Annotated in this window: 50 protein-coding genes and 1 pseudogene (1 of these 51 only partly in view); 32 read left to right on the top strand and 19 right to left on the bottom strand. The window is 66.6% G+C overall.

Features of this window, described 5'->3' with window-relative positions; translation table 11 throughout:
* Together AC58D2_RS00255 and AC58D2_RS00250 are read left to right on the top strand one after the other, a co-directional pair.
* On the top strand, positions 1-330 hold the 3' portion of the coding sequence (locus AC58D2_RS00255; protein ID WP_497386180.1) for a DUF3597 domain-containing protein. 63 nt of this gene lie to the left of the window's left edge; only the last 330 of its 393 coding nucleotides appear in the window; the start codon falls outside the window, past its left edge; its stop codon occupies positions 328-330.
* A 144-nt stretch (positions 331-474) separates the two neighbouring features.
* Positions 475-2,349, top strand: a complete 1,875-nt coding sequence (locus AC58D2_RS00250) for a DUF885 domain-containing protein (RefSeq protein WP_497386178.1) — start codon at positions 475-477, stop codon at positions 2,347-2,349.
* A 184-nt stretch (positions 2,350-2,533) separates the two neighbouring features.
* Here AC58D2_RS00250 and AC58D2_RS00245 read toward each other — a convergent pair whose 3' ends face one another.
* Positions 2,534-2,986 (bottom strand): hypothetical protein, encoded by a 453-nt coding sequence (locus tag AC58D2_RS00245; RefSeq protein ID WP_497386176.1) that lies wholly within the window; start codon positions 2,984-2,986, stop codon positions 2,534-2,536.
* A gap of 314 nt (positions 2,987-3,300) precedes the next feature.
* Positions 3,301-4,902 (bottom strand): phosphoenolpyruvate carboxykinase, encoded by a 1,602-nt coding sequence (locus tag AC58D2_RS00240; protein WP_497386174.1) that lies wholly within the window; start codon positions 4,900-4,902, stop codon positions 3,301-3,303.
* 302 nt (positions 4,903-5,204) lie between these two features.
* Here AC58D2_RS00240 and AC58D2_RS00235 point away from each other — a divergent pair, with 302 nt between their 5' ends.
* The 8 genes from AC58D2_RS00235 to AC58D2_RS00200 all read left to right on the top strand — a co-directional run bounded on the left by AC58D2_RS00235 (position 5,205) and on the right by AC58D2_RS00200 (position 11,255).
* Positions 5,205-5,915, top strand: a complete 711-nt coding sequence (locus AC58D2_RS00235) for a response regulator (RefSeq protein WP_497386172.1) — start codon at positions 5,205-5,207, stop codon at positions 5,913-5,915.
* A complete protein-coding gene (locus tag AC58D2_RS00230) occupies positions 5,881-7,494 on the top strand; it encodes a sensor histidine kinase (RefSeq protein ID WP_497386170.1) in 1,614 nt (537 codons plus the stop codon). Before AC58D2_RS00235 ends, AC58D2_RS00230 begins: the two co-directional genes overlap by 35 nt.
* A 53-nt stretch (positions 7,495-7,547) precedes the next feature.
* A complete protein-coding gene (locus AC58D2_RS00225; protein WP_497386168.1) occupies positions 7,548-7,994 on the top strand; it encodes an HPr kinase/phosphorylase in 447 nt (148 codons plus the stop codon).
* On the top strand, positions 7,991-8,929 hold the full coding sequence (gene rapZ, locus AC58D2_RS00220) for an RNase adapter RapZ (protein WP_497386166.1): 939 nt from the start codon (positions 7,991-7,993) through the stop codon (positions 8,927-8,929). Before AC58D2_RS00225 ends, rapZ begins: the two co-directional genes overlap by 4 nt.
* Positions 8,930-8,943: 14 nt before the next feature.
* Positions 8,944-9,372 carry a PTS sugar transporter subunit IIA gene (locus AC58D2_RS00215; protein WP_497386164.1) on the top strand — a complete coding sequence of 143 codons (429 nt, stop codon included), beginning with the start codon at positions 8,944-8,946 and terminating at the stop codon, positions 9,370-9,372.
* A complete protein-coding gene (locus AC58D2_RS00210; protein ID WP_497386162.1) occupies positions 9,369-9,647 on the top strand; it encodes an HPr family phosphocarrier protein in 279 nt (92 codons plus the stop codon). The genes AC58D2_RS00215 and AC58D2_RS00210 overlap by 4 nt, the downstream gene beginning before the upstream one ends.
* Positions 9,648-9,651: 4 nt before the next feature.
* A complete protein-coding gene (locus tag AC58D2_RS00205) occupies positions 9,652-10,464 on the top strand; it encodes a TrmH family RNA methyltransferase (protein WP_497386160.1) in 813 nt (270 codons plus the stop codon).
* 89 nt (positions 10,465-10,553) lie between these two features.
* The gene (locus tag AC58D2_RS00200; protein ID WP_497386158.1) at positions 10,554-11,255 is read left to right on the top strand and encodes an META domain-containing protein; all 702 of its coding nucleotides are present in this window, start codon (positions 10,554-10,556) and stop codon (positions 11,253-11,255) included.
* Positions 11,256-11,432: 177 nt separating this feature from the next.
* Here the strand turns inward: AC58D2_RS00200 and AC58D2_RS00195 are convergent, their stop codons facing one another.
* The 3 genes from AC58D2_RS00195 to AC58D2_RS00185 all read right to left on the bottom strand — a co-directional run bounded on the left by AC58D2_RS00195 (position 11,433) and on the right by AC58D2_RS00185 (position 14,063).
* Complete coding sequence (locus AC58D2_RS00195; RefSeq protein WP_497386156.1) at positions 11,433-12,788, bottom strand: DNA recombination protein RmuC; 1,356 nt, start codon at positions 12,786-12,788, stop codon at positions 11,433-11,435.
* Between the two features lie 253 nt (positions 12,789-13,041).
* Complete coding sequence (locus AC58D2_RS00190; RefSeq protein WP_497386154.1) at positions 13,042-13,524, bottom strand: vgr related protein; 483 nt, start codon at positions 13,522-13,524, stop codon at positions 13,042-13,044.
* Positions 13,525-13,529: 5 nt separating this feature from the next.
* Positions 13,530-14,063, bottom strand: coding sequence for a copper chaperone PCu(A)C (locus AC58D2_RS00185; protein ID WP_497386152.1), 534 nt, complete (start codon positions 14,061-14,063; stop codon positions 13,530-13,532).
* A gap of 162 nt (positions 14,064-14,225) precedes the next feature.
* On the opposite strand from AC58D2_RS00185, the gene dnaK reads away from it, so the two are divergent.
* Together dnaK and dnaJ are read left to right on the top strand one after the other, a co-directional pair.
* Complete coding sequence (gene dnaK, locus AC58D2_RS00180; protein ID WP_497386150.1) at positions 14,226-16,130, top strand: molecular chaperone DnaK; 1,905 nt, start codon at positions 14,226-14,228, stop codon at positions 16,128-16,130.
* Positions 16,131-16,249: 119 nt separating this feature from the next.
* Positions 16,250-17,383: a molecular chaperone DnaJ gene (dnaJ, locus tag AC58D2_RS00175; RefSeq protein ID WP_497386148.1), complete on the top strand. Its 1,134-nt coding sequence runs from the start codon at positions 16,250-16,252 to the stop codon at positions 17,381-17,383.
* 24 nt (positions 17,384-17,407) lie between these two features.
* Here dnaJ and AC58D2_RS00170 read toward each other — a convergent pair whose 3' ends face one another.
* Both AC58D2_RS00170 and AC58D2_RS00165 read right to left on the bottom strand, forming a co-directional pair.
* Complete coding sequence (locus AC58D2_RS00170; protein WP_497386146.1) at positions 17,408-18,550, bottom strand: hypothetical protein; 1,143 nt, start codon at positions 18,548-18,550, stop codon at positions 17,408-17,410.
* A gap of 127 nt (positions 18,551-18,677) precedes the next feature.
* On the bottom strand, positions 18,678-21,002 hold the full coding sequence (locus AC58D2_RS00165; RefSeq protein ID WP_497386144.1) for a patatin-like protein: 2,325 nt from the start codon (positions 21,000-21,002) through the stop codon (positions 18,678-18,680).
* A gap of 94 nt (positions 21,003-21,096) precedes the next feature.
* Between AC58D2_RS00165 and AC58D2_RS00160 the strand changes: the two genes are divergently transcribed.
* From AC58D2_RS00160 to AC58D2_RS00150, 3 genes are all read left to right on the top strand, one after another.
* Entirely contained in the window at positions 21,097-23,265 is a 2,169-nt protein-coding gene (locus AC58D2_RS00160; protein ID WP_497386142.1) for a primosomal protein N', read from the top strand.
* Between the two features lie 142 nt (positions 23,266-23,407).
* Positions 23,408-24,931: a hypothetical protein gene (locus tag AC58D2_RS00155; RefSeq protein WP_497386140.1), complete on the top strand. Its 1,524-nt coding sequence runs from the start codon at positions 23,408-23,410 to the stop codon at positions 24,929-24,931.
* Positions 24,932-24,989: 58 nt separating this feature from the next.
* The gene (locus tag AC58D2_RS00150; protein ID WP_497386138.1) at positions 24,990-26,609 is read left to right on the top strand and encodes an alpha/beta hydrolase; all 1,620 of its coding nucleotides are present in this window, start codon (positions 24,990-24,992) and stop codon (positions 26,607-26,609) included.
* Here AC58D2_RS00150 and AC58D2_RS00145 read toward each other — a convergent pair.
* From AC58D2_RS00145 to AC58D2_RS00135, 3 genes are read right to left on the bottom strand one after another with little or no spacing between them, the layout of a single operon-like run.
* Complete coding sequence (locus AC58D2_RS00145) at positions 26,603-27,361, bottom strand: isocitrate lyase/PEP mutase family protein (protein ID WP_497386136.1); 759 nt, start codon at positions 27,359-27,361, stop codon at positions 26,603-26,605. The two genes, AC58D2_RS00150 and AC58D2_RS00145, sit on opposite strands and share 7 nt — an antisense overlap.
* Positions 27,358-28,395: a bifunctional transcriptional activator/DNA repair enzyme AdaA gene (locus tag AC58D2_RS00140; RefSeq protein ID WP_497386134.1), complete on the bottom strand. Its 1,038-nt coding sequence runs from the start codon at positions 28,393-28,395 to the stop codon at positions 27,358-27,360. Before AC58D2_RS00140 ends, AC58D2_RS00145 begins: the two co-directional genes overlap by 4 nt.
* Positions 28,392-28,862, bottom strand: a complete 471-nt coding sequence (locus tag AC58D2_RS00135; RefSeq protein ID WP_497386132.1) for a DUF1203 domain-containing protein — start codon at positions 28,860-28,862, stop codon at positions 28,392-28,394. The genes AC58D2_RS00140 and AC58D2_RS00135 overlap by 4 nt, the downstream gene beginning before the upstream one ends.
* A gap of 105 nt (positions 28,863-28,967) precedes the next feature.
* Here AC58D2_RS00135 and AC58D2_RS00130 point away from each other — a divergent pair, with 105 nt between their 5' ends.
* Positions 28,968-30,539 (top strand): S1C family serine protease, encoded by a 1,572-nt coding sequence (locus tag AC58D2_RS00130; RefSeq protein ID WP_497386130.1) that lies wholly within the window; start codon positions 28,968-28,970, stop codon positions 30,537-30,539.
* Between the two features lie 19 nt (positions 30,540-30,558).
* Here AC58D2_RS00130 and AC58D2_RS00125 read toward each other — a convergent pair whose 3' ends face one another.
* On the bottom strand, positions 30,559-31,236 hold the full coding sequence (locus AC58D2_RS00125) for a dienelactone hydrolase family protein (protein ID WP_497386128.1): 678 nt from the start codon (positions 31,234-31,236) through the stop codon (positions 30,559-30,561).
* 272 nt (positions 31,237-31,508) lie between these two features.
* Here AC58D2_RS00125 and AC58D2_RS00120 point away from each other — a divergent pair, with 272 nt between their 5' ends.
* From AC58D2_RS00120 to AC58D2_RS00095, 6 genes are all read left to right on the top strand, one after another.
* Complete coding sequence (locus tag AC58D2_RS00120; protein WP_497386126.1) at positions 31,509-32,075, top strand: F0F1 ATP synthase subunit delta; 567 nt, start codon at positions 31,509-31,511, stop codon at positions 32,073-32,075.
* Between the two features lie 38 nt (positions 32,076-32,113).
* On the top strand, positions 32,114-33,643 hold the full coding sequence (gene atpA / locus AC58D2_RS00115) for a F0F1 ATP synthase subunit alpha (protein WP_497386124.1): 1,530 nt from the start codon (positions 32,114-32,116) through the stop codon (positions 33,641-33,643).
* A 76-nt stretch (positions 33,644-33,719) separates the two neighbouring features.
* Positions 33,720-34,595, top strand: a complete 876-nt coding sequence (locus AC58D2_RS00110) for a F0F1 ATP synthase subunit gamma (protein ID WP_497386122.1) — start codon at positions 33,720-33,722, stop codon at positions 34,593-34,595.
* Positions 34,596-34,653: 58 nt separating this feature from the next.
* Complete coding sequence (gene atpD / locus AC58D2_RS00105; protein WP_497386120.1) at positions 34,654-36,195, top strand: F0F1 ATP synthase subunit beta; 1,542 nt, start codon at positions 34,654-34,656, stop codon at positions 36,193-36,195.
* 50 nt (positions 36,196-36,245) lie between these two features.
* A complete protein-coding gene (locus AC58D2_RS00100; protein WP_497386118.1) occupies positions 36,246-36,503 on the top strand; it encodes an ATP synthase F1 subunit epsilon in 258 nt (85 codons plus the stop codon).
* Between the two features lie 198 nt (positions 36,504-36,701).
* Positions 36,702-38,195, top strand: a complete 1,494-nt coding sequence (locus AC58D2_RS00095; RefSeq protein ID WP_497386116.1) for a TadA family conjugal transfer-associated ATPase — start codon at positions 36,702-36,704, stop codon at positions 38,193-38,195.
* 13 nt (positions 38,196-38,208) lie between these two features.
* On the opposite strand, the gene AC58D2_RS00090 is transcribed toward AC58D2_RS00095, so the two are convergent.
* Entirely contained in the window at positions 38,209-38,397 is a 189-nt protein-coding gene (locus AC58D2_RS00090) for a hypothetical protein (protein ID WP_497386114.1), read from the bottom strand.
* A 59-nt stretch (positions 38,398-38,456) separates the two neighbouring features.
* Here AC58D2_RS00090 and AC58D2_RS00085 point away from each other — a divergent pair, with 59 nt between their 5' ends.
* Both AC58D2_RS00085 and aat read left to right on the top strand, forming a co-directional pair.
* Positions 38,457-39,299: a class I SAM-dependent methyltransferase gene (locus tag AC58D2_RS00085; protein ID WP_497386112.1), complete on the top strand. Its 843-nt coding sequence runs from the start codon at positions 38,457-38,459 to the stop codon at positions 39,297-39,299.
* A 5-nt stretch (positions 39,300-39,304) separates the two neighbouring features.
* Positions 39,305-40,069 (top strand): leucyl/phenylalanyl-tRNA--protein transferase, encoded by a 765-nt coding sequence (gene aat, locus AC58D2_RS00080; protein ID WP_497387139.1) that lies wholly within the window; start codon positions 39,305-39,307, stop codon positions 40,067-40,069.
* A 35-nt stretch (positions 40,070-40,104) separates the two neighbouring features.
* Here the strand turns inward: aat and AC58D2_RS00075 are convergent.
* From AC58D2_RS00075 to AC58D2_RS00060, 4 genes and pseudogenes are all read right to left on the bottom strand, one after another.
* Positions 40,105-40,275, bottom strand: a pseudogene (locus tag AC58D2_RS00075) (DUF2155 domain-containing protein); the annotation flags it as partial.
* A 239-nt stretch (positions 40,276-40,514) separates the two neighbouring features.
* Positions 40,515-40,901, bottom strand: coding sequence for an NADH:ubiquinone oxidoreductase subunit NDUFA12 (locus tag AC58D2_RS00070; protein ID WP_497386110.1), 387 nt, complete (start codon positions 40,899-40,901; stop codon positions 40,515-40,517).
* 126 nt (positions 40,902-41,027) lie between these two features.
* Positions 41,028-41,498 (bottom strand): DUF192 domain-containing protein, encoded by a 471-nt coding sequence (locus AC58D2_RS00065; protein WP_497386108.1) that lies wholly within the window; start codon positions 41,496-41,498, stop codon positions 41,028-41,030.
* 67 nt (positions 41,499-41,565) lie between these two features.
* The gene (locus AC58D2_RS00060) at positions 41,566-42,258 is read right to left on the bottom strand and encodes a regulatory protein RecX (RefSeq protein ID WP_497386106.1); all 693 of its coding nucleotides are present in this window, start codon (positions 42,256-42,258) and stop codon (positions 41,566-41,568) included.
* Between the two features lie 61 nt (positions 42,259-42,319).
* Between AC58D2_RS00060 and AC58D2_RS00055 the strand changes: the two genes are divergently transcribed.
* The 3 genes from AC58D2_RS00055 to AC58D2_RS00045 all read left to right on the top strand — a co-directional run bounded on the left by AC58D2_RS00055 (position 42,320) and on the right by AC58D2_RS00045 (position 47,328).
* Positions 42,320-44,071: a fatty acyl-AMP ligase gene (locus AC58D2_RS00055; protein ID WP_497386104.1), complete on the top strand. Its 1,752-nt coding sequence runs from the start codon at positions 42,320-42,322 to the stop codon at positions 44,069-44,071.
* Positions 44,072-44,253: 182 nt separating this feature from the next.
* Positions 44,254-46,563, top strand: a complete 2,310-nt coding sequence (locus AC58D2_RS00050; RefSeq protein WP_497386102.1) for a putative bifunctional diguanylate cyclase/phosphodiesterase — start codon at positions 44,254-44,256, stop codon at positions 46,561-46,563.
* A gap of 186 nt (positions 46,564-46,749) precedes the next feature.
* Positions 46,750-47,328 (top strand): CHAP domain-containing protein, encoded by a 579-nt coding sequence (locus AC58D2_RS00045; protein ID WP_497386100.1) that lies wholly within the window; start codon positions 46,750-46,752, stop codon positions 47,326-47,328.
* Positions 47,329-47,330: 2 nt separating this feature from the next.
* Here the strand turns inward: AC58D2_RS00045 and AC58D2_RS00040 are convergent, their stop codons facing one another.
* A complete protein-coding gene (locus AC58D2_RS00040) occupies positions 47,331-47,597 on the bottom strand; it encodes a DUF3297 family protein (RefSeq protein ID WP_497386098.1) in 267 nt (88 codons plus the stop codon).
* Between the two features lie 332 nt (positions 47,598-47,929).
* On the opposite strand from AC58D2_RS00040, the gene AC58D2_RS00035 reads away from it, so the two are divergent.
* Together AC58D2_RS00035 and AC58D2_RS00030 are read left to right on the top strand one after the other, a co-directional pair.
* Positions 47,930-48,919 carry a hypothetical protein gene (locus AC58D2_RS00035; RefSeq protein ID WP_497386096.1) on the top strand — a complete coding sequence of 330 codons (990 nt, stop codon included), beginning with the start codon at positions 47,930-47,932 and terminating at the stop codon, positions 48,917-48,919.
* An 8-nt stretch (positions 48,920-48,927) separates the two neighbouring features.
* A complete protein-coding gene (locus AC58D2_RS00030; protein ID WP_497386094.1) occupies positions 48,928-50,565 on the top strand; it encodes a ShlB/FhaC/HecB family hemolysin secretion/activation protein in 1,638 nt (545 codons plus the stop codon).
* Between the two features lie 4 nt (positions 50,566-50,569).
* Here AC58D2_RS00030 and AC58D2_RS00025 read toward each other — a convergent pair whose 3' ends face one another.
* Complete coding sequence (locus tag AC58D2_RS00025) at positions 50,570-51,040, bottom strand: hemerythrin domain-containing protein (protein ID WP_497386092.1); 471 nt, start codon at positions 51,038-51,040, stop codon at positions 50,570-50,572.
* A gap of 152 nt (positions 51,041-51,192) precedes the next feature.
* Between AC58D2_RS00025 and ku the strand changes: the two genes are divergently transcribed.
* Both ku and ligD read left to right on the top strand, forming a co-directional pair.
* The gene (ku, locus tag AC58D2_RS00020) at positions 51,193-52,056 is read left to right on the top strand and encodes a non-homologous end joining protein Ku (RefSeq protein WP_497386090.1); all 864 of its coding nucleotides are present in this window, start codon (positions 51,193-51,195) and stop codon (positions 52,054-52,056) included.
* A 156-nt stretch (positions 52,057-52,212) separates the two neighbouring features.
* On the top strand, positions 52,213-54,720 hold the full coding sequence (ligD, locus tag AC58D2_RS00015) for a DNA ligase D (RefSeq protein ID WP_497386088.1): 2,508 nt from the start codon (positions 52,213-52,215) through the stop codon (positions 54,718-54,720).
* Here ligD and AC58D2_RS00010 read toward each other — a convergent pair.
* Positions 54,677-55,897: a hypothetical protein gene (locus tag AC58D2_RS00010; protein WP_497386086.1), complete on the bottom strand. Its 1,221-nt coding sequence runs from the start codon at positions 55,895-55,897 to the stop codon at positions 54,677-54,679. The two genes, ligD and AC58D2_RS00010, sit on opposite strands and share 44 nt — an antisense overlap.
* A 167-nt stretch (positions 55,898-56,064) precedes the next feature.
* Here AC58D2_RS00010 and AC58D2_RS00005 point away from each other — a divergent pair, with 167 nt between their 5' ends.
* Positions 56,065-56,418 carry a hypothetical protein gene (locus AC58D2_RS00005; protein WP_497386084.1) on the top strand — a complete coding sequence of 118 codons (354 nt, stop codon included), beginning with the start codon at positions 56,065-56,067 and terminating at the stop codon, positions 56,416-56,418.
* Positions 56,419-56,697: the final 279 nt, after the last annotated feature.

Here is a 56,697-nt window from a genome sequence, read left to right as displayed (position 1 = left end):
GCTCCCGCCGCCCCCGCAACGCCGGTCGCCGCGCCGGCCGCGCCCCAGCCCGCGGCCCCCGCTCCGATCAGCGAGGTCGATGTCGAGGCGATCCTCGCCGCCGAAGCCGCGAAGGCGGGCCAGCCGCTCAACTGGCGTACCTCGATCGTCGACCTGATGAAGCTGCTCGACATCGACCCCAGCCTCGCCAACCGCAAGGAACTGGCCCAGGAACTGGGCTATACCGGCGAGCTTAACGGCAGCGCCGAGATGAACATCTGGCTGCACAAGGCGGTGATGCGCGAACTCGCCGCAAACGGCGGCAAGGTGCCTGCCGACCTGACCGACTGAACCCGGCCGGTATCGACCCTAAGCCAAGGAGGGGCCGCGCTTTTGTTCCGTGGCCCCTTTCCATTGACCCCGGCGCGCTTGCCCTCCAAGACTTGTTTCAACCGAAACCAAGGTCGCAAGGGGAGCTTTCGCATGTCCGCACCAATGTCCACCCGCCTCAGCCGCCGCCAGACGCTCGCGACGCTCGGCACCGGCGCCGCGGGCCTGACGCTCGCCGCGTGCGGCGGCGGCATCCCCGACGACATGGCGGTGATCCCGCCGCCCCCTCCCGGAACCGGCGGCGAAACCGGAACCGCGGCCGCCCTGCTCGACAGCATTGCCGACAATCTTCTCGACCACTCGCCCGAGGGTGCGACCGCGCTCGGCATCGACACGGGCGCACGCGCCGCGATGCGCGGCGAACTGTCCGACCGGTCTCCTGCCGGAATTGCGGCGCTCGCCGATACGCTCAAGGCCGATCTGGCGCGCGTCCGCGCCGTCGACACCGCGGGGCTCGACCATGCGACGCGCACCAGCCTCGCGGTGATCGACAGCGCCTATGCCACCGCGCTCGACGGCTTCGCGCTGCCCTATGGCGACGTCGCGGTCGGCGGCTGGCGCAACACGCCCTATGTCGTGATCCAGAATGTCGGCGCCTATCTCGACGTGCCGCGCCTGCTCGGCAGCGACCAGCCGGTCAAGACGGGCGCCGATGCCGAAGCCTATCTGGCGCGGCTCAACGCCTTTCCCGGCGTCCTCGACGGCGAGACCGAGCGGCTTCGCGCCGCGGGTGCCCAGGGGCTGATCGCCCCCGCCTTCCTGATCGACAAGGCGCTGCCCCAGATGGAGGCGACGCTCGCCGATGCTCGCCGCGGCGGCAGCCTGGCCGAGAGCCTGGCCGACAAGGCGCGCGCCGCGGGGTTGGCGGGCGACTGGGACGCTCGCGCGGCGGCGATCGCGAAAGGTCCGGTCGCAGCGGCGCTGGAGCGGCAGATCGCGGCCCTGAAGGCCCAGCGCGCGCAGGCGACGATGGATGCCGGCCTGTGGGCGCGCCCCGGCGGCGACGAATGGTATGCGTGGGGCCTGCGCGCCTCGACCACGACGCGCATGACGCCCGACGAGGTGCATCGCATGGGGATCGACCAGCTTGCCGAACTCCACGGGCGGATGGATCCGATCCTGAAAAAGCTGGGCTATACGCAGGGATCGGTCGGCGCCCGGATGCAGGCGCTCGCGAAGGACCCGCGCTATAAATTTCCGGAGGGCGACAAGGGGCGCGAAGAGATCAAGGCCTATATCCAGACCTGGCTGGGCAGGATTCGCGCCGAATTGCCGCGCGCCTTTCGCACCCTGGTAAAGGGCAATGTCGAAGTGAAGCGCCTGCCGCTCGCCGAGGAACCCGGCGCGCCCGCCGCCTATGGCGGCGCGGGGTCGATCGACGGAACGATCCCCGGCAAGATGTGGATCAACCTGCGCACGACCGACCTGCACAGCAAATATTCGCTCCCCGACCTCGCCGCGCATGAAGCGTTGCCGGGTCATGTCTGGCAGGGCGAATATGCCAATCAGATGCCATTGATCCGTTCGATGCTCGCGTTCAACGCCTATAGCGAAGGCTGGGCGCTCTATGCCGAGCAACTCGTCGACGAACTCGGCCTGTATGACGATTTCGAAGTCGGGCGCCTCGGCTATCTCCAGTCGCTCGCGTTCCGCGCCTGCCGCCTCGTCGTCGACACCGGCATCCATGCCAAGCGCTGGACGCGCGAGGAGGGGGTCAAATTTTTCGTCGAACGCAACGGATCGAACCCGCTCGAGGTCGCGAGCGAAGTCGATCGCTATTGCAGCTGGGCGGGGCAGGCGTGCGGCTACAAGGTCGGACACAGCGAGATCGTCCGCCAGCGCGGCCGCGCCCAGGCGGCCCTCGGACCGAAATACGATCTGCGCGACTATGACAATATCGTCGTCGAGGGCGGCAACGTCCCGCTCGACGTGCTCGCGAAGAATGTCGACGAATATATTGCGGGGGCGAAGCAGGGATAGGCTGCGCCATTATTATTTGGCTCGCACGAAGACACGAAGCCACCAAGAATATTCCATCTCCGTTCGTGCTGAGCTTGTCGAAGCACCGTCCTTCTGACGTCGGAGGAAGAACGGCCCTTCGACAAGCTCAGGGCGAACGACTTCGGAATTTCTTCGTGGCTTCGCGGCTTTGTGCGAGACGCCTTCAATTCCGGGGCAAAGGCCTCAGATCGGGTTCGACAAACCCCCGCCGCGCTGGCACCGAAAAGAGCAGCTCGCGGCTGTAGAAGCGTAGCGGCCAGTCGCGGCGGCCCATGTCCGAGCGGAGCAGCGCATTGACGCGCGCCGTAAGGCCCGTCTCGCGCGTTTCCGACAGGAACAGGCGTACCCCGGCGACATAGGCGCGGGTGATGCTGTCGTGATAGCCCTGCGTGTCGTCGTTCACCCCGCCGACGCTTTCGTTGAACGCGCAGATCAGCCCGGCGATCCGAGCATCGACGTCGATATCCGGGCGCTCGGCGAGCAGCCACAGGCAAGCGGCCAGATGCGCTTCGTGCGTCCAGGCCTCGCGCGGCAAGGCACAGGCAAGAAGCCCCTCGCCAAGCGCCCGGATTTCATCGTCGTCCGCGAACAGGCGGACGGGGTGGTCGGTGGTCATTGTCCGGTCCTTCCGGGTGAATGCGCCACCCGAGAGGACCCGGATGGCCCAGGGTCAGGACCCATTAATTCCGCGATCGAGGTTTGAAACGATTTTGCTCAGGGCGAGGAGAAGGGGCGAAGGAATATGTCGATATTTCAAGACCTTTCGACGATGCCATGGGCAAAATCGGTCAAATCCCGGAGGGACGTCGAAATGGCTTCGATCTCAGGCTCGCGCGGCCTTGCGGGTAGCGATGCTACCCGCTGCACCCGCCCGAACCCGATATCTTCGCCATTTCGACGCCTCGAACGTGGAATTAATGGGTCCTGACCCTAGGCAGCGACGGCCGTTTGCGGCGCGGCCTGGCGGACGCCCTCGTCGACATGGTCCGCGAATTGCGCGAAATTGTCGATGAATTGCCGAACCAGCACCTGCGCGGTGCGGTCATAGGCGGCCTTGTCGGCCCACGCATTGCGGGGATCGAGGATCGCGCTGTCGACCCCTGGCACCGCGACCGGATATTCGAAACCGAAATTCGGGTCCTTGCGGAACTCCGCGTCGTTAAGGCTGCCGTCGAGCGCCGCGTTGAGCAACGCGCGCGTCGCCTTGATCGGCATGCGGCTGATGCCCTCCATCGTCGCCATGCCGCCGGTCCAGCCGGTGTTGACGAGCCAGCACTGGACCTGTCCCTTTGCGATGCGCTCTTTCAGCAGATTGCCATAGACCGAGGGGTGGCGCGGCATGAAGGGCGCGCCGAAACAGGTCGAAAAGGTCGCTTCGGGCTCTGTCACGCCGATCTCGGTTCCCGCGACGCGCGCGGTATAGCCCGACAGGAAGTGATACATCGCCTGCTCCGGCGTCAGCTTCGCGATCGGCGGCAACACCCCATAGGCGTCCGCCGTCAGCATGATGACGGTGCGCGGCACCGGACCCATGTTCCGCGCCGAAGCATTCGGGATGAAATCGATCGGATAGGAACCGCGACTGTTCTCGGCGAGGCTGTTGTCGTCGAGATCGAGTTCGCGCGTTTCGAGGTCGATCACGACATTTTCGAGCACCGTCCCGAATCGCTTCGTCGTCGCATAGATTTCGGGTTCGGCGTCTTCCGACAGGCGGATCATCTTCGCGTAGCAGCCACCCTCGAAATTGAAGACGGCGGTGTCCGACCAGCCATGTTCGTCGTCGCCGATCAGCGTGCGCGACGCATCGGCGGACAATGTGGTCTTGCCGGTGCCCGACAAGCCGAAGAAGACCGCGGTATCGCCGTCGGGGCCGATGTTCGCCGAACAATGCATCGGCATCACGCCCCGGGCCGGGAGCAGATAGTTGAGGATGCCGAACACCGACTTCTTCATCTCGCCGGCATAGGCGGTCCCGCCGATCAGCACGAGCTTTTCGGAGAAATTGACGGCAATCACCGTCTCGCTGCGCGTCCCGTGCCTTGCTGGATCGGCGCGAAAGCTGGGCAGGTCGACGATCGTGTAATCGGTCTCGAACGCCGCGAGTTCGGCGGCGCTTGGACGGCACAGCAGCGTCCGGATGAACTGGCTATGCCAGGCATATTCGGTGACCACCTGCACGCCGACGCGATATTCCGGCTGCGAGCCGCCGAAGAGCTGTTGGCGATAGAGGCGCTCGCGGCTCGCCAGATGCGCGAGGAAATCCTCTTTCAGCGCCGCGAAATGCGCGGGCGTCATCGGGACGTTGGTTTTGCCCCACCAGATGGTTTCGGCGGTTTCCTCGTCCTGGACGATGAACTTGTCCTTGGCGCTGCGCCCGGTGTGCTTGCCGGTCGCGACGACGAGCGGACCGTCCTTGGCGAGCAGGCCCTCGCCGTGGCGGACCGCCTCTTCGACAAGCTGCGCCGTGCCCAGATTTTCGGCCACGTCCGCGCGCGTGTCCACGCTCTGGTTGCCGATCATCATCTTCGTCATCCTCTCGCCTTTCCTGTCGCCGCGGGCCCTTTGCATACCTATGCAAAACCTGTCGAACGAAGGGACAGGCCCGCATTTGCATGGGTGCCGACGGTGTCGCCGATTCCGAAATCCGGATCGCGTTAGCGAGGATGGGACCGCGCGTCAAAAGATTAACGGCCCGGTCGTGCGGACCCGGCGACGCATGCCGGGGGCGGAACCGCTGCGCGTTGCACAGAGTTGTCGACTCTACCCCAATCGGTTAGGATCGGTCGACCTTGCCACCAAGCCGCCCAATCGCAGCCGCTAAAGACGAAAAGAGCATGACGGCAACCATCGCGCTGGTCGACGACGACCGCAACATCCTGCAATCGCTGTCGATCGCCCTTCAGGCCGAAGGCTTCGTCACGCGAGTCTATTCGGATGGGGAGGCGGCGTTGAAGCCGCTGATCGACAACCCGCCCGACCTCGCCGTTTTCGACATCAAGATGCCGCGCATGGACGGGCTCGAACTGTTGCGCCGCCTGCGCGAGAAGAGCCAGCTTCCGGTCATCTTCCTGACCAGCAAGGACGACGAGATCGACGAGGCGCTGGGCCTTGCGATGGGCGCCGACGACTATATCTCGAAGCCGTTCTCGCAGCGGCTGCTGATCGCGCGCATCCGCGCGATCCTGCGCCGCGTCGAGCTCAACCGCGATTCGGCCGACGCCCAGGACGAACCGGTCGCCGATCCGATAACCCGCGGGCGGCTGACGATGGATCCGGCGCGCCACAAGGTAAGCTGGGATGGCCGGGACGTCACCCTGACGGTCACCGAATTTCTGATCCTCGAAACCCTCGCCGCGCGGCCGGGCATCGTGCGCAGCCGCAACCAGCTGATGGACGCGGCCTATCAGGACGACGTCTATATCGACGACCGCACGATCGACAGCCACATCAAGCGGCTCCGGCGCAAGTTCCGCGAGGTCGATCCCGAATTCGACGCGATCGCGACCCTCTATGGCGCGGGCTACCGCTTTTCCGACGATGGTTGAAGCCGGCACCACAGACCAGGAGGACGCGCCGCTCGTCTGGTCGGCGCGCTGGTCGCTGACCACGCGCATTCTGGCGGTCAACATCCTCGCCGTCGCGCTGCTCGCCGGCGGCTTCTTCTATCTCGACACCTATCGCACCCGCCTCGTCGACACGCGCATCGAGGTGATGGAGGACCAGCTTGCAATGCTCGACAGCGCGCTCGAAGCGGCGCGCCCCGACCAGCGGCAGCGGCTGATCGGCGAATTCACCCGCGCCACCGAATCGCGCCTGCGCTTTTACGATGCGAGTGGGCGCAAGATCGACGACAGCTTCGCGCACGCGCCGCCGACCTATACGCTGCGCGATCCCGACCTCCAGCCCTGGAAGCGCGACGTCGCGCGCGCCATGGACCGCGGCATCGACTGGATCGTCGGCGCGCCCAACTATCCCGAGTTCGAGGAACCGCGTGTCGATCGCGCGTCGGCGTGGCCGGAGGTCGCCGAAGCACTGGCCAGCGGCCGCGAAGCCGCGCGCTTCCGGTACGCGCCCGAACGCACCCCGCTGCTCAGCGCGACGCGGGTGGTCGACCTCGAAACGCCCGAAGCGATGCTGATGACGCTCAATGCGCGCGACATCACCCGCACCGTTCGCGCCGAACGCTTTCGCCTCGCGGTGGTCCTTGCGATGGTGCTGATCGCCTCGGTGCTGCTTTCGCTCTTCCTCGCGCGCACGATCGTCCATCCGCTGCGCAAGCTGGCTCGGGCCGCGGTGCGCGTCCACCTGGGCCGCGCACGCGAAGTCGTCGTTCCGCGCCTGCCCAGCCGCCGCGACGAGATCGGCACGCTCGCGCGCGCGCTCAGCGACATGACGCAGGCGCTGCGCGAACGGATCGACGCGGGGGAACATTTCGCTGCCGACGTGACGCACGAACTCAAGAATCCGATTGCTTCGGTGCGTTCGGCGATCGAAGGCCTCGGGCGCGTCAGGACCGACGACCAGCGTGCGCAACTGCTCGCGATCGCCGACGAAGACGTCCGGCGGCTCGACCGGCTCGTCACCGATATCAGCGATGCCAGCCGGATCGACGCGCAATTGTCGCGCACCCTGTTCGAACCGATCGACATCGGACTGATGATCGAATCGATGCTCGCCGCGCGCGCAGCGCGCGTGTCCGGGGATGCCCCGCAACCGCGAATCGCCTTCGCACGCCCGCGAAAAGGTACCGCGACGGTCATGGGCGACGGCCACCGCATCGAACGCGCGATCGACAATGTCATCGACAATGCCCTCAGCTTCTCCCCCCCCGACGCCCTCGTCTGCATCGCCGCGACCAGGCTCGGCGACGAAGTTCACATTCGCGTCGACGACGACGGCCCCGGCATCCCGCCCGCGCAGCGCGAAGCGATTTTCCGGCGCTTTCACAGCGAGCGCCCCGATGGGGAAGCCTTTGGCCGCCACAGCGGGCTTGGCCTCGCCATCGCGCGAACCATCGTCGAGGGTCACGGCGGGACGATCGCGGCAGGCGACCGCGAGGACGGCAAGCGGGGGGCGAGCCTGCTTATCACCCTGCGCGCGGCGGAGAATGCTGACGCCGCTTAGGGTCGGGCGCCGGGACGCTTGCGGCGCTGCACGCGCATAGCTAAGCCTGCGCGATGCTTCCGAGCCGGACCGCCTTCGACATCGTCAACATCCATGCAAGCTGCGTCGTGGCGGGCAATGGCGGCGTCCTGATCCTCGGCCAGTCGGGGCAGGGCAAGTCGGACCTCGCGCTGCGCCTGATCGATCGCGGGGCGCGCCTCGTCGCCGATGACCGGTGCGACGTCTGGGCCGAGCGCGGCCGGCTGTGGTGCCGCCCGCCCGAATCGCTGGCGGGAAAGCTCGAAGTGCGCGGCATCGGCATCGTCGAGCGCCCGTGGACCGCCCCCGTCCCGCTCGCGCTCGCGGTTCGCCTCACCGATCGTTACGACCGGATGCCACCGGCGAACCAGGTCGAAACCGTTGCGGGACGTCCGCTGCCCGCGCTGCTTCTTTCCGCGTTCGAGGCCTCGGCGCCGATCAAGATCATGATCGCGCTCGAGCGGCTGGCGCCCGGGGTATGATCGCATCCGGCGAACCGCGGCTGCTGCTCGTTACCGGCCTCTCCGGGGCGGGCAAGTCGACCGTTCTCAAGGTGCTGGAGGATCTGGGTTGGGAGGTTGTCGACAACCTTCCGCTCTCGCTGCTCGAGCCGCTGATCGAAACCCCGGCGCAGCGCAGCGAAACGCACCGCCCGCTCGCGGTCGGCATCGACAGCCGCAGCCGCGGCTTCAAACCCGCATTGCTCGTCAAGCGGATCAAGCAGTTGCGCGAGGCGGGGGGCCGCGAGATCGAAACGCTGTTCCTCGATTGCGCGGGCGCGGAGCTTGAACGCCGCTTCTCCGAAACGCGACGGCGCCACCCGCTCGCCGAAGACCGTCCGGCGACCGACGGCATTGCCCGCGAGCGCGAAATGATGGAGCCGGTGCGCCGCTGGGCCGAGCATGTCGTCGATACGACCAACTATTCCAGCAACGACCTGCAGCAGGAAATCCGCCACCGCTTTGCCGATACCCAGAGCGACGAGCCAGCACTGAACGTGATGAGCTTCGGCTTCGCGCGCGGCCTGCCGCGCCACGCCGATCTGGTCTTCGACATGCGCTACCTGCGCAATCCCCACTGGGACAAGGCGCTGCGTCCCGGAACGGGACTCGACGCCGATGTTTCGGCTTATATCGCCGCCGATCCCGCCTATGAGGTGACGGTGGCGCAGATCGAGGCGCTGCTCGTCGCTCTGCTGCCACGTTACCGGGCGGAAGGGAAAAGCTATGTCACCGTCGCTTTCGGCTGCACCGGCGGGCGCCATCGGTCGGTCCATGTCGCCGAGCGCGTGGCACGAACGCTGCGCGACGCCGGCCATGCGCCGACCGTCAGCCACCGCAACCTTGACTCCGCCCCGCAAGATGGGCTTGAGGGCAAGCCCCCGCCCGCTTCTCCCGCACCCGGCGGAAAAAACTGAGGGTCACAGACTGCATGCCTAGCGACAAAAGCGTGCCGCTTATCGGAATGGTTCTCGTCACCCACGGCCGACTCGCCGTGGAAATGGTTACCGCGATGGAGCATGTCGTCGGGCCGCAGCGCGCGGTGGCCACGGTCTGCATCGGGCCCAACGACAATATGGAAATGCGGCGGCAGGAGATCGCCGACGCGATCCGCGACGTCGATGAAGGACGCGGCGTGATCATGCTGACCGACCTGTTCGGCGGCACACCGTCGAACCTTGCGATCAGCCTGCTCGAAGCCGGGCGGACCGAGGTCATCGCCGGGGTCAATCTTCCGATGTTGATCCGGCTGGAAAGTGCGCGCAAAACGATGGAATTGCGACCTGCGGTGATCGCGGCGCGCGAAGCAGGCCAGAAATATATATCGGTCGCTTCGGAAATGCTGGGAGTGGGCCTTTGAGCGAATTGTCGGAGACCGTCGAAATCACCAACCAGCGCGGTCTTCACGCGCGCGCCAGCGCCAAATTCGTGACCTTCGTCAGCCGTCTGCCCGAAAGCGTTTCGGTCGAGGTCGAAAAAGGCGGCAGCCGCGTCGCCGGCACGTCGATCATGGGCCTGATGATGCTCGGCGCCGCCAAGGGCGACAGCATCACCATCCACACCAGCGGCGATGGCGCCGATGCCGCGCTGCTGAAACTGGTCGGGCTGGTCAAGGACAGCTTCGGCGAGGATTGAGTTCATGTCCGGCCGTCGCAGCCGTATCGAAAGCCTGTCCAATCCGCTGGTCAAGCGGATGCGTCTGCTACGCGAAAAGCGGCATCGGCGCGCCGAGGAGCTGTTTCTCGCCGAAGGGCTGCGTATCGCGACCGAAGCGCGCGAGGCGGGTGTCCTCCCGCAATGGCTGTTCCTCGGGGCGGAGGGCGCGGCGCATCCGCTGGCCGGGGCGCTGGTCGAGGCGACGCTGGCGCGCGGGGGCGAGGTCGTCGACACCACGCCGGCGATCCTGTCGAAACTGTCGGGCAAGGACAATCCGCAGACGATCGTCGGCATCTATGCCGAACCGACGACCACGCTCGCCGAGCTCGACCGCGACGCGGCGCCGATCTGGCTGGTGGCCGAGCGGCTGCGCGATCCGGGCAACCTCGGCACGATGCTGCGCACCGGCGACGCGGTCGGCGCCGGCGGGCTGATCCTTCTGGACGAATCGACCGACCCCTATGGCGTCGAGGCGGTGCGCGCGAGCATGGGGGCGATCTTCACGCAGCGGCTGGTACAGGCGCGCTGGGACGATTTCCTGCCGTGGCTGCGCGCCGGGCCCGGGCAACTCGTCGCGACCTGGCTGGGGGACGATACGCAGGATTATCAGGCGGTGCGCTATGCCGCGCCGACCTTCATCCTCATCGGCAATGAATCGCAGGGCCTGCCCGAAGCCTATGCCGCCGCCGCCGACGTGCGTGTGAAGATGCCGATGTTGGGCAAGGCCGACAGTTTGAATGCCGCGGTCGCCGGCGCGGTGATGGCCTATGAGGTGCTGAACCAGCGGCGGCGCTGAGCGGCGGCGCCTTTGGTTTAGCGGGCGGCCATTTGGTGATATACGCAACCTCTTCCATCCGTTCGCATCGAGCGGGATCAGGAGTGTCCATGCGCAACTATCTTGCCGCGCTCGCCCTTCCCTGCGCCCTCGCCGCCTGCACCGCCGTGCCGCCGTCGGCGCCGGGAAGCCCGCCCGCCGCCTATATGGCGCTCGGCACCGAACCCGGCTGGACGCTCGAGATCACGCCCGGCCTGCTCAACTATAATGGCGACTATGGCGACACCCGGATCTTGCAGCCGAACCCCGGCGCGCGACCGAGTGCGGGCGGCGAACGCTATGTCACCGACCGCCTCACCGTCGATGTCACGCACGTCGAATGCAGCGACGGGATGAGCGACCGCCGCTACCGCGACACGGTGACCGTTACCGCCAACGGCAAGACGGTGAAGGGCTGCGGCGGCGGGGTCCTCGCGCCGGACCAGCTCGCGGGCACCAACTGGACCTTCGAGTCGATCGACGGAACGCGCGTCGCGGCCGACCGCCCGACCGCGCTGAGCTTCGCCGCCGGCAAGCTAAGCGGCAGCGCCGGGTGCAACCGCTTTTCGGGCAGCTGGTCGAGCGACGGCGCCACCCTCACCGCCGGCCCGCTGATGGCCACCAAGATGGCATGCGCGGGCGCCGCGATGGCGCAGGAAAACGCCTTCTTCAGCTTGATGAAAGAGCCGGTGCGGATCGAATTTCCGTCCGACGGCACACTGGTGCTCACCGGCGCCGACGGCCAGACGGCGGTGCTCAAGCGGGTGATCTGAGTCCCGCCCCTCGTCGGTTGAAAAACATGTGCTCCCGCGAAGGCGGGAGCCCATCTCCGGTGGGTGCCATCTGAAACCAGCCGGAGATGGGTTCCCGCCTCCGCTGGGACACACAAGTCTTCGTACCGCTCCCCGCGACAATCGTCATTGCGAGCGGATCAGTTCAAAATATCCCCGCTACTCCCCGCCGTCGTTCACCGCACTGGGCGCCGCCGACAGCTTGGCAAGCGGGCGGGCTGACCTCTCCACTACCTCTAGCTCGGGAATTTCTTTGCCGCTCGTCTCAACGTCAAGAGCTTCGAATTTCCGCGCTTGGGTCAGCACTCGATCTTCGAAACTGCCAATGAAAGCGTTGTATGCGCCTGCCGCCTGGTCGATATTTCTGCCTACTTTCACGATATGCTCGCCCATCGTGGCAATGCGCGAATAGAGTTCCTTGCCCAGTGCTGCAATGTCGCGCGCCTGATTTGCTAGCTTCTCCTGACGCCAAACCGCAGCGACGGTACGCGCGATTGCGATGAGATTGGTGGGCGTCGCCAACAGTACCCTTCGCTCGAAAGCATAGTCCCAAAGGCCTGAATCTTGATCGAGCGCCGCAGCAAGAAAATGTTCCCCCGGCACGAACATCACAACGAAGTCCGGTGTATCAGGAAACTGAGCCCAATAGCTCTTCGCACCGAGTGCATTGACATGCGCCCTCATCGCCGCCGCGTGAGCATCGAGGTGCCTAGTCTTTTCTGCCTCGTCGATGGCACCGAAAGCGTCCTGAAAAGCGTTCAAGGAAACCTTGGCATCAATCACCAAATTTTGCCCACCGGGCACCTTGACTACCACGTCGGGTCGTAGGCGCCCTCCGTCGCCGTCTTCGACACTCACTTCAGTTTGAAAATCGGCGTGTTCGCTGAGTCCGCAGCTCTCAAGAACATTGCGCAGTTGCTGTTCGCCCCACCGTCCACGAGCCTTCGGCGCATGACGCAATGCGTTGACCAGCTTCGCCGCTTCGCTCGACACGCGCTCATTTTGGGTCCGCATAGTCTCGATCTGACCTTGCAAAAGACCAAATGCGCTCTGGCGCTCAGTTTCGACCTTCTTTACTTCGGCCTCATATTTCTCCAATCGCTCGTGCACCGGCTGAAGCAGCGCCTTCAGATTCGCGCCCGCGCTGTCCTCGCTCTGCTTGAAGCGGTCGGCGGCGCGGGTCAGGAAATCCTGCTGCGCCTTGTCGAGCATCGCCTGCCCGACCTCGCGGAACTGCGCGGTGAGCGCCGCCTGCGCATCCTTCAACTGCGCGACCTGCGCCTCGTGCGCCGCATCGCGGGCGCGTTGCTCGGCGCCGAGGGCCGACAGCTGCAATTCGGCCGCCTTGCGCGCCTCGGCCTCGGCGGCAAGGTCGGTGACGGCCGCCTTGAACCGCTCCGCCAGCCCATCGCGTTCGGCCCTCAGCCCCCCTGTCTGCCGCCCGGCGAACAGCCAGCCGATCACGGCCCCGAGAATGAGGGCGACGACGGCGACGAGCATCGAGACCATATCCATGCGCGGAACATAGGACGAACGCCAAGGGGTTGGCTAGGGCCTAATTGAAGACGGCTTGGGATCGAGAGCGGACGCTCGCTCAACCTCTTTCGTCATCCCGGACTTGATCCGGGATCCATAGCAGCGCCGAAGTCATGGACCCCGGATCGAGTCCGGGGTGACGATGAGGGAAGAAATCCTCTCTGGCGGCGACGGCCCCCTTCCCCATCGCTACGGCACAGGGAGGATTATGTCTCCTACCGCCCGAAACCCCTCATCCTGCCGAGCCGTCGCCCCCGAACGGCAGCACCGCCCGATACGCCTCGACCCCCGGCGCGCCGCCGATCGTCACGCCTTGCGTCAGCAGCCAATAGTGGCGCACGATCTCGGCCTGTTGCTCGAGGCCATAGCGCGCCAGTTTCCATCCGGGTTTCAGGCTGTAGCTGTAGGTCGCAAAGGGATGGCGCATCAGCACCAGATACCAGCGGCCGCGCGTCTGCGCCTGCCAGACATGCGTCATTTCGTGGATGAACAGCCCCTGCATCGCCTGCGACGCGGCGGCGAAATCGTCGCAATACAGATCGCCGTGCGGATGAAAGTGCAGCGACCCCATCGGCGCCATGACGACGCGGCGCGGCTGGAAGAAAATCCATTTATGGTGGCACACGCGCACCCGGTCATAGCGAATCGCATCGCCGAAGACCGAGCGCGCGAGCGCGATTTCGCCGGCGGTGAGCGGTCGCGAAGGCCGCGCCATACCGCCTATTTCTTCGCCGCGTCCGCCGCGCCTTTGTCAGTTCCCATGTCCATCGCGCCGTGGTCCATCGCCGGCGCGTCGGCGCTCGCTTCACTCGACGCACCCTTGATCGTCATGTCGAAGATGATGCGCTCGTTGTTGTTGTTCGAAAAGACGAAGATCATCGGCAGCTTGCCCGCGCGCACCGCGGCGCCGTTGATGTTCCAGATCATCAGATGCTTGCCGCCGGGCTTGAATTCGAGCTTGCCCTTTGCCGGGACAGGCGCGCTGCTCAGCGGCTTCATCGTCATCATGCCGTTTTCCCGCACGCTTTCGTGCATTTCGACGCGCTGGGCGAGGTCGGCGGTCACCGCGACCAGATCGACGTCGCGCGGACCGCCCTCGATGGTGAAATAGCCCGCGGCGGGCCGGTCGGGGGTCGCGCCCATTTCGATATAGCCGCTAACGACGTGGAGAACCGGCCCCTTCCCCATATTCTCGCCGCAGGCCGACAGGCCAAGCGTGGCGGCGGCGAGGGCTGCAATTGCAAAGGGCTTCATGGCTGGACTCTCCCAAAGGCTCGAATGTGCTCTACCAGATAAGCGTTCGAGGGCCTTGTGCCAAGCATCGGCGCACCTATATCGCCCCCAGAAACCCTTACGGGGCCCATGTACAGGCGTGCCTTTTCAGGGCGCCGCAGAAGCAACAAGGACGTTTAGATTATGGCCAAAGTCATCGGGATCGACCTCGGCACCACGAACAGCTGTGTCGCGGTCATGGAGGGCGGCAAGCCCAAGGTTATCGAAAATGTCGAAGGGACGCGCACGACGCCGTCGATCGTCGCCTTCGCGAAGGACGGCGAACGGCTGATCGGCCAGCCGGCGAAGCGCCAGGCCGTCACCAATCCCGAGAACACGATTTTTGCGGTGAAGCGCCTGATCGGCCGCCGCTTCGACGATCCCATGACCAAGAAGGACATGGAGCTCGTCCCCTACACCATCGCCAAGGGCTCGAACGGTGACGCGTGGGTCAAGGCGGGCGGCGAGGAGTATTCGCCATCGCAGATCAGCGCCTTCATCCTTCAGAAGATGAAGGAAACCGCCGAAGCCTATCTGGGCGAGAAGGTCGAGCAGGCCGTCATCACCGTCCCCGCCTATTTCAACGACGCCCAGCGTCAGGCGACCAAGGACGCGGGCAAGATCGCCGGCCTCGAAGTGCTGCGCATCATCAACGAGCCGACCGCGGCGGCGCTGGCCTATGGCCTCGACAAGTCGGAAAACAAGACGATCGCGGTCTATGACCTCGGCGGCGGCACCTTCGACATCTCGGTGCTCGAAGTGGGCGACGGCGTGTTCGAGGTGAAGTCGACCAACGGCGACACCTTCCTCGGCGGCGAGGATTTCGACAGCAAGATCGTCGAATATCTGGCCGATGCGTTCAAGAAGGACGAGGGCATCGACCTGCGCGGCGACAAGCTGGCGCTCCAGCGCCTGAAGGAAGCCGCCGAAAAGGCGAAGATCGAATTGTCGTCGGCCGCGACGACCGAGGTCAACCTGCCCTTCATCACCGCCGACGCCAACGGGCCGAAGCATCTGGTCAAGACGATCACGCGCGCCGACCTTGAAAAACTGGTCGAAGAGCTGATCAAGCGCACGCTCGAACCGTGCAAGAAGGCGATCAAGGACGCCGGCGTCAGCGCGAGCGAGATCGACGAGGTCGTCCTCGTCGGCGGCATGACGCGCATGCCGCGCGTGCGCGAAGTCGTGAAGGACTTCTTCGGCAAGGAACCGCACACCGGCGTGAACCCCGACGAAGTCGTCGCGATCGGCGCGGCGATCCAGGCCGGCGTGCTACAGGGCGACGTCAAGGACGTCCTGCTGCTCGACGTGACGCCGCTGTCGCTCGGCATCGAGACGCTGGGCGGCGTGTTCACGCGCATGATCGACCGCAACACCACCATCCCGACCAAGAAGTCGCAGGTCTATTCGACCGCCGACGACAATCAGTCGGCGGTGACGATCCGCGTCTTCCAGGGCGAGCGCGAAATGGCGGCGGACAACAAGCTGCTCGGCCAGTTCGACCTGGTCGGCATCCCCCCGGCGCCGCGCGGCGTGCCGCAGATCGAGGTCACGTTCGACATCGACGCGAACGGCATCGTCAACGTGTCCGCGAAGGACAAGGGCACGGGCAAGGAACAGCAGATCAAGATCCAGGCCAGCGGCGGCCTGTCCGACGCCGACATCGACGCGATGGTCAAGGACGCTGAGCAGTTCGCCGAAGAGGACAAGAAGCGACGCGAGGCGGCCGAAGCGAAAAACAACGCCGAAAGCCTGATCCACACGACCGAGCGCCAGCTCGAGGAGCATGGCGACAAGGTCGACGCGGGCCTGAAGTCGGAGATCGAAGCGGCGCTTGGCGAGGCCAAGACCGCGGTCGAGGGCGGCGACCCCGCCGCGATGACCGAAAAGTCGCAGGCACTGGCGCAGGTGGCGATGAAGCTCGGCCAGGCGATCTACGAAAAGGAACAGCAGGCCGCGGCATCGCCCGCCGCCGACGCTGGCGAGAGCAAGGCCGACGAAGATGTCGTCGACGCCGAATTCTCGGAAGTCGAAGACGACAAGAAGTAAGGATGACCTTCAGCCGTCATGCCAGCGCAAGCTGGCATCGCTCTCGGGAATGGCGCCGCCGGACCGACAGCGACCCCAGCTTTCGCTGGGGTGACGGGTTGAAGTAGGGGCTTTTGGGAATGTCGCTCGACATCGATTATTACGAACTGCTGGAAGTCGAACGCACCGCCGACGACAAGACGCTGAAAGCCGCTTATCGCAAGCTGGCGATGCAATATCATCCCGACAAGAATCCGGGGTGCGGCGACAGCGAGGCCCGGTTCAAGGCAATCAACGAAGCGTATGACTGCCTGAAGGACCCGCAGAAACGCGCGGCCTACGACCGGTTCGGCAAGGCGGCGTTCCAGAATGGCGGCCCCGGTGCGGGCGGCTTCGGCGGCGGCGGCGATTTCGGCGATATCGGAGATATTTTCGAATCGATCTTCGGATCGGCTTTCGGCGGCGGCCGCCAACAGCGGGGCCCCGCGCGCGGTGCCGACTTGCGCTACGACATGGAAATCCGGCTCGAGGACGCCTTCACCGGCTGCAGCCGCGAAATTCAGGTCGACGTCGCCGCGCGCTGCGATGCGTGCGATGGTTCGGGCGCCAGGCCCGGCACCGACACCCATCGCTGTACGACCTGCGGCGGCATGGGCAAGGTTCGCGCACAGCAGGGCTTTTTCATGGTCGAGCGGACCTGCCCCTCCTGCCAGGGCGCGGGCGAGGTCATCGCCGATCCCTGCCCCGCCTGCCTGGGCGAAGGGCGCGTCGACCGGCGCAAGACGCTGACCGTGACCATCCCGCCGGGTGTCGACGAAGGCACGCGCATCCGCCTGTCGGGCGAAGGGGAGAGCGGTGCGCGCGGCGCGGCGCCGGGCGATCTCTACATCTTCCTGCACATGGCGCGCCACAAGCTGTTCGAGCGCGAGGGCACGACCCTGTTCACCCGCGCGCCGATCAGCTTCACCACCGCCGCGCTGGGCGGCGAAATCACCATCCCCGGCCTCGACGGCACCAAACACGACATCCGCATCCCGCCGGGCATCCAGTCGGGCAAGCAGCTGCGCCAGCGCGGCGCCGGCATGCCGGTGCTCAACGGCCGCGGGCATGGCGACTTGGTGGTTCAGATCGACGTCGAAACCCCGACGAAGCTCACCGCACGGCAAAAGGAATTGCTCGCCGAATTCCGCGAGACCGAAACCGGCGAAGAATGCCCCGCAAGCCAGGGCTTCTTCGGCCGCATCAAGGATATGTGGGACGATCTGACCGATTGACGACCGCGGATCGCGGATCGCCGCTCACTTCAATTCGATACGGTCGAGCCGCGCCTGCGGCCTCCACTGCAATTTCGCGCACAGGCCGGCGCGGCGCTCGCGCGCCTTGGCGAGTTCGTCCGTGCTGTTGTCCGCCGTTCCGATCGGCAATCGGACGCACGAAGTCCGCGCAATTTCCATCACCGCGTCGAAACTGCGCTCGCTGATCCGTCGGGGCAGTTCGTTCACGGCGATTTCGTCGGGATCCGGCGCCAACAGGTCGTCAGGCGAAAGCCCGAGGCACGCGACCGCGGATTTTACCGTCCACTGGCTTTCGTCATAGCCGCTGTTGAAGCCGGCTTCCGAATTCGCGAACGTGCCCCGGCCGCTGCACTGTTTGAAGTTGGCGACGAAGACTTCCTGGCCGCTGCGATAGGTTCCCGACGCGGTGTGCAGCCCTTTCACGCCTACGAAGACGATCTTCACCGCGTTCCAGGCGCTGCCCATGAAATTGCCCTTCTGGATATCTTCGGCGAACTTCCGGATATGATCGCGCGGCAAGGTGGCGAACAAAAGGCGCATCATACGGAATTCGATCAGCGGCACATCGGCTTCGAAATTGACATAATAGCCGTGGCACTGACGGTCGGTCGCCCCGGATGCGGCGGCGGCCGCGACCGCTGGCGGCGTCGCATCCTTCAGCATCGATCGGACCGAGTCGGCGGCGTCGTGGGCCGTCGCCGCGGCCCGCTGTGCATCGGCCGCCGCCCGTTTCGCGTCGGCCACCGCGGTGTTGAGCTGCGCCGAAAGCGACGCATCGGGCTTGGGGAGCGGCGGGATATCGCGCACCCGGCACGGCGCGATCCGCTGGTCCGGACTTCCGGCTATGGTGACCGGATAGACGTTTGCGGCGGCATAGTTGATCTCGTCTGCGGTCGAAGCGAGATATTCGGCCACCGCATCGGCATCCTTGGCATCATTTGCCGTCTCGCTCGCCATCCGTGCCGCCATCGCCAGGATGATCGAAAATCGCAGCAACTGGATCTGCTTCGATTCGCTCGCATCGAAGGTGCGCTTGTCCAGCATCCGGCCGGGATATCCGCCGGGGTGCCGCAGATCGCGGGTAATCGCCGCACATCCCGACAAACAGACAGCCGCCATCGCGACGGGACCGATTACCTTGCGCATGGACATCCCCCTCCATGACCCCAGGCGGATATGAAGCCATTTTCACCTATTGCGCAAGAAACAAGATAAAGGGAGCCGCCGCCAATCTGATCCACTTCTGTGGCTTTCAGCGGGGATGCGGCGCCTTTCATTCCATCCCGGCGTCAATCTCCCCCCGCAATTCGGCAATCAACCCCGCCACCGCGGGCAACCGGCCTTCTTCCTCGTCGAGGATCGCGTGGAAGGCGCGGCGCTTGATCGCGGCGCGTTCGGCGCTTGTCAGGGCCGCGTCGCCGGTGACACTCGACGCGACGATATCGACCAGCCGGTCGGCACCGTGGAGGCGGCCCCACAGATAGTCGTTCTCGCGATAGGCGCGGCTGAAGAAGGCGCCGAAGCTGTTGAACTCGATCCCCTTGAGCATCGCCGCGGCCCCGCCGCTACGGATCGCGGTCGCGTCCGAGGGCGAGATGCGGTCGATCTTGATCGGATCGAATTCGTCGAACCCCTCGCCCTGCAACAGCGGCAGCGTCGCAATGTCGTAAAAGGGATAGCCGAGATAGGCGAGCAGGAGCTGGCGCCGGTCGTCCTTCGGCAGGCCGGCGAGCCCCTTCGCGAGCCGTTCGTCGCCCTCGCGATCGACCGCCGGCAGGTCGCGCCGGTCGCCGATCGCATCGAGCCAGGCGCCCATACCGGCGTCGGCGGCGATATCGAGATCGCCGAGCCAGCTGTCGCCCTCGCGCTCGACATAGAGGCCCAGCGCGGCATAGATCGCGTCGCGCATCGCCTCGCACGCCGGATCGCGCCCGGTCCGCGTCGCTTCGACGGCATCGAGTTCGCGCGCCAGAAAGCGCAGCCGGCGGATCCGGAACGTCAGGTCGTGGGCGCGAAAGAAGGCGATCGCATCGCGGCTTGCCCCCGCCCCTTTCTTCCCCGAAATCCGGTCGAGCCCGCGCGCCGCCACCTCGTCCCACAACAGCATGCGGCGCTGGGCGCGGTGGATCGCGCCTTCGGCAGGCGCAAGCCGGTCGATCAGCGCGGCGAGTTCTTCGACGATCGTCGACAGCTTCAAATGGCCATAGGGCGGATAGGCGAAACCGGCGCGCGACGCGGCTTCGCTCTGCGCCTTCGCGCGCCACCGGTCGAGCCGCGCCGGGGTCGGCGTATCGAGGAAGAAGGTCGTGCCGAACAGCGCCGCGACCTGCTCCTCGACCTCGACCTTCATCGCGTCGACGATATGCTGCATGCGGCGAATGCGCCGCGACATCGCCTCGATCGCCTCGACATTGTCGCGGATCGGCTGTTCGCGCGGAATTTCGGACAGCGCCCCCAGAATCGTCGTCAGAAAACCCGGCAGCGGGGCGGCCTCGCCCTCGACCGGCTCGCCGTGGCGGCCGAAGCTGATCGAACGATAGTCGGGTTTCGGATCGATATAGACGAAGCGCCGGTCGATTTCGCGTCGCGCCGGCCGCTGCTTGAGCGCGGCGATCGCCGGCCGGAACGGCGCGTTGGCAAGCACCGACCCGTCGATCAGCACGCGGTCGGCGGGATCGGCAGCCTCGTCCCCCGCGGGCAATTGCACGTGAATGAAGTCGGCGCGGCCGGGCCAGGCGATCCCGCGCTTGTCCAGCACCCGGTCGATCTCGCGCAGCGTGAAGGGTGGAAAGGCGCCGGGAAAACTCGCCGTCGCGCGCGCCGCCACCGCAAGCGCGGGCACGTCGTCGAGCGTCCGGCCGGCGCGGCCGTCCTGCCGGAAACGCAGGATCAGGCGGTGCTCCTGTTCGCTGACGCGCGGCGGACTGTGGAGCGACAGCGGCATGCTGTGCCCGGCAAAGTCGGTGACCGAAACGAACAGGTCGACCGGCTGGCCTTCGGGCACCAGCACCGGCCCGTGCGGCCCCGCATCCATCGCATCGAACGCGTCGAACAGCAGGTTGCAAAAGGTTTCGCCGCCGAACGGCGGTTCGAACCAGCGCGCCCGCACAAAGCGCGACAGCTTCGCGCGAACCTCGTCCTGTGCCGTGCCGCCGACCGTGCGGTCGATGACGTTGCCGCGCCGCTTCATGGCCCAACCGGCGATCGGCACCGCCCAGAATTTCGTCGCCGCCGAAATCGGGCGCGCGTCGGGATCGAGCAGATAATCGACATCGGCATCTTCGAGCCACAGGTCGGTCAGCGGATCGAGCGACTGCCCGGTCGCCAGCGCCCGCGCCAGGAAAACCCCGTTGATCCCGCCCGCGCTCGCCCCCGCCACGATATCGGCGAGCACGCGCAACCTGACGCCGCTCCTGGCCTCGATCGCAGCAAGCAGGTCGCGATAGATGCGGCACGACCCGCCGACGTCGCTCCCGTCGTGCCACGCGCGCGATGCCGCGGTCAGCCGCCATATCTCCTTGGTAATGCCGTGCATGTAGACGGCCAGGCTGATGCCGCCATAGCAAATCAGGGCGAACCGCAGTTCCTTTTCGCGCATGGCGGGCCTGATAGCGCGCCGCTCGCGGCGATGCCACCCTCGGCCACCTCCGCGCTTTCCTATTTCCCGCGCGTGCCTATATCCTGACCGGCCCATGACCCGCGCCCGCGTCCTCCTTTTGACCGCCGCCCTCGGCCCGCTCGACTATCGCGTGCCCTATGGCGGCGAGGCGCCGCTCGGCAGCGTCGTCGTCGCGCCGCTCGGGCCGCGGCGGCTCGGCGGCGTGGTGTGGGAGGACGCGAGCTTCGGCGCGCCCGACCCCGTCGGCGACAATCGCCTCCGCAATCTTTACGAAATCGTCGACGTTCCGCCGATCAGGGCGCCGCTGCGCCGTCTCGTCGAATGGACGAGCGACTATTATCTCGCGCCGCCCGGCGCGGTGCTGCGCATGGTGCTGCCCGGCGCCGCCTTCGCCGACGCGCGCCGCCCGATCGTCGAATATCGTGCGACCGGCTACCTGCCGGCACGGATGACGCCGCAGCGCACGGTGGCGCTCGAAAGGATCGGCGCGCGGCAGGGTACGGTTCGCGAACTCGCGGCGCTCGGCGAGGTCAGCGACGCGGTGATCCGCGGCCTCGTACAGACGGGCGCTCTCGAAGCGGTCGAAGTGTCGGCCGACGCGCCCTATCCCGAACCCGATCCGGCCTTCGCTCCGCCCGATCTGTCCGACGAACAGGCTGCCGCGGCCGGACAGCTGCGCGAGGCCGTCGCCGCGGCGCGGTTCGAGACGCTGCTCCTCGACGGCGTCACCGGGTCGGGCAAGACCGAAGTCTATATGGAAGCGATCGCCGCCGCGATCGACGCGGGCAAACAGACGCTCGTCCTGCTTCCCGAAATCGCGCTGACCGAACCGATGCTCACGCGTTTCGCGGCGCGCTTCGGCTGCGAGCCGGTGCCGTGGCACAGCGGCCTGCGCTCGACCGAGCGCCGCCGCGCCTGGCACGCGATCGCGAGCGGCGACGCGAAGATCGTCGTCGGCGCGCGCTCGGCGCTGTTCCTGCCCTATGCCAACCTCGGCGCGATCGTCGTCGACGAGGCGCACGAAACCAGCTTCAAGCAGGAGGACGGCGTCCACTATCACGCGCGCGACGTCGCGGTGATGCGCGGGTCTTTCGAGGGCCTGCCGGTGATCCTCGCGAGCGCGACCCCCGCGCTCGAAAGCCTCGCGATGGTCGAGGCCGGCCGCTATCGCCACATCGTCCTGCCCGCCCGCTATGGCGGCGCGACGCTGCCCGACCTCCACGCGATCGACATGCGCCGCGACCCACCCGATCGCGGCCGCTGGCTCGCGCCGCCGCTCGTCGACGCGCTCGCCGACCGGCTGGGCAAGGGCGAACAGAGCCTGCTGTTCCTCAACCGTCGCGGCTTTGCGCCGCTGACCCTCTGCCGCACCTGCGGCCACCGCATCCAGTGCCCCAATTGCACCGCCTGGATGGTCGAACATCGCCTTGTCCACCGCCTCGCCTGCCATCATTGCGGCCATGTCATGCCGCCCCCGCGCCTCTGCCCCGAGTGCGAGGACGAGGACAGCCTCGTCGCCTGCGGCCCCGGCGTCGAGCGCGTCGCCGACGAGGTGGCCCTGCGCTTCCCCGAAGCAAGGACCGCCATCGTCACCTCGGACACGCTCTGGTCGCCCGCGAAGGCCGCCGAATTCGTCGACGCCGTAGAGGGCGGTCTCGTCGATATCATCATCGGCACGCAATTGGTGACCAAGGGCTATCATTTCCCCAATCTGACGCTCGTCGGGGTGGTCGACGCCGACCTCGGGCTCGATGGCGGCGATTTGCGCGCGTCCGAGCGCACCTTCCAGCAGATCGCGCAGGTCGCGGGGCGCGCCGGGCGCGGGGTCAAACCCGGCGAGGTGCTCATCCAGACGCGCGTGCCCGATGCGCCGGTGATGGCCGCGCTGGTCGGACAGGACCGCGAAGGCTTCTATGCCGCCGAAGCCGCCGCGCGGAAGTTCGCCGGCGCCCCGCCCTATGGCCGCTTCGCCGCGCTGGTCATTTCATCGGAGGATATCGAGATCGCGCGCGGCGTCGCGCAGCGGCTGGGGGAAAAGGCGCCTGCCGCCGACGGCCTCGCCATCTACGGTCCCGCCCCCGCGCCGCTCGCGATGCTGCGCGGCCGACACCGCTTTCGCCTGCTGCTCCACGCACCGCGCAGCTTCGACCTCCAAGGCACGATCCGCGACTGGATTTCGCGCATAGACTGGCCCGCGAAGGCGCGCCTCGCCATCGACGTCGATCCGTACAGCTTCGTTTAGGACCAAGACGTTGGCGGACGACCACTTGAAGCGTCGACCCGGCGCGCTATGCTGCCGCCGTCAACGGGGCAGACAGGGGAAAAACGTGACAGGGACGAATTGGACGCACGAAGGCGCGAGACTTCTGGGCGCATGCTTGGCAATGGTCGCTATACTTGCGAGCCCCGCGGCGCGCGCCGAATGGTGGGAAGCCAAGACGGCGCACTTCGTCGTCTATTCCGAAAGCGATCGCGACGACGCGGAAAAATTCGCGACATTGCTCGAGCGCTTCGACAACGCGCTACGCACTCTCCAGAATATGCCGGTACCCGGTCCCGACGTGGGCGGCGCCAACAAAGTCAAGGTCTATCGCAGCGGCGATACCGACAATATCGCGGTGTTCGCCCATGCCTCGGGCTCGGGCGTTGCGGGATTCTATATCGGACGCGCAGGCAATCCCGTGTCCTTCGTTCCCGCTCACGAGCGGATCGAAACGAGCAAGGGTATCCGCACCGGGCCCCGGCTCGACATCAAGTCGGTGCTGCTCCACGAATATACCCACCATTTCATGCTGTCGAATTTCAGCACCGCTTATCCGAGCTGGTATACTGAGGGATTCGCCGAGCTCTACAGCACTATCCGTTTCATGGACGACGGCAGCTTCCACGTCGGCGACGTCCCGCAGTCGCGTGGAGCGGCGCTCGATTTTCTGCCAGATATCCCACTGAATCGCCTGTTCGATACAAAGGCGTCGCTGAACGATATCCAGCGTTATCAAGTCTATACGTTCGGCTGGCTGCTCTCGCACTATCTGAACTTCGCCCCCGACCGGCAGGGACAGCTCATCGAATATCTCAAGGCGCTCAACAGCGGCGAGGATAGCTTGACCGCGGCACGGCGTATCTTCGGCGATCTCGACCAGCTGCAAGAGGAAGTGCGCCGCTACAAGCGCGGCCCTTTCCTCGGCTATGATGTCAAACCCGGCAACTACGCCGAGCCCAAGGTAGCGATACGCGAACTGACAGACGCCGAGCAGGCGCTGATCCGCGACCATATGCGCTCGCAGCGCGGAGTCGACGCCAAAGAAGCGCGCGACGTCGCAAGCGACATGGCCGGCAAGGACGCCGCTTATCCCAAGAGCCTGCCTGCACAGCTCTGGGTAGGCGAGGCTCAAATCGACGCAAAGCATTGGGACGCCGCCGAGGTCGCCGCCGATCGCGCACTGGCGATTGCCCCCGATTCCGCGCCCGCGCATCTGTTAAAGGCCAATGTCTTCATGGGGCGCGGCAAAACGGACGCGTCGGCCTATGCCAAGGCACGTCCGCATTTCGTGCGTGCTCGCAATCTCGACCCGCTCGATCCCCGCCCGGCGATCGGATATTATCTGTCTTTCCGGGAGGCGGGCGACGCGATTCCAGAAGCTGCGCTTATAGCTCTCGAACAAGTCTATCCGAATGCCTCCTACGACCCGCAATATCGTCTGATCCTGACGCGCCAGTTACTTGACGAAGGCAAGGGCGACATCGCTCGCTCCGTAATCGCGCCGATCGCCTTTCAGGCGCACGCGGGCAAGGAGGAGAACTTGCTTCTCGCAGTCGTCAAGGCCATTGACGAGGACAGGCTCGATGAAGCGCGCGCCAAAATGGCTGAAATATTCCAGAAGGCCGAAAAGGAAGGGGCAGACTGACCATCGCCGTCCAATCGACCCACCTTTACAGCGCGTGGATAGCGGCTAGACCATAACCATGATCGACCACTCCGCACGCCGCGCGCTTTCGCTCTTCCTTCCCATGGCACTGGCCTTGTCGGCCCCGGCGGCCGTCGGTGCCGACCCCGCGTCGATGGCGGCGCCGGTCGCGACCGCGAGGGACCTCGGCGACGACGCGAGCGGGCGGCTGCTCGTTTTCGCGCAAAGGGTCGAACCGGGCGCCAAGCCCCAGGAAGAGGTCGACACCTCGGCCTTCGATCCCACGGGGACCGCGATCGCGGCGCGCGAGGTCGCGCATCTTGCGCCGGGCGCGCCCGCGCTCGTCGGCACCGACACCGACGCCTTTCCGACCCCCTGGTCGGACCTTCCTCCCGGCACCTATCGCCTGCAAGCGGTGTTCGATCGCAACCACGATTATAATTATGGCGGGCGCGGCCCCGGCGATCTCGTCTCCCCCGTGGTCGAGGCGACCTTGCCGGGGCCGATCCCGACGCTGACCCTCGACGACGAAATTCCCGCGCGCGATTTCGCGGCACGGCTCGCCGCGATGCCCGCACCGCGCCGCGCCGAGATCGAAGCCGGGCTCAAGAATGTCGAAGCCGTCGACGTCCCGTCGCAGCTGATGACCCGATTCTCCGGCCGCGCCACCTCGATCAAGGGGTGGGTCGCGCTGCCGCCCGGCTATGCGGACGGTACGCAAACCTATCCCACCGCCTACTCCGATGGCGGCTTCGGCAGCACGCTCGACAGCGCGCGGATGAGCGCCGCCGGCGCCGCGACGCTGATGGCCAAGGGCGAGATGCCGCCGATGATCTGGGTTTTCCTCGATCACCATATCGCGACCGGAACCCACGAATTCGCCGACTCGGCGAACAACGGCCCGTGGGGTGCGGCACTGACGACCGAAGCGATTCCAGCGCTCGAAGCCAAATATCGGATGGACGCGCGCGCATCGGGGCGTTTCCTCAACGGGCACAGCTCAGGCGGCTGGTCGACGCTGTGGCTCCAGGTCGCCTATCCAAAGATTTTCGGCGGCACCTGGCCGACATCGCCCGACCCGAGCGATTTCCACGATTTCACCAATATCGACATCTACGCGCCGAACGCCAACGCCTATGTCGGCGCCGACGGCGAGCCGCTGCCGCTGATCCGCGACAAGGGCAAGGTGATCGCGACGCTGAAGGAATTTGCACAGCTCGAGGCGGCGCTCGGTGCCTATGGCGGCCAGTTCGCGAGCTTCGACTGGGTGTTCTCGCCGCGCTGCCCCGACGGACGCCCCTGCCCGCTGTTCGACCGCGCGACCGGTCGGGTCGACCCCGCCGTCGCCGCCTATTGGCGCGAGCATTACGACGTCGCGCATATCGTTGCGCGCGACTGGGCGACGCTGAAGCCCGACCTCGACGGCAAGATTCACCTGATCGTCGGCACCGCCGACACCTTCTATCTCGACGGCCCGGCGCATCGGCTGAAGGCAGTGCTCGACGGGCTGGGTGCCAAATCCTCGTTCCGCTTCGTCCCCGGCCGCACCCATTTCGACCTTTATGCCGAGGGCGAGGACCGCATGGCGCTGATGAAGACGATCGCGAAGGAAATGTATGCGGTGGCGCGGCCCGGGGCGAAACCCGGAAACGGGTCACAAGGGGGTCTTGCTCAATAATCGGGCTCGTCCCCGCCCAGTACCTTTTCTGCCTGCGCGGTGAGCCACGCCATCGCCCCGGCCCACGACTGGTGGCCGTGACTGATCCGCGCAACGCCCAGCGCCGCGAGCTCGCGATGCGTCGGGCCGCCCTTGCCGCGCAATATGTTCACCGGCAGCGGCGAGGCGTCGCAGATCGCGCCGATATATCTGGGGTCGAGCAGGAAGGGCACGAACAGCGATCCCGCCCCGGCATCGGCATAGGCTCGGGCGCGTTCGAGCGTCGCGGCGACCAGCGCCTCGCCCTCCTCCGCCGCTTCGCCCCCGCGAAAGACATCGCAACGCGCGTTGACGAAAATCCCGGTATCGGCTGCCGCACGATAGCGCGCCTGCGCCTCGGCGATCGGCAACAGGTCGTTCCGGCCGGGCAGCCGATCCTCCATATTGATCCCCGCCGCGCCCGCCGCACGCGCCCGTCCGACCGACACCCCCACCGCCGCGGCGTCGGTGCCATAGCCCGATTCCATGTCGATGGTGACCGGCAGGTCGGTGACCGACAGGATGCGCGCCAGATTCTCGAAGACATCCTCGAGCGGAAAATCCTCGCCGTCGGCGCGCCCCTGCGCCCCCGCGACGCCATAGCTGCCGGTCGCGATCGCCTTCGCGCAAGCGGCGGCGACCGCCTTCGCGCTCCCCGCATCCCAGATGTTGACGAGGATCAGCGGGTCGCCCGGAACATGGAGCGCGCGGAACCGGGCAATCTTGTCGGTCACTTTCGAATCTCCCTCTTCAGCAATTCTTCCTTGATCGGCAGGCCATAGGCATAGCCGCCCAGCGATCCGTCGCTGCGCACGACGCGGTGGCACGGGATCAGGACCGCGACATTGTTCGCGCCGTTCGCGCTGCCCGCCGCGCGCACCGCCTTCGGCTTGCCGACCGCGGCGGCAATCTCGGCATAGCTGCGCGTTTCGCCCGCGGGGATTTTCCTCAGTTCGCGCCACACCGCTTCCTGAAAGGCGGTGCCTTTGACGTCGATCGGGATATGATCGAAACCCAGCGCGGGGGTTTCGACCGCATCGACGACCTGTTTGAGCAGGCGGGCAAACTCGGCGCCACCCTCGACCAGCTCCGCCGCCGGAAAGCGATCCTCCAGCGCCTCGCGCCCTTCGGCGAAGGAAAGGCGGCACACGCCCTTCTCGGTGGCCGCAACCAGCATGTCGCCCAGACTCGTCGGCACGACCGCCCAGTGGATCGTCGCGCCCCTGCCACCATTGGCCCACGCCGAAGCCGTCATGCCCATCCGTCCCTCCATCGTTTCGTAAAAGCGCGACGGCCCCGAAAAGCCCGCGTCATAGATCGCATCGGTCACCCGCCCGCTCTCGCTCAACGCCTCGCGCGCGCGCTCCTCGCGCAGCGCGCGGGCATAGGCGGCCGGCGACAGGCCGGTGTGGCGGGTAAAGACGCGCTGGAAATGCGTCGCCGAATAGCCGGTGCGCGCCGCAAGGTCGGCGAGGGCGAGCGGCTCCTCACTCGTCTGGATCGCCCGGATCGCCGCAAGCACCGCCGCCTCGTCGCGGCCGACATCGTCGGGAAGGCAGCGTTTGCACGGCCGGAGGCTCGCGGCGCGCGCGGCGTCGCCGTCGCGAAAGAAGCGGACGTTCGCGCGCAGCGGCTGGCGCGCCGCACAGCTCGGGCGGCAATAGATGCCGGTGGTCAGCACCCCGACGATGAAACGCCCGTCATACGCCTTGTCGCGCCGTCGCATCACCGCCCAGCGATCGTCGTCGGTCATCGTCTCGAAGCTCATGCCGCGTCCCTTTCGACCCGCGCCGCAAAGCAGCCATAGGCCGCATTATGCGCGTCGATATAGGCAATCTCCGTGTCGGCGAACAGGTCGCGGATCGCACCGTCGGCCTCGCCCGGCGCAGCGAGCTTCGCGGTGCGCAACATGCCGTCGGCGCCAAAGGCGCGCAGCGCAAGCGGGCGCCCTTCGAATACCGGCGGCACCGCGTCGCGCCAAGTCCCCGCCGCCACGCCCTGCCGCACATAGATGGCATAGGCGCTGCGATACGGCGTGGCGACGTCGTGGCTGACGTGGTGGAGCAGGATCAGTTCCTCGCCGGCGCGCGCATCGTCCAGGCTGATACGGCACGGAAAGCCGCGGTCGGCATCGGCGACGACGCGCCGCGCCCCCCGCGCCGCCAGTTCGGCGTCGCTCAACGCAAACAGCGGCGCAAAGGGTTCGGGGTCGAGCCCGGTGATCGCGTAAGTCATCAAACCATCCTTTCGGTCGTTCGTCTGCGCCCCCTCTGTCACGCCGCACCGTCACGCGCGTCCCGATGCTTGCGTTCAAAGCGCGTGCCTCTAAGTTGCGTGCCCATGACCCGCCTGTTCGCGCTGCTCGCCCTTGTCCTCGCCAGCCTTTCCGTCGCCGCGCCGGCCCACGCCGCCGACGACATCAGCGCGGTGTCGCGCAGCGTCGTTCGCGTCGTCACCGTCGCGATGGTCGATGGCGAGGTCGTCGGTTTCGGGCACGGCAGCGGCATCGCGATCACCCCGACGCGCATCCTGACCAATGCCCATGTCGTCGAATCGGCGGCAAAATATCCCCAGAATGTCGCGCTCGGCATCGTCCCGTCGGAGGGGCAGAAGAGCTATGCCGGCAAGCTGATCGCGATCGACACCAACCGCGACCTCGCGCTGGTCGAGATGACGGAGGGCCGGGTGCCCGCCGCCGCCGTCTATACCGGTCCGCTCGAATCGGGCGCGGACGTCACCGCGCTGGGGTATCCGGGCAATGTCGATCTCGCGACGGCGCGCAGCGCCGCCGATTACATCACCCCGCGCACGCCCGTACGCAGCGAGGGCAATATGTCGAACCGCCAGTCGGTCGACGGCGTCGCGATGCTCGTCCACACCGCCAAGATTTCGCGCGGCAATTCGGGCGGCCCGCTCGTCGATCAGTGCGGCCGCGTGGTGGGGATCAACACTGCGATCACCCGCGCCGACGACGGCGATTCGCCTTTCGCCTTCGCGATTTCGGTTCCCGAGGTCGGCCGCTTTCTGGGCGACGCGCGGCAGGAGTATCGCAGCGTCGGCACCCCCTGCCTGACGATGGCCGAGGCCGCCGCGCGTGATCGCGCCGCGACCGATGCCGAAGCGCGCGCAGAGGCGCAGGCGGCGGCGGAAAAGGAAGCAAAGGCCGCCCTCGAACGCGAGAGGAAACTTCAGCAGGCGAACGATGCCGCGCTGTCGGCGCGCGAAAATCGCATCGCGATCGCCGGAATATTGCTGGTGCTCGGCGCGCTCGGGGCCGGAGCGGGACTGATGTTCTACAATCAGCAAAAGCTGCGCAATGCGAAGATCGCGGGCGGCGGCGGCGCGGCGCTGGTCCTGGTCGCCGCGATCCTGTTCCTGACCCGTCCCGACGCGCACGCCGACCTGTCCGACCTCGCGGACGCCGCCGCGCCGTCCCCCGATGCGGGACCGCCCGCGCCGGTCGCCGCCGCGGGCGATTTCCTGTGCACCATCGATCCCGACCGCAGCCGCATCACCGTTTCGTCGGCCGACGACGTGCCGGTCGATTTCGCCAAGGGTGGCTGTGTCAACGACCGGACCCAATATACGCAGGGCGCCGACGGCCGCTGGCAGCGGGTGCTCGTCCCGAACGAGGAAGCCACGGTGACGATCGCCTCGATCGATCCCGAAACGCGCGACTATCGCGTCGAACGCTATCTGCTCGATGCGGAGACGATGGCGACCGCGCGCAAGATCCGCTCCGCGTCGGACATCAAGGGCTGCACCGCCGACGCCGATGCGCTCGCGACCTTCACCGCGCAGCAGGACGCGGTCAAGGCGGTACTGCCGCCAAGCCCCAACGAACGGCTCGTCTATCATTGCCAGCGAGTCGCGGGCGCGGCGGCCAGGAAAGCCGAAGCCGCGACCGACTAGGGGGGCCTTGGGCGGCGGCCTATCCCCCGCACGCCTCGAACAGCATCAGCGTCCGCTCTTTGGCAAGCTCGGCGCTCGCTTCGTGATAATCCTTGCGGCGGTCGCTGTTGAAGCCGTGCCCCGCCTCATAGACGAAAATCTGCGCGGTCGGGTGCGCCTTCGCGATCAGCGCCTCGACGCCGTCCATCGGGATACCCGCGTCGAAGCGGCCGAAATGGGCGATCGCCGCGCATTGCGGCGCCTCGTCCCTGAATGTCGTCGGGACGAGACTGCCGTAATAGGCGGACGCCGCGGCGAGATCGGGGCTGATCTGCGCCATCCGCCACGCGACCGACCCGCCGTAGCAATAGCCGGTGATGAAGACCGGTCCCTTTCCTTTGAGCGCGTCGATGCACGTCTGCGCATCCTTCAGGCTCTGCTCGAACGGATGAAGCGCGCGCGCCAGCTCGACCGCGCGCTCGAACTGCGGCCCCGAATAGTCGCTCTCGAACCCCGGATGCTCGCGATCGAACAGCGCGGGGGACAGCACGTCATAGCCGTCGGCGGCGTACTCGTCGCACAGCTCGCGGATATGGTCGGTGACCCCGAAAATCTCCTGCACCAGCACCAGCCCGCCGCGCCGCTCGCCCTCCGGCATCGCATGATAGACCGCGATTTCGGCGCCATCGTCCATCGTCATCCGGATCATCTCGCCCATGCCCGATTCCTCTTTACCCTTTGGACCGAGCTTGTCGAAGTCCCGTCCTGTCTCGCCGTGGTTTTGAAGAAAGAACGGCGCTTCGACAACCCCGGGTCGGGCCTTGGGGCGAACGGGTTGAGGAAAGGCGTGCCGCGAGTCCCTTCCCCCGCCTTGCATTGCTGCAAAATCGTTGCTACGCGCGCCCCGACTTTGCAGCGGGGGTGTCTTCGGAGACCGGAAAAATCCGCGCAGCCATCCCCCCCAGGGATCGAAGAGAAGGACTTTCGCGCGTGGAGAATTCCGGCGGCATTCAGGGCAACATCACGGCGGGCCTCGCGGGCCGCTATGCGGTCGCGCTGTTCGACCTCGCCCGCGAATCGAATCAGATCGACGCGGTCGCGAAGAGCCTGTCGGCGCTGCGCGCGGGGCTGGCCGAATCGGCCGATCTCAAGACGCTGACTCAAAGCCCGGTCATCAGCCGCACCGACGCCGAAAAGGCGATCGAGGCGGTGGCGAAGGCGATGAAGCTCGATACGCTGACCGCGAAGTTCCTCGGCGTCCTTGCGGAAAACCGCCGCCTCGCCGACCTGCCCGCGATGATCGATGCCTATGACGCGATCGTCGCGGCGCATCGCGGCGAAGTGACCGCGAAGGTGACGAGCGCGCACCCGCTGAGCGCCGCGCAGCTCAAGGAGCTTGCCGCCAATCTGAAGACGCGCTTCGGCCGCGACGTCCAGATTCAGGCGCATCTCGATCCCGCCATCCTCGGCGGCCTCGTCGTCCAGCTGGGCAGCCAGCTGATCGACGGCAGCATCCGTACCCGTCTCAACAGTTTCGCCCAGGCGATGAAGGGCTGAAAGCCCGCACGCCAAATGCCCCGATGAAAGGCTGAATAATGGAAATCCGCGCCGCTGAAATCAGCAAGGTCATCAAGGACCAGATCGCCAATTTCGGGACCGACGCCACGGTCAGCGAAATCGGCACCGTCCTCTCGGTCGGTGACGGCATCGCCCGCGTCCACGGCCTCGACAATGTCCAGGCCGGTGAAATGGTCGAATTCGCCAATGGCGTGAAGGGCATGGCGCTCAACCTAGAGGCCGACAATGTCGGCATCGTGATCTTCGGCTCCGACGCCGAGATCAAGGAAGGCGACACCGTCAAGCGCACCGGCACGATCGTCGACGTCCCCGTCGGCAAGGGCCTGCTCGGCCGCGTCGTCGACGGCCTCGGCAATCCGATCGACGGCAAGGGACCGATCAAGGCCGACAAGCGCATGCGCGTCGAGGTGAAGGCGCCGGGCATCATCCCGCGCACCTCGGTCCACGAACCCGTCCAGACCGGCCTCAAGGCGCTCGACGCCCTCGTCCCGGTCGGCCGCGGCCAGCGCGAGCTGATCATCGGCGACCGCCAGACCGGCAAGACCGCCGTCGCGATCGACACCTTCATCAACCAGAAGACCGTCAACGCGGGCGACGACGAATCGAAGAAGCTCTATTGCATCTATGTCGCCGTCGGCCAGAAGCGCTCGACCGTCGCGCAGATCGTCCGCCAGCTCGAAGAAAATGGCGCGATGGAATATTCGATCGTCGTCGCCGCGACCGCGTCGGAGCCCGCGCCGCTTCAGTATCTCGCGCCCTACGCCGGCGTGACGATGGGCGAATTTTTCCGCGACAACGGCATGCACGCGGTCATCGTTTACGACGATCTGTCGAAGCAGGCGGTCGCCTATCGCCAGATGTCGCTGCTGCTCCGCCGCCCGCCGGGCCGCGAAGCCTATCCCGGCGACGTCTTCTACCTGCACAGCCGCCTGCTTGAGCGCGCGGCGAAGATGAACGCCGACAACGGCTCGGGCTCGCTCACCGCGCTGCCGATCATCGAAACGCAGGCGGGCGACGTGTCGGCCTATATTCCGACCAACGTGATTTCGATCACCGACGGCCAGATCTTCCTCGAAACCAACCTCTTCTACCAGGGCATCCGCCCCGCGATCAACGTCGGCCTCTCGGTCAGCCGCGTCGGCTCGGCCGCGCAGACCAAGGCGATGAAGAAGGTGTCGGGTTCGATCAAGCTCGAACTCGCGCAGTATCGCGAGATGGAGGCCTTTGCGCAGTTCGGCTCGGACCTCGACGCCGCGACGCAAAAGCTCTTGAACCGCGGCGCGCGCCTGACGCAGCTCCTGAAGCAGGCGCAGTTCCAGCCGATGCCGTTCGAAGAACAGACCGCGTCGATCTTTGCCGGCACCAACGGCTATCTCGACAGCGTCGCGGTCGGCGACGTCACGCGCTACGAACAGGCGATGCTCGCCTATCTGCGCAGCGACCACGCCGACGTGCTGAAGACGATCCGCGAGACCAAGGATCTTGGCGACGACGCCAAGAAGGGCCTGGTCGCCGCGCTCGACGCTTTCGCCAAGATTTTCGCGTAATCCATAGCCGTGTACCCCCGCGGAGGCGGGGGTCCATGGGTCCCCGCCTTCGCGGGGACACACAGAGAGAGGCTTGATGGCCAGTCTGAAGGAACTCAAAGGGCGGATCAACTCGGTCAAATCGACCCAGAAGATCACCAAGGCCAAGAAGATGGTCGCCGCCGCGAAGCTGCGTAAAGCACAAGCGGCCGCCGAAGCCGCGCGTCCTTATGCCGAGCGGCTCGAACGCGTCGTCGCGAGCCTTGCCTCGAAGGTCGGCGCCGCCGACAGCGCGCCCGCGCTGCTTTCGGGCACCGGCAAGAGCGACACGCACCTGCTGCTCGTTCTCAACAGCGACCGCGGCCTCGCCGGCGCGTTCAACTCGAACATCGTCAAGGCGGCGCGCGACAAGGCGGTCGAACTCGAACGCCAGGGCAAGAAGGTCATTTTCTTCCTCGTCGGCCGCAAGGGGCGCCCGGTGATCAACCGGCTGTTCCCCGGCCAGACGAACGAGAATTACGACACCACCGGCATCCGCGATATCGGCTTCGACCAGGCGCACGAAATCGCGGCGAAGGTGATGGAGCTTTACGAGGCCGGCGCGTTCGACGTCGCGCATCTCTTCTATTCGAAGTTCCGCTCGGCGCTCGTCCAGGAAGCGACCGGGCAGCAGCTGATCCCCGTCCCCGCGCCCGAAGAGGCCCCGGCTTCGAGCGGCGCGGCGGTCGAATATGAACCCGACGAGGAAGCGATCCTTGCCGACCTCTTGCCGCGCAACGTCGCGATCCAGGTGTTCAAGGGCCTGCTCGAAAACGCCGCGTCGGAACAGGGCGCATCGATGACCGCAATGGACAATGCGACGCGCAACGCGGGCGAGCTGATCAACAAGCTGACGATCGTCTACAACCGCACGCGTCAGGCCGCGATCACGACCGAACTCATCGAAATTATCGCTGGCGCGGAAGCGCTGTAGCACCACGAAGAAGCTGGCGCCGAAGCGCTCTAACCGATTCAACCCGAGGAAGAAGATCATGGCAACCGCACCTGCCCCTGAAAAGAAGGCTCCCGCCAAGAAGGCCGCTCCGAAGAAGCCGGCGGCCCCCAAGAAGGCCACCGCGACCAAGGCGGCGACGACCACCGTCTCCGGTGCCGGCCGCATCGCACAGGTCATCGGCGCGGTCGTCGACGTCCAGTTCGACGGCGAGCTTCCCGCGATCCTCAACGCGCTCGAGACCGACAATGGCGGCAATCGCCTCGTCCTCGAGGTCGCCCAGCATCTCGGCGAGAACACGGTTCGCACCATCGCGATGGACGCGACCGACGGCCTGACCCGCGGCCAGCCGGTCGTCGACACCGGTGCGCAGATCTCGGTCCCCGTCGGTCCGAAGACGCTCGGCCGCATCATGAACGTCGTCGGCGACCCGATCGACGAGCGCGGCAGCATCGGCAGCGACATGACCGCGCCGATCCATGCCGAGGCCCCCGAATTCATCGACCAGTCGACCGAGGCCGCGATCCTCGTCACCGGCATCAAGGTCATCGACCTGCTCGCACCCTATGCGAAGGGCGGCAAGATCGGCCTGTTCGGCGGCGCCGGCGTCGGCAAGACCGTGCTGATCCAAGAACTGATCAACAACATCGCGAAGGGCCACGGCGGCGTCAGCGTGTTCGCCGGCGTCGGCGAACGCACCCGCGAAGGCAACGACCTCTACCACGAATTCCTCGACGCCGGCGTCATCGCCAAGGACGCCGACGGCAACCCGACCCCCGACGGGTCGAAGGTGGCGCTGGTGTTCGGCCAGATGAACGAGCCCCCGGGCGCGCGTGCCCGCGTCGCGCTGTCGGGCCTGACGATGGCCGAATATTTCCGCGACCAGGAGGGGCAGGACGTGCTCTTCTTCGTCGACAACATCTTCCGCTTCACCCAGGCGGGCTCGGAAGTGTCGGCGCTGCTCGGCCGCATCCCGTCGGCGGTGGGCTATCAGCCGACGCTGTCGACCGACATGGGCGCGCTTCAGGAGCGTATCACCTCGACCACCAAGGGCTCGATCACCTCGGTGCAGGCGATCTACGTCCCCGCGGACGACCTGACCGACCCGGCCCCGGCGACCTCTTTCGCCCACCTGGACGCGACGACCAACCTCAACCGCGCGATTTCGGAGCTCGGCATCTATCCGGCGGTCGACCCGCTCGATTCGACCAGCCGCATGCTCGAACCGCGCATCGTGGGCCAGGAACATTACGACACCGCGCGCCGCGTCCAGGAAACGCTTCAGAAGTACAAGTCGCTTCAGGACATCATCGCGATCCTGGGCATGGACGAGCTGTCGGAAGAGGACAAGCTGACCGTCGCCCGCGCCCGCAAGATCCAGCGCTTCCTGTCGCAGCCGTTCCACGTCGCGGAGGTGTTCACCAACATCCCCGGCAAGTTCGTGCAGATCGAAGACACGATCAAATCGTTCAAGGCGGTGGTCGACGGCGAATATGACCATCTTCCCGAAGCGGCCTTCTACATGGTCGGCGGCATCGACGAAGCCGTCGCCAAGGCGGCAAAGCTGGCCGAAGACGCGTAAGTTTGCCTAAGCCCCTCCCCTGAAGGGGAGGGGCGTTAAGGATTGAATCAATGGCTCTGAAGTTCGAACTCGTAACCCCCGCCCGCCTCGAGCGGTCGAGCGACGTCTATATGGTCACCGTGCCGGGCAGCGAAGGCGACTTCTCGGTGCTCGAGGGACACGCGCCCTTCATGGCGACGTTGCGCAACGGCCCACTGACGATCTACGACCGTCAGGGCGGCGAGCCCGAGACGATCGAGCTCGAAGGCGGCTTCGCCGAAGTGAACGAGGCGGGCCTGACCGTGCTCGCCGAACATATCGCCGGCTGACCGCGCGCAAGCGCCATGCGGGCAGGAGGGGGCTTCGGCCCCCTTTTTCGTGCCCGCCCCCCGGGCCGCTCGCCGCTCCCCGATCGCGGCATTAGGAGATTATCAAAGTTTCCCTTTTATTCACCCTGCTTGATGGGGGTTTGCCGGTGAAAGCCGCGATAGCCCCTGCGACAGACCGATTCGAAGCAGGATGAAGCGATGAGTGCATTCGGACGCCGTCCCGGAACCGCAGGCCGCCCCGCCTTTGGCGTGGCGAAGCCGATGCAGGGTGGCGCCGGCAGCGCCGGCGGAAGCCAGTTCCCCGCGATCGATACCGCGCCGCCGCCCAGCGAGGCGCCGCCGTCGGCCGATGCCCCCGAAATGGAGGCGATGGACCGGCTCAACGCGCGCTCGTCGGCCGAGGCGATGGAGCCCGAAAAGGCGCAGGGATTCGAAGCGAGCGTTCACAAGATCAAGGAACAGGTGCTCCCGCGCCTGCTCGAACGCGTCGATCCCGAAGCCGCGGCGACGCTGTCGAAGGACGAGCTGACCGAGGAATTCCGCCCGATCATCCTCGAGGTGCTCGCCGAGCTGCGCATCACGCTCAACCGCCGCGAGCAATTCGCGCTCGAAAAAGTGCTCGTCGACGAACTGCTCGGCTTCGGCCCGCTCGAGGAGTTGCTCGCCGATCCCGACATCTCCGACATCATGGTCAACGGCCCCTACCAGACCTATGTCGAACGCAAGGGCCAGCTCGTCGTCGCGCCGATCCAGTTTCGCGACGAACAGCATCTGTTCCAGATCGCCCAGCGCATCTGCAACCAGGTCGGCCGCCGCGTCGACCAGACCACCCCGCTCGCCGACGCCCGCCTGAAGGACGGCAGCCGCGTCAACGTGATCGTCCCGCCGCTCAGCTTGCGCGGCACCGCGATCTCGATTCGTAAATTCTCGGCCAAGCCGATCACGCTCGATATGCTCTGCCAATGGGGCGCGATGAGCCAGAAGATGTGTACCGCGCTGAAGATCGCGGGCGCGAGCCGCTTCAACATCGTCATCTCGGGCGGTACGGGCTCGGGCAAGACGACGATGCTCAACGCCTTGTCGAAGATGATCGACCCCGGCGAACGCGTGCTGACGATCGAGGATGCCGCCGAGCTTCGTCTGCAACAGCCGCACTGGCTGCCCCTCGAAACGCGCCCCGCCAACCTCGAAGGCAATGGCGCGATCCACATGGGCGACCTCGTCAAGAACGCGCTGCGTATGCGCCCCGACCGCATCATCATGGGCGAGGTTCGCGGCAGCGAATGTTTCGACCTGCTCGCGGCGATGAACACCGGCCACGACGGATCGATGTGTACGCTTCACTCGAACAGCCCGCGCGAATGCCTCGGCCGTATGGAAAACATGGTGCTGATGGGCGACATCAAGATCCCGAAGGAAGCGATCTCGAAACAGATCGCCGATTCGGTCGATCTGATCGTCCAGATCAAGCGCCTGCGCGACGGCTCACGCCGCGTCACCAACGTCACCGAGGTGATCGGGATGGAGGGCGACGTGATCGTCACCCAGGAACTGTTCAAGTTCGAATATCTCGACGAGGACAAGGACGGCAAGATCGTCGGCGAATATCGCGCGATGGGCCTGCGTCCCTACACGCTGGAAAAGGCGCGCCAGTTCGGCTTCGACCAACCCTTCCTCGAGGCGTGCCTCTAAGACAAGCCGTCGCCTATCGCTGATGCAGCCACACCGCCGCGCTGAGCAGCGCGACCGCGACCGAGAGCATCGCGATCGCACGCCACGGCATGAAGCCGACATCGTCGACGTCGCGGCGGTTGCGGCGGCGCCAGTCGGCAATCTCGGCTAGGCCGAACAGCGCGGCCGCGGCGATGCTCACCGACAGCATGGACACTTGCATCGCGACCTTTCCCTTCGCACTATGGCGGACCATCCCCCCAGCCCGCGAGGTGCCCCGATATGCGTCCTTTCCTTCCCGTTGCAAGTGCCGCGCTGATCGCGCTCGCCGCGTGCAGCGCTTCGTCCGAGCGCGCCACCGCCAGTGAATCCGCCGCCACCGCCGGCGATGCGATCGCCGCCGCGGTCGCCGCGCCGAGCCGCACGCCGGCGAACCGGGCGCGCGACCCGTATCGCCACCCCGCCGAAACGCTCGCCTTCTTCGGGGTGGAGCCCGGCGATACGGTGGTCGAACTATGGCCCGGCGGCGGCTGGTATACAGAAATCCTCGCTCCGCTCGTGCAACAGGGCGGCGGCACGCTCTATGCCGCAGCGCCGTGGGAGCGCGGACTGAACACGATCCGCAAGTGGCAGGGGGCCGAAACGACGGGCAATCATCCGGTCTACAAGGACATCGGGCTCGCCGAATTTCCCCACACGGGCGCCGGACCGAAAGTCCCCGACGGCAGCGCCGATGTCGTCCTGACCTTTCGCAACGTCCACAACTGGCGCTTCGGCGGCACCGACAAGACCGCCGACGCGTTCCGGCAGATCTATGCGATGCTGAAGCCCGGCGGCGTGCTGGGCGTGGTCGACCACCGCCTGCCCGAGGATATGGATTCGGCGCTCGAGGAAAAGAGCGGCTACATGAAGCGCTCGTCGATCGTCGGCTTCGCCGAGGCCGCGGGCTTCAAGCTCGCTGGCGAGAGCGACGTCAACGCGAACCCAAAGGATACGCACGATTATGAAAAGGGCGTGTGGACCTTGCCGCCGACGCTAACGAACAAGGACGTCGACAAGGACACATATCAGGCGATCGGCGAATCGGACCGCATGACGCTGAAATTCGTGAAGCCGGCGTCCTGAAACATATAGAGCCCATCGATCCCGCGCTGCTGCTCAGCGCCTATGCGCAGGGTCTTTTTCCGATGGCCGACGGGGCAGACGACCCGTCGGTGCATTGGGTCGAGCCGCGGCTGCGCGCGATCCTGCCCCTGGACGGATTCCACCTGTCGCGCAGCCTGAAAAAGGCGATCGTCTCGGACCGGTTCCGCGTCACCACCGATGCCGCCTTTCGCGCGATGATGGCGCTGTGCGCCGAGCCGGCCGACGACCGGCCGACGACGTGGATCAACCCGGTGATCAAGACCAGCTATGAACGCCTGTTTCAGCTCGGTCACGCCCACAGCGTCGAAGTCTGGCAGGGCGACGAGCTCGTGGGCGGGCTCTATGGCGTTTCGCTCGGCCGCGCCTTCTTCGGCGAATCGATGGTCAGCCGCGTGCGCGACGCCTCGAAGGTCGCGCTCGCCCATCTCGTCGCGCGCCTGATCGCCGGCGGATGGCGATTGCTCGACTGCCAGTTCCTCACGCCGCACCTCGCCAGCCTCGGCGCCATCGAAATCCCGCAGGGCGACTATCTCGCGCGGCTCTATTCGGTGCTGTCGTCCGCCGACGGCGGCGCCTTGGGCGCCACCGAAGGCGCGGGCGCCGGGGTCGCGGCTTCCGAACTCCCCTCGCCGCCGTTCGTCGCCGGCGATTGGGGCGCGCTCGACGCCTTGGGCGCCGCAGGCCTCGACGGCGCAACCGGCTCGCCGCCCGGATATGTCATCGCACAGCTTTTGACGAACACGTCGTAGATCGGATGCTCGATCACATTGCGGTCGGGACGTTCCTTGAACACCCAGCCCGAAAAGACGCGATACCATTTGTCGTCGCGCTGATCCTGCACGCTCAGCTGGACGAACGCACCGGTCTCGGGCGGGTCCTCCCACGGCGCGGTCTGTTCGCACGCGCGCAGGCGAACGATGGCGCGGCCGACCCGCGCGACTTCGCCCGGCTTCATTTCAAGCTCGCGAACGATCCCGTTGCGTTTGTTCAGCAGGCCCAGCACCGCGACGCGCTCGGCCATCGGGGTCGCCCCTTCGACGCCGCCGACTTCCTTGGGAACATCGTCGGTTCGCTCGATCGCGACCGATTTCGACCCATTGCCCTTGGTCGGGATCGCCCGGTCGCAGCCGCCGAGCAATGTCGCGACCAACAGCGCGGCAAGCATCGGAGCCGGCGAGCGCGGCATGACGCCGCTCACTCGGCGCCGGGCCGCCAGGCCTCGTAATCGCCGGTTGCCGCCGCGCGGTGGCCGCCGCGCTCGAGCGCACCCGCCGGGCGATAGGCGCCCAGGCTGCCGGTCAGGTTCGGCGTCGGCTCGGCCAGCCAGGGGCGCGGTGCGGGCAGCACATCAGACGGCAGTTCGTCGAAGGTGCCGTGCAGCCAGCCGTGCCATTCGGGCGGGACGCGGCTCGCATCGTTCGACCCCTTGTACAGCACCCAGCGGCGCTTGCCGTCGCGCGAACGGAAATAGCGATTGCCCAGACCGTCTTCGCCGACCTGTTCGCCATTCTTCCAGCTGCTGAGCAGCGTTCCGACGGTCGCGCCGTCCCACCAGGTGAAAATCTTGCCGAGGATGCTCATGGCCGCCGCGTTTACCCGCAAGGCGCCGCGCTTCGCAAGCGGGAAACGGCGACAGGGTCTTCGAATGAAGCGCCCGTGAGGGCTCGCGTGTCCCCGTGAAAGCATATTCGGTTAAAGAGGCGTGCCTCAACGCTCCCCGTTCGTCCACGTCACCTTCGCATCTTCGTCGAGACCCATATCCGCCGCCGTCCCCCCGGCAACCTCGAGCACCGCCGCGACCTCGCCCCCGCTCACCACGGGTTCGAGCGTTTCGGGAAGCATGTTTTCGGCGATGCGGTCGATGCTGCCGTCGCTGCGAATGAAGATCATGTCGAGCGGGATCAGCGTGTCCTTCATCCAGAAACTCGCGATTCTCGGTTTGGGAAAGGGAAAGAGCATCCCCGTTCCCGCAGGCAGCTCGGTCCGGAACATCAGGCCCTTGCGCTGTTCTTCCTCGCTGCGCGCGACCTCGACGGCAAAACGATGCACCGTCCCGTCGGCGGCGGCGATGGTCAGCGGGATGGTCGGCGCGCTGTCGGCGGCGGCATCCGCGCCGCCCGAACAGGCGGCAAGCGGCATCGCCAGCGACAGGGCCAAAGCGGTGAACAGGGCGCGCATGATCGATCCCTCGAATAAAAGCCTGGGCGTGCTCCCGCAAAAGCCGGGACACATGCTGCCCGAGGTCCTAATCGCCCCCCATCTCGGCGTCCAGCGCCGCGAGCGCATCCTCGTCGCCCGGCGCGATGGCCAGAATCCGCCGCGCGAGCCTCGGCGCGTGTCCCGCGCGCACGAAGGCCGCGACCTGCTTTTCGCGCGTCGCGGGGTCGGCGACCACCGCAGCGGCGTAGGGTCCCAGCCGCCGGCGCCGCGCAAAACCGAGCGCCGAATGCGCTGCCGCCAGGGCGGCGTTGTCCATCGCGTCGCCCGCATCGTCCTCGGCGATCCCGTCCACCCGCAATTGCGCCCGGACCCGCCGGGCGCCGAGCCCCCGCCGCGTCATCGCGGCCCCGCGCATCGCCGCATATTGGCGGTCGTCGACGAAACCCAGCCGCTCCATCCTGGCGGCCGCCGCCTCGCACGACGTCATGGGGTCGTCATCGCCAACCCATTCGGATTCGCGGATTTTCCGCGTCAGATACCGCATCAGCTTGGCCCGGCTCGTCGCGAATCGCGCGACGTAGGCCAGCGCGAGATCGCCAAGCCGCACCGCGTCGAGCGGCTTCGGGGACCGGATGGATCGAGGGCGACGATTGGACATGTGCCATGTTTGTGCCACAGTCGGGCCCGATTGAGAACGACCAGCGCCGCCATATCGGGCAGAAGAGCCCGAAAAAGGGCGATTTGTTCCAACTGGCAAGGGATCGCGCAGCGCCATCATGACCCGTAAAGATGACATGCTTGTTGCCGCGCGGCCTGTTTCACGGGACCAAGCACCCCTTATGACCGAAAAAAACAACGTCGCACCGGACGAACTCGTCCCCACGCCCACCGAATGCGCGCAGCCGCGCCGCTTTTCGGATTTCGCCACCGTCGGCGAAGCCCTCGAATATGCCGCACAGGGCAGTCGCGGGCTCAATTTCCATGATCCGCGCGGACGTCTGGTGCGCGCCTACAGCTATGCGGAGCTCCAGGCCGACGCGCTCGTCGCCGCCTACCGGCTGATCGCCGCGGGCGTGGCGCCGGGCGAACGCATCGCGCTGGTGGCCGAAACCGGGCCCGAATTCGCCGCATTGTTCTTCGGAACGATCTACGCCGGCGCCTGGCCGGTGCCGTTGCCGCTGCCGACCAGCTTCGGCGGGCGCGAATCCTATGTCGGCCAGCTCAGCGTCCAGCTTGAAAGCTGCGACCCGGTCATGCTCTTCTTCCCGCCCGAAATCGTTGCGATGGCCAGCGAGGCGGCCGAAGCGAAGGGCGTGACGCCCGTCGACTGGAGCGCGTTCGCGAACCGCGCGGCCCCGGTCGCCGAGTTGCCGGTCCAGCAATCGGACGAAACCTGCTATCTGCAATACAGCAGCGGCTCGACGCGCTTCCCGCACGGGGTCGCCGTCACCCATGCCGCTCTGCTCAACAATCTCTCGGCGCATGCGCACGGCATGGAACTGCGCGACAGCGACCGCTGCGTGTCGTGGCTGCCCTGGTACCATGACATGGGGCTCGTCGGCTGCCTGCTCTCGCCGGTCGCGAACCAGGTGTCGGTCGATTACCTCAAGACAGAGGATTTCGCGCGGCGTCCGCTCGCGTGGCTCGACCTGATCAGCCGCAACCAGGGCACCACGCTCAGCTATTCGCCGACCTTCGGCTACGACATCTGCGCCCGCCGCATCTCGAGCCAGACCGCGGTCGCCGAGCGGTTCGACCTGTCGCGCTGGCGCGTCGCGGGCAATGGCGCCGACATGATCCGCCCCGACGTGATGCAGAGCTTCGTCGACGCCTTTGCCGATGCCGGGTTCCAGGCCAGCGCTTTCCTGCCGAGCTACGGCCTCGCCGAAGCGACGCTTGCGGTCAGCATCATGCCGCCGGGCGAAGGCATCGTGGTCGAACTGGTCGAGGAAACCGAGCTGTCGGGGGCCGCGGGCGATGCCGACCGCCCGACCCGCTATCGCGCGATCGTCAACTGCGGCCGTCCGGTCAAGGACATGACCGTCGAGATCCGCGACGAAAACGGCGACGTCCTGCCCGACCAGACCGTCGGCAAGGTCTGGTGCACCGGCCCGTCGCTGATGACCGGATACTACCGCGACCCCGAAGCGACCGCGGCGTGCATGGCGGGCGGCTGGCTCGACACCGGCGACATGGGCTATATGTCGGGCGGCTATGTCTATATCGTCGGCCGCGCCAAGGACATGATCATCATCAACGGCAAGAACCACTGGCCGCAGGATATCGAATGGGCGGTCGAGCAGCTCCCCGGCTTCAAGTCGGGCGACATCGCCGCCTTCGCGATCACCGCGCCGGGCGGAGAGGAAACGCCGGCGGTGCTCGTCCAGTGCCGCACCAGCGACGATAGCGAGCGCGCCGCGCTGCGCGAGGCGATCCGCGACCGGGTGCGCGCGATCACCGGCATGAACTGCCTCGTCGAGCTGATCCCGCCGCGCACCCTGCCGCGCACCAGCTCGGGCAAGCTCAGCCGGTCGAAGGCCCGCGCGCAATATCTGGCGGGCGAGATCCAGCCCTTCGCAATCGCGGCTTAGGGACGGCGGGCGGGCAACCTCCGTCGCCGATAGGTCCGCCCCCCTCCTTCCGCCCGTCCCGCGGCGGGCCAGAATTTCGTCGCGGACGAAGGGGCATGGTTACCTTCGGGTAACCCCGACGCGCTAGACGGGCAGGCGTGACAAGCCTGCTGACCGACCACCGACCGGCCGATGACATTTCCGTGCGAACCCTGTTGGGGCTGGGGTCGCCAAAGGAAGACATCGGCGATCTCCGCCAGCTCCAGCTCGCACCGCTTCGCGGCAAGGGGTCGTTGCGCCTGTGGATGGGCCTCGGCATGGCGTTCGTCGCGGCCTTCACCATGATACCGCGGCTGCCGCTGGCCCTTGCCGGCAGCTGGCTCGCCATCGCACTGGCCTTCGGCATCTGGTCGAACCGCGCCTTCGCCAGGCTGCCGCTCGGCGAAACCAGGGCGTCGGGCGCGCCGGAATTTCGCCTGTGCAACCGGCACGCGCTCTATTCGGCCCTCCTGTGGGCGCCGCTGTTCTGGTTGCAGGGCGAATCGCCCGGGCTCGATCATGTCCTGTCGATGTGGACGATCGCGCTGCTGATGATGCTGGTGCTGACGATCGTCGCGCACAGCGTCCCGATGGCCTGCGCCCTGTTCATCATGCCCGTCAGCCTGTCCGCGGCGGCGGCGCTGGTGCTCGCCGGCGCACCGCAGCTCGCGGCGGTCGCGCTCGTCGCCGGGCTGCTGCTCTGCGTGTTCGCGATCCGCTTCGCGGCGACCTATGTCCGCTTCCGCCGCGGCGAAGAAATCCTGCACGAAAAAAGCGAAACCGTCAGCTTGCTGCTGCGCGAGTTCGAGGAAACTTCCGCCGACTGGCTGTGGCAGACCGACAACAACCGCCGGCTCGTCCTCGTGTCGCCGCGCCTCGCCTACGCGCTCGGGGCGCCGGCCGACGCGCTCGAGGGGATGCCCTTGCTCCAGGCGCTGTCGGGCGACGCGTGGGAAACGGGCCTGTTCCCGAAAAGCCTGCACGACCTCGCCGAACGGATGAAGCGGCGCGAGAGCTTTTCGAACCTGATCGTCCCGGTCACGATCGGCGGCAAGCCGCGCTGGTGGGAATTGTCGGCGTCGCCGCGGCTCGACGACCAGGGCAAATATCTGGGGTTTCGCGGCGTCGGGTCGGACGTCACCGAACAGCGCGCATCGGCCGAACAGATTGCCCGCATGGCGCGCTTCGACAATCTGACCGGCCTGCCCAACCGCCTGCACCTGCACGAAGACCTGGGCCGCGCGCTGGCCCACGCGACCGAAGCCAAGGCGCGCTGTGCGTTGATGATGATCGACCTCGACCGCTTCAAGGCGGTGAACGACACGCTCGGCCACCCCACCGGCGACAAGCTGCTGGCGCAGGTGGCGGCGCGACTCAAGGCGATGATGGAACGCGGGATGACGTGCGGCCGCCTGGGCGGCGACGAATTCGCGGTGGTCCTCCACAATGTCGGGTCGATGGACGCCGCCGAGGATCTCGCGCATCGCATCATCGCGGCGCTCAGCCGCCCCTATGTCGTCGACAACCACCAGCTCTTCGTCGGCGCCAGCATCGGCTATGCGATGGGACCCCAGGACGGCGCGACGGTCGAAACGCTGACCCGCAATGCCGACCTCGCGCTCTACAAGTCGAAGGACAAGGGCGGCAACGTCGTCGCCGCCTATGTCGCCTCGCTCCACGCGCAGGCCGAGGAGCGGCGGGTGATGGAACAGGAACTGCGCGGTGCCCTCGATCGCGGCGAGTTCGAACTCTATTACCAGCCGGTCGTCTCGGCCGAGGACGGGACGCTCAACGGCTTCGAGGCGCTGATCCGCTGGACCAACCAGAAACTCGGCAACGTGTCGCCCGGCCGGTTCATCCCGCTTGCGGAGGACAGCCGCCTGATCGCGCCGATCGGCGAATGGGTGCTGCGCACCGCCTGTGCCGAGGCGATGCGCTGGCCGTCGAACCTGAAGGTCGCGATCAACGTCTCGGCCGAACAGCTCACCGATCCCAATTTCGCGTCGGTCGTCGTCTCGGCGCTCGCCCAGAGCGGCCTCCCGCCGGAGCGGCTCGAAATCGAAGTGACCGAAAGCGTCTTCCTGCGCGACGGCGGCGGCGCGGCGCAACTGCTCGACCAGCTCATCGCGCTCGGCATCCGGCTCAGTCTCGACGATTTCGGCACCGGCTATTCGTCGCTCGGCTATCTGCGCAAGACGCAATTCTCGACGATCAAGGTCGACCGCAGCTTCGTTCAGGGCGCCGCAAAGGGCACTCCCGAATCGATCGCGATCATCCGCGCCGTCGTCGCCCTCGCCGACAGCCTCGGCATGGCGACCACCGCCGAAGGCGCCGAAACCGAGCTGGAGGTCGAAACGATCCGCACCTTGGGATGCAGCAATATCCAGGGCTATTATTACGGCCGCCCGATGCCGTCGAGCGACGTGCTCGTGCTGTTCCGCGCCCCCGAATCATCGGCGTCGGCCGCGGCCTGACGACGGGCTTTCGCATCGCCGCGGCGACCAGCCGAACGGTTCGCGCGGCGAAACGAAAGGGTTACCAAAAGGTTCCGCAGCTTGCCGCGCCGATCCAGCGATTCGTCGCGCGATTGTGGCGGCGCTCGCCGAGCGTGGCAAACAGGCTCCAACGCTTGAAGACAAGCCAAATGGGGGGTCGCATTCATGCCCGTTCGCCGCTTTCTGGGTGCCGTCGTCGCATCCGCGCTGATGTTGACCGGCCTGATCGCGGCCACCCCGGCCTCCGCCCGCGGCTATCTGCAATGCGTCCCCTTCGCCCGCGATGAATCGGGGATCCAGATCCACGGCAACGCCAGGACCTGGTGGGCTCAGGCCGCCGGGGACTATGATCGCGGGCAACAGCCGCGCAAGGGCGCGGTGATGGCGTTCGCCGGCACCCGCGGCATGCCCTATGGCCACGTCGCCGTCGTCGAAAAGATCGTCGGCGACCGCGAAATCCTGATCAGCCACGCCAACTGGTCGCCGATCAACGGTCGCCGCGGCCAGATCGAGCGCCATGTCCGCGTCGTCGATGTCAGCGACGCCGGCGACTGGAGCGAAGTGCGCGTCTGGTACGCCCCGATCGGCGACCTCGGCACCCGCGTGAATCCGGTTCAGGGCTTTATCTACCCCAATGCCGGCGGCGACAATCCGCGCCCCGGCTATGACGAGCCGATCTGGACCAGGAACGACTGGAAACCCGGCAACGGCCTTGGCCTCGTCGCCGCCTCGCTCGGCAATTAGGGTCAGGCTTCGGCGTCGTCGCTTTCGCCTTCGCCGCTTTCGAACCAGGCCTCGACCTCGCCCGACAGCTTGATCGTCATCGGCTGACCGAACCGGTCCTTCGACTTGCCCGCCGCGACGCGAATCCAGCCTTCGGAGATCGAATATTCCTCGACGTCGGTACGCTCCTTGCCCTTGAAGCGGATGCCGATGCCGCGCTGTAGCGCCTCCATGTCGAAATGGGGCGAACGCGGGTTGGTCGACAGGCGGTCGGGGGGCGTATCGGTCATGTCTGAAGTCTCCAAAATCCGTGCCGCGCGCTAGGCGAGCGCGCGCTTCAAATCAAGTGCGGCGCAACGCACGACCGGGATCCTGACCCTGTGCCGAATCCTGTACCATCCCGGAACAGGTCGAAAAACCGGCCGCTGGCGGGCCGTTCGCTCAACGGTAAGCTACATGGTTAAGAATAAAAAAGATCACGGACGATAAACGCGGTATTTTAGCCGAACAGATGGTTAACTTTACATCATCGTAAAAGTTAACCGCCTGAAAAAACGGGAACCTTCTCGATTGGCGCGATTCATTTCCACGTAGGAATACCTACGCATGAAGGAGAGGAAACGTGCCACATAACCGTCTTTGTTTCGGACCGGCCCATCTCATTCTCATTCCGGCTTGCCTCGCGCTCGCCGCCTGTGAATCGTCGGGCCACTATCGCGTCGGCAGCGTCGGACCCGCGGGACCGACCGGTGCCGCCGGGCCGCAGGGAGAACAAGGCCCGCCCGGAGCGCAAGGCCCCGCAGGCCCCGCAGGCCCGGCCGGCCCCGCAGGCAGCGGGCTCGGGCTCGGCGACGCCGGCGCGCTGGCAACCGGCGGCCTCGTCGGACCTGGCGGCGTTGCAGGCACCGGCCTGCTCGCGAACACCGGCGACCCCGACAATATCAATCCCGTGATCGGCGGCGTGCTCGTCAAATCGGGCAGTCTCGTCAATGTCGTCGCCGACAAGGGCCTGCAACTCGCAAGTGCGGTCGACAGCCGCCTGCCGGGCGATACCGAACTCGTCGGCACGGTCGTCGGCGTCGTCAAGAAAACCGGCGCCGCGCTGGTCCAGACGGGTCAGGGCAATCAATATCTGGTCGACGGCCTGACTGCCGCCCCCGGCGAACTGATCACCGCGACGATCGGCAAGGCGACGGCGATCGGATCGCCCGACGCATCGCCGCTGCTCGGCGCCAGCATCCTGTCGCCGGGACAGGAGACCGGATCGCTGCTCACCGTCGGCGTGGGCTCGAACGGCAAGCTCGTGACGCTCCAGCCCGGCAGCGGGACCGGCCTGCTCGGCGGTCTCGGGTCGTCCGGTACCGGCGCGACCGGTGCGGTCGGCGGCGTCGTGTCCGGCGTCACCGGGACGCTCGCGGGCGTCACCGGGGGCGACGGCGGCGGCAACGGCGGCCTTGTCTCCGGCGTCACCGGGACGGTTGGCCAGGTCGTTGGAGGTGCCACCGGCGGAGCGACCGGGGACGGCGATGGAACCGGCGGGCTCGTGTCCGGCGTCACCGGCGCCGTCGGCGGCCTGCTTGGCGGCCATCCCCCCGCAGGCGGCACCGACTGAGCGCGCGCGTGCTTCGCTTCATCGAAGGCTGCGTCGCGGTCGGGACGGGGGCCTTGCTCCTTCCCGCCGCGGCGTCGGCCATGCAGCCCGCGGGCACGCCGCTCGACGGCCGCCCGCCCCTTGCCCCCACCGATGATCGGCGCGACACGCTGCCCGACCCGCAGGCGCCCGCGCGCGCGGCGGGGTCGGTCGAACTCGGCGCGAGGCCCGACGTCACGATCCGCGAGATCCGCTTTGTCGGGGCAGGCGTTCCGGCCAATGTCGCGCGCGCCGCCGAACGCTTCGTCGGCCGCCGCGCCTCGGCCGATACGCTGCAAAAGCTCGCGGCCGCCATGACCCGCGCCTATACGCGATCGAGCGTCGCCCTCTTCACGCTGGTGATTCCCGAACAGGATCTGTCGGGGGGCATCGTCAAGGTCGCCTCGGCCGAAGGCCATATCGGCAAAGTCGTGCTGAGCGGCGAGAGCGAAGGCGGTCCCGCCCCGCTGATCGCCGAAATGGCTGCGCGGCTGCCCGGCCGCGACCCATTGGCCCGCGCCCGCTTCGAACGCGTGCTCGGTACGATCGGCGATGTGCCGGGCGCGACCGTAAAGCCGACCCTGTCGCTCGGCGGCGCTCCCGGCGCGGTCGACCTCGATCTCGCGATCGATGCCAAACGCCCGACGCTGGGGGTGGGGTTCACGACGCGCACCAGCCGCTTCGTCAACGACGGCATCGTCGAGGCCAATGCGCGCGGCAGCAGCCTGCTGCGCAGCGGCGACGATACCCGGCTGACCGGCGCCGCATCGCTCGACCTGCAATCCTTGCTCTATGCCTCGGCCAGCCATTCGACCCCGATCGGATCGAACGGTACCCGGGCCGAACTGACGGCGGCGGCGCTGCGGACCCGGCCCAGCGGGCTGGCGGTCGACGGCGACGCGTGGAGCGCCGGATTCGCGATCACCCATCCGCTGATCCGCGCGACGCGGCGCAACCTCACACTGTCGGCGCGGCTCGATCACCTCGATTCGCGCAATGCGCTGTTCGGCTCGCTGCTGGCGGCGGAAAAGACCTGGACCGCCGGCGCGGCGCTCGCCTTTCGGCTCAGCGAGGACAAAATGGTCATCGGAACGCGGATCGGCGTCGCGCAGGGACTCGACCTTGCCGGGGCCGATGTCGACCCGGCGGTCGGCGAGGCCGGCTTCCTCTATGCCGACGCCAGCCTGGAGGCGAACCGGGCGTTCGGCAAGGCGGCGGTGCTGCGCTTTGCCGCTATCGGCCGCTGGACGCGGGACCGCCTGCCCGCGGCGCAGCGGCTCAGCATCGGCGGCGCGACGTTCGGACGCGCCTTCGACGACGGGCTGGTCAACGGCGATCGCGGCTATGCGGGCTCTGCCGAATTCGCGCTGCGGCCGATCGGGGCGGGCAAATTCGCCAACAGCGAAATCTACGGCTTCGCCGACTATGCCGACGTCACCCTGCTCGCGCGCCCCGGACTGGCCCGCGCCGGCTTCGATCTTGGCAGCTATGGCGGCGGAATCCGCCTGTCCTATGCCGACAATGCGACGATCGGGGTCGAGGTCGCCGATGCGTGGAACCAGCCGGCGCCGGGGTTCGACCAGGGCTGGCGCGTCGCGCTCAACTGGACGGTATCGATCCGTCCGTGACGGGTCAGCATCCGGCGCGGCGCAAAACCGTCTCGACCGGCTCCAGGCTGATTTCGCCGATCGCTTCGGCGCGCGGATATAAATCGCGTTCCTCGCGTTCGATCCGTTCGTCGAGAAGCGCCAGCATGGTCCTGGTTTCGGCGCCGAATCCTTTCCAGTCGGCCAGGATTCGTGCGCTGTTCCACCCGCGATCATAGGCGGTGAACCGCTCGGCCACGTCACCCATGTCCGCGACGAACCCCGCCGCAAGCCCCCGCAACCTCTCATCCCCGCTCGCCAGCAACCGCGGATAGAGCGCCCAGTCCTCGCACTTCAGATGACAGGTCAGGCTGTCGCGCAGGTCGGCCCGCGCCGCCTCGATCGCACGCAGCGAAGCGGGGGTATCGGCGGCGACCAGCGCCGCGAGCGATTCGGACAGCACCGAAAGAGCCGCATGTTCGGCGCGCAACCGGCGCATTTCGTGGACCATCTGCATAAGCCATTCCCGATGCCTGTGGTCCCGCCCCTTCGATAGCGCGGCGAAATGAAGAGAGCGTTATCAACCGCACCGCACCAGACGCCGTGCCGGGGGAACCCCTCGCCGCGCCGAACATTGGGACTCGGGGGAACGTCGCGAAAGGGATGCCGATGGCTGCGCGCGCCTATTGGAAAGGTCAGATTCGCCTCGCACTGGTGTCGATTCCGGTCGAAGTCTATCCCGCGACCAGATCGGGCGCGAGCATCGGCTTTCGCCAGATCCACGAACCCAGCGGCAAGCCGGTCAAATACGAGAAAGTCGTGCCCGGCATCGGGCCGATCGACAAGGACGATATCGTCAAGGGCTATGAGGTGTCGAAGGGCAATTATGTCCTGCTCGACGAGGACGAGATCGAAGCCGTCAAGCTCGAGAGCAAGCGCACGCTCGAACTCGTCCAGTTCGTCGAGGCGGGCGACATCGACATCCTCTATTATGAAAAGCCCTATTATGTCGTTCCGGCGGACGAGCTTGCCGAAGAGGCCTATATCGTGCTGCGCGAGGCGCTGCGCAGCACGAAGACGGTCGGGCTCGGCCAGCTCGCGCTGCGCGGGCAGGAACAGCTCGTGGCGTTGCGCCCGTGCGGCAAGGGCCTCGTCCTCGAGATGCTGCGCTACGCCGACGAGGTGAACAGGGCGGCAAGCTATTTTCGCGATGTCCCGGCGTCGAAACCCGACGAGGACCTCCTCGACCTCGCCGAAACGCTGATCGGCAAGAAGACCGGCAAGTTCGACGCGAGCGATTTTCACAACAATTATGTCGACGCGATCAAGCGCCTGGTGGCGAAAAAGGCCAAGGCGAAAGGCAAGCGCGTGCTCGAGGATGTCGAAGAGCCCGCCGACCTTCGCGAAGGGTCGAACGTCATCGACCTGATGGCGGCGCTCAAGGCATCGGTCGACGGCAGGAAAAAGGCCGCCGCCGCGCCGAAGAAGAAGAAAGCGCCCACGAAAAAGGCGCCGGCAAAGAAGCGGGCGTAGCCTTGTGAGAGTCGGGTCGCCTTTTGCTGCCGTGTGCCCCTGCGAAGGCAGGGGCCCATCATCCGACCTCGCGCCATTTGCCTATGGTTCGGCTCGTATCGCCCGCATCGGTTATGGGCCCCTGCCTTCGCAGGAGCACGGGAAAGCGGGGACGCGATGACCCGCGCCGACCCCCTCGCCCAATATAACGAGAAGCGCGATTTCAAGCTGACCCCCGAACCCGCGGGCAAAATCGCGAAAGGAGCCGGCAACCGCTTCATCGTCCAGAAGCACGACGCGACGCGGCTCCACTACGATTTCAGGCTCGAGGCCGATGGCGTTCTCAAGAGCTGGGCGGTGACGAAGGGGCCGAGCGCGAATCCCGACGACAAGCGCCTTGCGGTGCGCACCGAAGACCATCCGATCGCCTATGCCGAGTTCGAGGGCGTGATCCCGAAGGGTGAATATGGCGGCGGCACCGTGATGCTCTGGGACCGCGGCACCTGGACGCCCGTGAAAGGCAAGAGCGCGAAGGATCTGGACAAGGGGCACCTCCACTTCACCCTCGACGGCGAGCGGATGAAGGGCGAATGGCTGCTCGTCCGCATGACGCCGCGCGCGGGCGAAAAGCGCGAAAACTGGCTGCTCCGCAAGATCGACGACGCCTATGCCGGCGGCAGCGACGATTTGACCGCCCGCAATCTGACAAGCGTGCTCACTGACCGCCCGATGGCCGAGATCGCGGGCGACGCCGGCGGCGAACAATCGCTGAAGGGCGCGAAAGGCGAGGCGTTCGCCAGAAAGATGGCCGCCGCCGCCGCGCACAACCGCAAGGTCGCCAAATCGGCGAAGGCCGGCGCCAAGCCGCCGAAATTCCGCAAACCTCAGCTCGCGACGCTCGTCGACAGCGTGCCGACGGGAAACGACTGGTTCCACGAGATCAAGTTCGACGGCTACCGCGCGCTCGTCGCCGCGGCGGGCGATCGGGTCGTCGTCTATACGCGCAGCGGGCTCGACTGGACCGACAAGTTCGCGCCGCTCGCGCGCCACATCGCCGCGCTCGACCTGCCGCCGTGCCTGATCGACGGCGAGATCGTCGCCTATGGCAAGGACGGCAACCCCGACTTCTCGGCGCTCCAGGCGGTCCTGAAGCGCGGCCACGGCGCGCAGGACAAGACGACCGATCTCCACTTCTTCGCCTTCGACTTGCTCGAAGAGGACGGAAAATCGCTCACCGCGCTCGGCAATCTCGAACGCAAGGAGCGTCTCGAGGCGCTGCTCCGCGGCGCCGCGCCGCCGATCGCGGTCGCCGACCATGTCATCGGCGCCGGCGAAAAGCTCTACGACGCCATGTGCGGTGCCGGGCAGGAAGGGATCATCGCCAAGCGCGCCGACGCACCCTACGCTGGCCGCCGCTCGAAAAACTGGGTAAAGGTCAAATGCACCCGCCGCCAGGAATTCGTCATCGTCGGCTGGAAGGAATCGTCGGTGAAGGGGCGGCCCTTCGCCTCGCTGCTTCTTGCGCAGCACGCAAAGGGCGCGCTGATGTACAAGGGCAATGTCGGCACCGGTTTCGACAGCGAAACGATGGCGATGCTGGAGGCGAAGCTCGCGAGCCGCGCGCGCAAGACCGCGCCGGTCGACGTCGACAAGGCGGCGGCGCGCAAGGTCCATTGGGTCAGGCCGGACCTTGTCGCCGAGGTCGCCTTCGCCGAATATACCGCCGGCGGCTCCGTCCGCCACGCGAGCTTCGTCGGCCTGCGCGCCGACAAGGAGGCGAAGGACGTGAAACCCGAAACCGGCGCCAAAGCCCCCGCCCCGGCGAGCGACGTGACGATCAGCAGCCGCGACCGCATCATCTTCCCCGAGGCAAAGGCGACCAAGGGCGACCTCGCCGACTATTATGCCGCCCTCGCCCCCGTCATGCTCCCGCACCTCGCGCGCCGCCCGGTCAGCCTCGTCCGCTGCCTGCAGGGGCGCGCGAAGCAATGCTTTTTCCAGAAGCATGATTCGGGCAGCTTCGGCCCGCATGTCCACCACGTCCCGATCCGCGAGAAGGACGGCGGGGTCGAGGATTATCTCTATGTCGACGACGCCGACGGCATCCTCGCCTGCGTCCAGATGGGAACGATCGAATTCCACGGCTGGGGCAGCCATATCGATACGCTCGAACAGCCCGACCGCATGGTCTTCGATCTCGACCCCGACGAAGGCCTCGATTTCGGCGATGTCAAAAAGGCCGCCGCGGACCTGAAGCGCCAGCTCGCCGACATCGGGCTCGTCAGCTTCGCGATGCTCTCGGGCGGCAAGGGCGTCCACGTCGTCGTGCCGCTCGATCCCGGACACGACTGGGACGCGCACAAGGATTTTGCGAAACGCTTTGCCGAAGCGCTCGCGCTCGCCGAGCCCGACCGCTTCACCGCGACGATGAGCAAGGCGAAGCGCAAGGGCAGGATCTTCATCGATTACCTGCGCAATCAGCGCGGCAGCACCGCGGTGCTGCCCTGGTCGGTGCGCGCCCGCGAAGGCGCCCCCGTCGCCGCGCCGATCGGGTGGGACGCGCTCGCGGACACCGACAGCCCGCGCCGCTGGAGCATCGCGGACGCCGCCGACCTGCTCGAACGCGCCGCGAGCGCCGAGCTCAAGGGCTGGGGCTTCGCCCGCCAGACGCTGCCGGACGTCTGACCCGACCTCCCGCTCCCCCGGACCGCGCCACCCCCCGCCGCCGCGGCGGCCGCGTCTTCACCGCCGCCACCCCGTCGGCGCTATCCGCCGCCACGGGAAGCACCGGCACCGTCTCGCCGCGCGCCTCGGCGGCCTCGATCCATTCGCGATACCCCTCGGGCATGTCGGCCCCCGCCTGCACCCAGTCGGCCTCGCCGCCGAAGCGCGCCGGCGGTTCGAGGTCCGCGAGTCCTTCGTCCATCTCGATCGCCCCCCAATAGGGCGAGTCCCGTTCGCCCAGCTGCACCAGCCCCGTCGCCTCGTCGTCGGCCTCCGCCGCGATCCGCTCGGCCCCGCCCGCCGCGACCGCCCCCTCGCTCGCGCGCCGCCGCGCCGCGAGCGCGTGCAGCGCCGCGTCGATCTCGGCCATCGCCTGCGCGTCGAGTTCGACCCCCGCAAACCCCTCGACCGCCCCCGCCGCCGCGTCCTGCGCCGCCATCGCATCCCCAGTCCCGCTCGTCCCGAGCGACGTGGAGGGACCGTGGATCACCGTGCGCACCGTCGTCGTCGAAGCCTCGGCCACCGCGCCCGCCCCGGCCTCGCCGGCTTCGGTTCGTCCCGAGGGGCCGCGACGCGGCGTCTCCAAGGACCCGGCAGCCCCCGCCCCACCTTCCGTTCGTCCTGAGGAGCCGCGCAGCGGCGTCTCGAAGGGCCCCGCACCATCCCGCGCCTCCGCCACCGCGGCCCCCGCGCTCACCCGCGTCGAAAAATAGTTGACCGTCGTGCGCCGCCCGCCGCCGTCCTGCCCATAGTGGCGCAGACAGAACATCAGCAGCGCATCATTATATCTGCGCCGAAAACCCATCAGCTTGCCACCGACGAACACCGGCACCTGATAGCCCTCGATCGCGCGCTCGAAGGCGATGTCCTTCAGCCGCGCGACCCCGAAATCGAGCGCCGCCTCCCACGCCCGCCGAAAGCTCTCAGCCCCCGCCGCGCGCCGCAGCGTATAGCAATTGCGCTGCGCCATATTGACCATCGCCGCCGCCCGGCTGACCGACCCCGTATCGGCCAGCGCCGATATAAACGCCCGCTGCCGCTCGGGCGTCCACCCGTCATGTCGAAACTTGCGCGGCACCGGCGTAAACTCGGGCAACGCCGGCCGCGCCTCCTTCGCGATCGGTGTGCGGTTCTGCATGATAAGCCCTCCTCCGTATGTCTCGAGCGAAGTCGAGAGACCAAACCGGACAGGGTATGACGCAGCGGAGGAATGTAGGAAAGGGGTTTGTTTGCATTTTGTTCTTGCACTCCGAGGGCTCACCAGAGATTATAGCGCTCTCAGTTTCATTCAAACGGAGTTGGCAAATGACGGTAGAATCGGTCGAGTTCAGCTACGGCTCAGTTCAATTTGTAAAAGAAATCAAACCAACGCCGGCGAAGAGCGACACTAAGGGCAATGTAACAATTAATACCGTTGCTACGCCCGGTCAGCGGGAACACTTTATTGTGACCTTCATGCTCACCTGCACGGCCGAAGAAGGCAGCAGTTTGCGCGCCAACATTTTTCATTGGAGCGAGGTCGTTACGGGCCTCCCTCGGACCGCATCTTATGGAGAGGTTGAAGCTCAAGCTGCGCGCCAGATCGCGCCCAATCTTCGGCAGGCGGCTGATGCAGTCGAACGACTTGTCGCGAAATTTGACGCTAGCGTGACTCCATAGCCTTCTGCGGTTTTCCTTGAATTTCCTAAAACTCGCTCCGTTTAGCTAGCGATGCTGAATACCAAGGCACACTGGGCGGTTTGGTCAGTTCTTTTTAGCGATCTGTTTAAGCTGCCCTTCAATACCGGCAATGCGCCCAAGCAGGGCTTCCTTTTCTAGGCTTCGTGGACAAAGCTTGACTGTGGACTCGGACCTTGATTCAAGGCTGGCTTTTGGAGGCTGCCTTGGGCGAGCGGATTGGCGTTACAGACGAAGAATGGGAAGTGATCGGGCCGCTAC

The organism is Sphingopyxis sp. CR5 (assembly GCF_059693785.1).
This window is presented reverse-complemented; position numbering and strand designations above follow the sequence as displayed.

Coding starts and splice junctions, on each gene's coding strand:
- AC58D2_RS00250 (WP_497386178.1), top strand. CDS start 475: ATGTCCACCCGCCTCAGCCGCCGCCAGACGCTCGCGACGCTCGGCACC.
- AC58D2_RS00245 (WP_497386176.1), bottom strand. CDS start 2,986: ATGACCACCGACCACCCCGTCCGCCTGTTCGCGGACGACGATGAAATC.
- AC58D2_RS00240 (WP_497386174.1), bottom strand. CDS start 4,902: ATGACGAAGATGATGATCGGCAACCAGAGCGTGGACACGCGCGCGGAC.
- AC58D2_RS00235 (WP_497386172.1), top strand. CDS start 5,205: ATGACGGCAACCATCGCGCTGGTCGACGACGACCGCAACATCCTGCAA.
- AC58D2_RS00230 (WP_497386170.1), top strand. CDS start 5,881: ATGGCGCGGGCTACCGCTTTTCCGACGATGGTTGAAGCCGGCACCACA.
- AC58D2_RS00225 (WP_497386168.1), top strand. CDS start 7,548: ATGCTTCCGAGCCGGACCGCCTTCGACATCGTCAACATCCATGCAAGC.
- rapZ (WP_497386166.1), top strand. CDS start 7,991: ATGATCGCATCCGGCGAACCGCGGCTGCTGCTCGTTACCGGCCTCTCC.
- AC58D2_RS00215 (WP_497386164.1), top strand. CDS start 8,944: ATGCCTAGCGACAAAAGCGTGCCGCTTATCGGAATGGTTCTCGTCACC.
- AC58D2_RS00205 (WP_497386160.1), top strand. CDS start 9,652: ATGTCCGGCCGTCGCAGCCGTATCGAAAGCCTGTCCAATCCGCTGGTC.
- AC58D2_RS00200 (WP_497386158.1), top strand. CDS start 10,554: ATGCGCAACTATCTTGCCGCGCTCGCCCTTCCCTGCGCCCTCGCCGCC.
- AC58D2_RS00195 (WP_497386156.1), bottom strand. CDS start 12,788: ATGGATATGGTCTCGATGCTCGTCGCCGTCGTCGCCCTCATTCTCGGG.
- AC58D2_RS00190 (WP_497386154.1), bottom strand. CDS start 13,524: ATGGCGCGGCCTTCGCGACCGCTCACCGCCGGCGAAATCGCGCTCGCG.
- AC58D2_RS00185 (WP_497386152.1), bottom strand. CDS start 14,063: ATGAAGCCCTTTGCAATTGCAGCCCTCGCCGCCGCCACGCTTGGCCTG.
- dnaK (WP_497386150.1), top strand. CDS start 14,226: ATGGCCAAAGTCATCGGGATCGACCTCGGCACCACGAACAGCTGTGTC.
- dnaJ (WP_497386148.1), top strand. CDS start 16,250: ATGTCGCTCGACATCGATTATTACGAACTGCTGGAAGTCGAACGCACC.
- AC58D2_RS00170 (WP_497386146.1), bottom strand. CDS start 18,550: ATGCGCAAGGTAATCGGTCCCGTCGCGATGGCGGCTGTCTGTTTGTCG.
- AC58D2_RS00165 (WP_497386144.1), bottom strand. CDS start 21,002: ATGCGCGAAAAGGAACTGCGGTTCGCCCTGATTTGCTATGGCGGCATC.
- AC58D2_RS00160 (WP_497386142.1), top strand. CDS start 21,097: ATGACCCGCGCCCGCGTCCTCCTTTTGACCGCCGCCCTCGGCCCGCTC.
- AC58D2_RS00155 (WP_497386140.1), top strand. CDS start 23,408: ATGGTCGCTATACTTGCGAGCCCCGCGGCGCGCGCCGAATGGTGGGAA.
- AC58D2_RS00150 (WP_497386138.1), top strand. CDS start 24,990: ATGATCGACCACTCCGCACGCCGCGCGCTTTCGCTCTTCCTTCCCATG.
- AC58D2_RS00140 (WP_497386134.1), bottom strand. CDS start 28,395: ATGAGCTTCGAGACGATGACCGACGACGATCGCTGGGCGGTGATGCGA.
- AC58D2_RS00135 (WP_497386132.1), bottom strand. CDS start 28,862: ATGACTTACGCGATCACCGGGCTCGACCCCGAACCCTTTGCGCCGCTG.
- AC58D2_RS00130 (WP_497386130.1), top strand. CDS start 28,968: ATGACCCGCCTGTTCGCGCTGCTCGCCCTTGTCCTCGCCAGCCTTTCC.
- AC58D2_RS00125 (WP_497386128.1), bottom strand. CDS start 31,236: ATGGGCGAGATGATCCGGATGACGATGGACGATGGCGCCGAAATCGCG.
- atpA (WP_497386124.1), top strand. CDS start 32,114: ATGGAAATCCGCGCCGCTGAAATCAGCAAGGTCATCAAGGACCAGATC.
- AC58D2_RS00110 (WP_497386122.1), top strand. CDS start 33,720: ATGGCCAGTCTGAAGGAACTCAAAGGGCGGATCAACTCGGTCAAATCG.
- atpD (WP_497386120.1), top strand. CDS start 34,654: ATGGCAACCGCACCTGCCCCTGAAAAGAAGGCTCCCGCCAAGAAGGCC.
- AC58D2_RS00100 (WP_497386118.1), top strand. CDS start 36,246: ATGGCTCTGAAGTTCGAACTCGTAACCCCCGCCCGCCTCGAGCGGTCG.
- AC58D2_RS00095 (WP_497386116.1), top strand. CDS start 36,702: ATGAGTGCATTCGGACGCCGTCCCGGAACCGCAGGCCGCCCCGCCTTT.
- AC58D2_RS00090 (WP_497386114.1), bottom strand. CDS start 38,397: ATGCAAGTGTCCATGCTGTCGGTGAGCATCGCCGCGGCCGCGCTGTTC.
- AC58D2_RS00085 (WP_497386112.1), top strand. CDS start 38,457: ATGCGTCCTTTCCTTCCCGTTGCAAGTGCCGCGCTGATCGCGCTCGCC.
- AC58D2_RS00070 (WP_497386110.1), bottom strand. CDS start 40,901: ATGAGCATCCTCGGCAAGATTTTCACCTGGTGGGACGGCGCGACCGTC.
- AC58D2_RS00065 (WP_497386108.1), bottom strand. CDS start 41,498: ATGCGCGCCCTGTTCACCGCTTTGGCCCTGTCGCTGGCGATGCCGCTT.
- AC58D2_RS00060 (WP_497386106.1), bottom strand. CDS start 42,258: ATGATGGCGCTGCGCGATCCCTTGCCAGTTGGAACAAATCGCCCTTTT.
- AC58D2_RS00055 (WP_497386104.1), top strand. CDS start 42,320: ATGACCGAAAAAAACAACGTCGCACCGGACGAACTCGTCCCCACGCCC.
- AC58D2_RS00045 (WP_497386100.1), top strand. CDS start 46,750: ATGCCCGTTCGCCGCTTTCTGGGTGCCGTCGTCGCATCCGCGCTGATG.
- AC58D2_RS00040 (WP_497386098.1), bottom strand. CDS start 47,597: ATGACCGATACGCCCCCCGACCGCCTGTCGACCAACCCGCGTTCGCCC.
- AC58D2_RS00025 (WP_497386092.1), bottom strand. CDS start 51,040: ATGCAGATGGTCCACGAAATGCGCCGGTTGCGCGCCGAACATGCGGCT.
- ku (WP_497386090.1), top strand. CDS start 51,193: ATGGCTGCGCGCGCCTATTGGAAAGGTCAGATTCGCCTCGCACTGGTG.
- ligD (WP_497386088.1), top strand. CDS start 52,213: ATGACCCGCGCCGACCCCCTCGCCCAATATAACGAGAAGCGCGATTTC.
- AC58D2_RS00010 (WP_497386086.1), bottom strand. CDS start 55,897: ATGCAGAACCGCACACCGATCGCGAAGGAGGCGCGGCCGGCGTTGCCC.
- AC58D2_RS00005 (WP_497386084.1), top strand. CDS start 56,065: ATGACGGTAGAATCGGTCGAGTTCAGCTACGGCTCAGTTCAATTTGTA.